Below are 49,521 nucleotides of genomic sequence, written 5' to 3' on the forward strand. Positions count from 1 at the left end.
CCTGTAGCGTTGTGTGATATATTGAGAGCATATAATATTTATGTATTGGTCTGGACTCATTTCAGACCAATTCTTTTTCAATCATAGCCTCTTCTATCCCTTTCCTGGAGCTGGTGACAGCGGTGCTGTCACCCTCCAAGGGCGATCGCTTTACGCCAAAGGTTACAAGCGCAATTGCGACAAGCCGTGATAACTCCAGATCCCCAGGAACGCTGTCCGTTACTGACGGTCGCCATTATTGGTGCGGGGCCTGCGAGGATCGAATTAGTCTGCACCTTGGGCGATTTGTTGCCCCTGTGGTACGAAGATCCCGGCGGCGATGTCGATGAAATCAGAGTAGTGCTCATCAACCGCAGCGGTGAACTGCTCAAAGGCGATATCAATAGTAAATTGCGCCCTAATGCCTACCGTGCGCTCAAACAGCGGGGTGTTCAATTGCTATTCGATGCCGCAGTTGCCGCCATTCATCCTGATGCAGTAGAGTTCAAACGGGGCGAACGCACCTACTCCATCAAAGCTGGCACCATTGCCTGGACAGCGGGAACCTCACCCCATCCATTATTAATGGAGTTACCCATTAGTAAGCCAGAATATCGCGATCGCCAGGGGCGATTATTTGTAACCCCAACTTTGCAATTGCCCGATTTTCCAGAAGTATTTGCCGCTGGAGATTGCGCTACTAATAGTGACGCTCCGCAGCCGCCTACCGCCCAAGTTGCGTATCAACAAGGTAAAGCGATCGCCCACAATTTACAAGCGATCGTGGAGGGCAAACCCCTAGCACCAGCTACCGTGCATCTGCGGGGCACCTTAATCAAGTTGGGGCTAAATGAAGGGGTTGCCAATTTGTTTGATAAATTCCCCATCAAAGGTCAACCAGGACATCTAGTCCGCACGGCTACCTATCTCGAATTACTACCCACTATCTGGCGTAACGTCAAAGTCACTGCCGATTGGCTGACCGACGAAATCTTTCAACAGCATCAACCTTTTCGCTCCCAAAGATTGGGTCGCACGCCTTGGCTCTCAGGGATGGCAACCATTGCAGCAGGAGTCCTCATCGCCACGCCGCTGATCTGGCGTGCCGCTCAACCGACACAGTTTCAACAACAGATGAATTCGACAGGGATGCCGACTTTACTCGATCGGATGGCACCCAAAAAGTAGCGATCTCAATTTCTATTGCACCTAGATTTTATTCAGTCTAAACGCAAAGCTACCACCCTTATTTAATCCACAATCCAAAATTCTTCCACGAGGATCTTGCTATGAAATCTATCTACAATCTTCATACCGCTGTCACTGTCAATCGTGTCGTACTCGGACTGTTTTTCTTTTGCTCTGGGATTGCCAACTACCTCAATTTTAGTATTAAAGATGGCTTCTATCAAACCGTACTGACCCAAAAACTGCAATTGTGGGGGCAATTCCCCCTCCTCGTTTGAGGTTGAGTAAAAAAGTCGGGGATGCTGGCTTGTCGCATGGGCACGATCGCTAGCATTTATTTATTTTAACATCGGAAACTTTCTGGCGGGCAGTGCCATCGATAAATTCCCATGCCGGAGAAGCCTCTATATTTGGCTGGGTGAGAAATTCAGCGAGTGGTCTGGCGATGGTCGATCGCATTGCATTTGAATGAATGGTGACAGCAGATCTTAGCTTTCTATTGCAACGTGAGTTTTGTGCTCTCAGACAGGATTTTTCAGCAAAAACTCATTCAAACAGACGGAAATTTTAATCTGCTATTAATGTTCAGAAATTTAATCGAGTCTTTTGGATAGAGAAGTATGCGAATTAAATTTATAGTATATTTATCGATCGCACGATATGAACAACAGATATTCGTTTATTGGTGGCAACAGTGGCACATGGCAAGTCGTAGATGTGCGAGGTGTTTTCGGTGCTAATTTAGAACTTGTCGATCGAGTAAATGTCGTGAATGATGATGTTAAGAAATTACCATTAGATAGTTCGTGGATTCTCCAAGGTTTTAGCAGTAATGTTCGCTATGCCATGCACGATGAAGTCAGTGCATTGAAAGCAATTCAGCCTGTATTGAATCGCTCTGAAGCAATTTGTGCGGTGCTGATTCCTATTAAAAAATCGCTCCAATGGTGGGAAATGGCGCAAGACGAACGAAGAGCGATTTTTGAGGAAGAGTCGCATCACACCGCAGTTGGGATGGACTATCTGCCTGGAGTTGCCCGTCGGCTACTCCACTGTCGCGATATCGGCGAACCCTTTGATTTTCTGACCTGGTTTGAATTTGCGCCAGAACATACCCAGGCATTTGATGAATTACTCGTGCGGATGCGATCGAGCAAGGAATGGGATTATGTAGAACGCGAGGTTGAGGTACGTCTGGAACGACGCGATTCTCCAAAAGAGAGGCTACGCCAACGATAGAGTTTAGTTAGTCGTAATTCTATCGCTCGTGCAAGAGTAGTCTGAGAAATTACTGAGATTGGCATGAGAACGTTCTCAGAATAAATTTAGGTAATTTTGGGGTTTGGCTCATAAAGGTTTCAGGACAGTTGGAGATACTGTAATTGTCGAGCCACATTCGGCTCACTCGAACACATTATATCGATCGACAATCGATCGGGAGTAATTCATGAAATTAGCTACTGTTTTTGCCGGGATCGATCGCACCAAAAACTGGAAAGTCTTAGTTCTCCTTGCTGGACTTATCTTGTTTACTACTCTTACTTCATGCTCGACTACACCAACTGCAACCCCTGATGCTACCCAACAAGGCGACGCGATGAAAGATAAGGGTGATGGCATGAAAGGCGACGCAATGAAAGATAAAGGCGATGCGATGAAGGGTGATGCAATGAAGGATAAGGGCGGTGCTATGAAAGGTGATGCAAAACCAACACCAACAACCAAGCCGTAGATTTCTGTTTATTATCAGTGGCTTACTCTCATAAAAAAGGAATGTTTAATTATGAAATTCATCCAAGTATCGATCCTGTGTTTGGCTTCTTTAGTAGTAATGAGCTCGGCAAAAGCTGCCACCCAAGTTCGAGTTCATGCTGGCTCTGCAGCTAACGATTCTCTGATGGAGATCCGCGAACAGACAACTCAGACTAGTCCTTCAGATCGTCCTTTACAGTTGGCAGCAGCAGCTCTCAAGTCCGGTACATTCGTTCGTGCTGAACAAGCGACCAGAGGTGGTGTCAGTATCGTCACCAAAAACGGTAGATCGTCTCTACAACTGGATTCGGCATTCAAAACTTCCAGCCAGGGGCCAGATCTGGTAGTTGTTTTGCATCGTTCTCGGAATGTCCTCGGTACGACCAAAGCACCCAATTACGCATTAAAAGGCGGTGATTATCTAGTTCTAGGTCGCCTAAAAAAATATAGTGGTGCCCAAAGTTATGCTATTCCTGCCAATATTAACCTCGCCAATTATCGCTCTGCGGCGATCTGGTGTCGCAAGTTTAACGCTACTTTTGGTGTTGCGACCTTGGGCTAAAACTGATGTAATTGCAGCCAACTCATAGTCTGTTGGCGATCCGATCGTCAATAACCGATCGATCTCCAGCAGATTTGTTTTTAGATCTATCATGACTATTCTCGATCGAAACAGTTTCAATTCCTCATCTACCCCCGAAAGTTCCGACACCATCGAGATCTTGCCGACTACAGCCAAAGTCAGCCCAGCAGACATGGCAGATGCCGTGCGTACTCTAATTGTCGGTGTAAATGAAAACCCCGATCTCGAAGGATTGCTCAAAACACCCGACCGCGTGTCAAAAGCAATGCAATTCCTCACCAGTGGCTATCATCAATCATTGGAAGAACTCATCAACGGGGCAGTGTTCGACGAAGGGCATAATGAAATGGTGCTGGCTTCTTTCTACGATTGGGAGCAGATCGGCAGATAAACACTCACCGTCGTTCCTGGGCTAGAAGAGACGATCGTCAGCTTTCCCTCATGCGCTGTAATAATTCGCTTGGAAATTGCCAACCCTAATCCAGTGCCAGAGGGCTTGGACGAGCAGAAGGGTGTGGTGAGTTGGGGCAATAACTCTGGCGGAATCGGATCTCCACCATTATGGATTTGAATCCTAATGTAGTTCGAGTCGATTTCCGCACCGAGCGAACAACTAACAATCTCGTGGGGATCGATCGCCTCACAGGCATTCCGAAACAGGTTGACAAAAACTTGTTTTAACTTATTGATATCCGCCATCACCTCACCCGCTGGCAGATGGCTGGCAAAATCGATCCGGCGATCGACAGCTTCGGGTAGTTCCTGAATCTGGATTAACAGCAGCTTCTTAATTCTGCTTCTAGCTGTTCTATTCTTTCTTTCTGATTTGTCAGTTGTTTGGATAGTTTGTCAATCAGCTTTCTCTGTTCTTCTACCAGCCGCCGCAAACCTTCTACCTCTGTTTCTAGGGTATTTGTTTGAGCTGGGCTAGTATTGCTGTTTATACTCATCTCTCTGTTAAACCGGATTTTCGCTCTTTTGGCAACCCCCTGCTTTACCAGCGGTTATTGAGACGTTACGCTAATTCTCAGTAATATTTGGTAGGGACGATCGGATTTCCTTGCGTAAAATACTTGTTAAGCAGATTGCACCTTGTCATCTTAGATGCTACTAGATATATTCTCTCAGCACATATCCCACACCGCGTACCGTGTGCAGCAGACGTTTAGGATTACTTACCTCTAATTTGAGCCGTAAGGCACGAATATAGACTTCAATAATGTTCGACTCACCCATAAAGTCGTACCCCCAAACTTTTTCCAGAATTTGGTCGCGGGTCATAACTTGGCGAGGATGGCGGAGCAAATATTCCAATAGATCGAATTCTTTGGCTGTCAATTCAATTAATTGGTTGTTTCGGTAAACCTCACGAGTGAGCCGATTTAAAGTCAAGTCTTCAAATTCAAACACGTCAGGATCTTCCGGCTGTATCCGTCGCAACCGTGCTTTTACTCTTGCTAGTAGTTCTTCGATGCTGAAGGGTTTAGTGACATAATCATCCGCTCCCGCATTTAATCCAGCGACTCGATCGGGAATTTCATCTTTGGCGGTGAGGATAATAATCGGTACTTGAATTCCAGTCGATCGCAGTCGCAGACAGAGATCTATCCCAGATATCCCAGGTAGCATCCAATCCAAAATCAATAGATCTGGTTGAATATTGCGTGCCATTGTCAGTCCATCTAAACCATTTGCAGCAACAGTAACCTGATAGCCTTCTAAAATAAGTTCTTCCTCAATAAATTCTGCCAGTTTTGGGTCATCTTCAACTAAGAGAATTCGATCGTTCATAGTTATGACTTCCCGATTGGTAATCCAATATCTATGTTTAGCTAATTAAATTTTATACCGAATATTGTCTCGATATCAAGGATCGAGATTTTGAAACTGATGCGATCTAATTAATATTCGCACCAATCGCTGTTTGGAAAGGAAAAGGGTAAGAATCTAGCAGTTTATGATGCTGTTGGATTTTTACCCTTTTCCACTTTATAAGGATTGAGACACGATCGTTTTTCAGACAATAATGCTAAGCCTACAACCCCATATTAGTCTATGCAAAAGCAGATCCAGTAATGCTTGCAGCACTGACATTTCTTAAAGTTGCCAGTTCATCATTACCAAAACTAATAACCGTATTCCGACCAACCCCAGAAATAGTCAGGTCGCTAAAGCTTAAACCATTTGACAAGCCTAATCGATCGCCACTACCGAGATTAAAATCAGTAATGGTATCAAATCCTGTGCCTGCACCCAGAGTGAAAACATCGCTACCAGCACCACCAGTGAGTCGATTGAATCCGATCCCACCAAACAGGATATCATCTCCATTCCCACCCCGCAGGATATCGTCGCCTTCATCTCCGTATAGATAATCGTTACCGTTACCGCCTTCGAGTACGTCAGCCCCCAATCCACCTAGCAGCTTATCGTTGCCGAGTCCGCCGTACAAGCTATCGTTCCCAGCACCACCCTTAATCAGGTCGTCTTGTTTGGTGCCAGTCAGGTTATCGTTACCGTCATTACCATTGATGGTATTGAAGATCCGAAAGCGAGCAATTTTGTAGTCAGGTGCTGTAAAATCAGCATTGACAAATCGAGGATCGCTCAAAATTGCACCACCTGGAATAAATCCAGTCGCCGTGCGAACCACACCGTTTTCGACAGTACCTGTATTGGGGACTGACTGCCCAAAGAAGGCAGTATTGGCGGGGATTTCATCATTGACTTCGGTACCAGCATCTAAAACTTGGCTGCCGAGTACAGTGAAATCGGCACCAATGAAGTTGCCTTTGTCATCAAAGATCTCATGGGCGCGCTCGTTACCATTGGCAATGAAAAAGTCATTGCTAGGGAGAATCATCGAAGCAAAGTTGAAATAGCGACTGTTGGGATTGCTGGCATCCAAAGTTACCGTAAAAGAGCCTGTTTCACCCGGATCGATCGGACCTGGCGCACCTACTAATGGCCCAGTAACCGCTCCAGCAACAGTTCCAAATCCTGACTGGCGGAACTCAGCACCAATAACGCTAACGTTACCATCTTCAGCAATTCGTTCTACACCCAGGGAAGCAGGGCGACCACGATCGTATGTATCAAACATACCATTATGAAATCCAAACCAAACGGGAGTAAGCAGGGTACCTTTAGTCGGTGCCAGATTTTCGATTTCAATGGTCAGTTGAGTTTGCATCATGATTTGGGAGCAATTTGGTTGTGGCTGCTAAAAATCAATCCCGATCGTAGGCAAGCTCCATGACAGTAAAGGGTGAGAGCTAACAACTCTAACGCTTTGCCCGATCGAGGATTCACCCTGTCCGAGAGAATTTCAGCATTACCGACATTAAATACTAGAAAAATGAGGGCTAGATGAAGATTGGATAATTGCTCGATGAAGCCTTCTGTATAAATGCTGACAATACTTGGTTCGTGGCTATGATTTCCAGATTGGTAATGTAATGGTAAAAATACTGCCCTCACCTGGCTTAGATCGCAGCGTGATTTTGCCATTCATCCCTTCAATTAGGCTTTTAGCGATCGCCAATCCCAACCCCGTGCCATCCCTAGAGCGTGTCGATGAGTCTTGTGCCCGATAAAATCGCTCGAAAATCCGATTTTGGTGTTCTAGAGCAATACCAATGCCCCGATCCTGGATCTGCACGATCGCCCGATCCTCAGTTTTTTCGAGGATAATATCGATCGCACCATTCGAGTATTTAATCGCATTATCCACCAGATTAATTAAAACTTGGGTAAGACGATCCTGGTCGGCGAGTGCGACAATATCCTCGGTAGCGATCGTCATTTTAATCTGACGGTTGCTCACCTTCTGGCTCATTTCGACCACTTCAGCCACCAACGTATTTAGAACTACGGGACTTTGGCGAAAATGAAGATTGCCACTATCTGCACGAGCGAGATCGAGTAAATCTTGGAGCATTCGGATCGTCCGATCTGTCTCGGTGATTGCGGTGGAAACAGCATTTTGCTGATGCGTACTCAGATTATCACCCCGCCGCAATAAACTTTGCAAATAGCCTAAGACTACAGATAGCGGCGTGCGAAGTTCGTGGGAAACGTTGCCCACAAATTGACGCTGTTGCTCCCACGCTCCCGATAGTCTTACTGTCATCTCATTAAAGGCGGTTGCCAGTCCCAGAATCTCATCTGGTGCTTGTTGAAGTTCGAGTTGCGCCGCGCCCAAATCGTCAGCAGAAACGTGGCTGGCAATCTCGCTCATCTGTGCCAAAGGTTGAAGTGTTTTGCGGATACGCTGGGAAATGGCGATTGTCAGTAGGAAAATAGCCAGTATTCCGATCGCAATTAGGCGATTAATGCCAGTGCTTAATTGATGTCGATCGCTCGTAATATCTTGCGAGAGATATACTTTGCCCACCAGTTTACCATTGACGTTCAGGGGATTCCCACATAAAACTATGTATCGATCGCCAAACTGAAGGATCGTCGGTTTGACAGGTGCTGCGGTTTGGGTAAAGGCATTCAGCAGAGCGGACGACGGCTGATTTATCCCTGAAGATTTGCCCAGAATTTTACCGTCAGGCTCCTGCACCCAGATCGATACCCCCGATGTCGAAAGTTTAGCGATCGTCCGTTCTAACCCAACCTCGACAGTTTTTGCTTCACTATACATCTCCACCTGTTCGGGAAAGCGCATCGCTACATATTCTAGCAACTGCTTATGAGATGTCAGTAAATTTTGCTCCATCTGCCATCCCGCCCAAAATGCGACAGCACTAACCCCAATTGCTGAGAGCGTCACCAGCTCTAGCGTCAAACGAAACTGCAACGAAGTCGGTGAAACTCGCATTCGGCATAAGTTACGGATCGGTTTAGGGATGCGGGAGGACATTGGGGGAAAGGGGAAGGGGAAGGGGGAAAGGGTAAAGGGTAAATTAAAAAATCTGGGCAGTGGCGCGAAGAGGATCGAATTCAAAGCGGCGATCGTAATTTGTCGCACCATAGAGATTGAAGCTAATCGTCGGTTCGTCGCCGATCGATTCAATCTGATGAATGGCATCAGGAGTGAAGCAGAGAATGTCGCCAGGAGTGAGAATTCGATCGCCTGTGGCTTTAATCAGATCGGGAAATTCGGTGGTCGGAGATCGCTGCCAAAAGGTGTTTTTTTCTTGTCCATCTAACAGTGCCACAATTCCCCAGGTAGCGTGATTATGAACTGGTGAAACCGTTCCTGGCGACCAAACCACCGTTTGAATCGTCAGCGGAAAATCTGGCTCATCATAGAGCATCTGCACCGACCAACCCGTTTCGGGATCTGGTGGCAAAAAGTTCAGTTGCAACCATTCACAGCTATTCAGCAGCCGTCGAACTAGGGGACAGATACGTTGGAGGCGAATTCGATCGTCACTTTCTCGATCGACGATATCTTCAACATCAGTCAGGAAGCGATAGAGCCGATAGGGTCGATCGCTCGAATCCGCCTGTTCGCCTATCTCACAAGGAATGCACCGCCCTTCATCCGTAGCCAACCAATCTTGCTCCAACATATTTACTCACCTACGATCCGATCTCAAGTGTAAGAGAAGGATTCGATATCTAAGTGATCCTCACCTAATGGCAAGATGAATTTTTGCTGAAGATGACAATCTTTTACTGCTTCACAAGAGGAACACAGGGGAAATCCCCTCCTCTCCTTAGGGAGAGGCTACGCCAACGGAGCGGCGTTTTTATTCGGGGGTTCCCCCCGAATAAAAAAACGACAAGACAGGGGTGCCGCAGGCAGCACATTTATAGTGCGGGTGGGTAGATCTCCGCATTAGCACAGATCCCCGACTTCTCGAAGAAGTCGGGGATCTCACCCACCTTGATTGCCATCGATCTCAAATGATTTATCTAATCTCCATGTCTTCTTCATCTGAGACTCATCTTGCCGAACTTTAATGATATTCAAGCCCAAAAAATTGGGCACACCGAACCACCAACCTAGTATTTTTTAAAAGAGAATCCCATGAAAGTTAAATTTCTTGCTGCATTTGCTGCCATTTCCCTCCTCAGCATCGTGACTGTTGCACCCACCATCATCTTTGGCACAACCCCCGCAGTCGCCAATCCCTGTGCATCTAAGCCAAACCCCTGCGCCGCCAAACCCAACCCTTGTGCGGGTAAAAAGGCTTCTAATTCTGTTGGTGGTCGATTAGCGAAACAATTACAAGGTAAACCAGTAGTTGTGGATATCTATGCTAGCTGGTGCCCTGCTTGCAAAAATATTGCTCCCACTGTTTCCAAAATCAAGCAGCAGTATGGCAACAAAATCACTTTCGTGACATTAGATGTATCTGATAAAGCTAGTTCTGCGAAAGCTGAAGCCAAAGCAAAACAATTAGGTCTAAGCAAGTTTTTTGCAGCTAACAAAACTCAAACTGGGTCACTCACAATCGTCGATCCAGCTACCGGAAATATCTTGGGACAGGAACGTAATAATGCTGACATGACTGCTTATTCCAGCGTACTAGATTCAGCGATCACTCAAAAATAGATACGTTTGTGCAAGTAAATGGAATGATATCAATCTGATTATTCCATTTACTCGATCGAATCGATCTAATCTTCTTGTTGATTAACAAAAAAGCTCATGAAACTTAAATATTTAGTCGTATTTGCTACTATTTCATTATTAGGGTTGGGAATGACCACAGCTTGTTCTAAACCTTCAGCAACAACCCCTAATGTGGCGGGTGAAAGCCAAACCAATCCCTGTGCTTCTAAACCAAATCCTTGTGCCTCTAAACCAAACCCTTGCGCTGGTAAAAAAGCCAATCCCTGTGCTTCTAAACCAAATCCCTGTGCTGGCAAAAAAGCTAAGTAAATAGATCTTATTAAGAAAGTAAGTTGTTAAATATTTTAAATTCCTGCGGTAAGCAACTACTTATCGCAGATAGCTTGGGGTGCTAATAATGATGAAATTTGGATATAGAACAGCTTAATGAATCAATCGCCAATCTTAGGAAAACCTCATGAAATTAGACCGAGAACACGATCTTGAAACGCAAGCAACTGGGCGCGTAAAAAATACCCAAAAACTACCAAAAAAATGGCTGTTATTTGGCGGACTAGCACTACTGGGTTTGGTATTAGCTTTACTTATCACTGGCCCGATTTCTCAGGCACTCGAACACTCAATTTCATTTGTAGAGAACCGCTATCAGGAATGGTTTTCCAAACAGGATACTGCCAATCCTTTAGTCCTCATGCCGCTGGCTTTTATTGGTGGTTTAATTGCTAGTGTTTCCCCCTGTATTCTCGCACTATTACCACTTAACTTGAGCTATATTGGTACCCGCAATATTACCTCTCGCGGTGATGCTTTTGTGAAGGCGGGCTTGTTCGTACTAGGGAATGTCATCATTCTCGGTTTATTCGGGTTAGCATCATCATTTGCTGGCGCAGTAATGGTGGAATATCGCGGTCATATTAATGTGGTAGTTGGCGCAATTATTCTTGTGATGGGTTTTGGCTTATTAGGATTGATTAAAATCCCCTTACCCGAAATTAATGTCGATGGCTCGAATTTTGGCCCCTTCGGTGTGGGTTTGACTTTTGCTTTAGTTAGTTCGCCTTGTGCGAGTCCAGTCTTATTTGCCGTTCTCGCTGCCGCAGGTGCCAGTGGTTCGCAGTTACTTGCCGTACTGACAATGGCAAGTTATGCCTTTGGTTATACGATTATTATCTTTCTTGCTAGTTTACTAACTGGATTTGCCAAGCAAGCAAATCTACTATTAAAATATTCGGAAAATATTACTAAATTTGGTAGTGTAGCTCTCATTTTGGCAGGGATTTACTATCTAGTTACTGGAGTGCAATGGTTCTTCGGTTAGTTATTTATTTGCTAAATTGATTAATGAGAGAAAGCAATGATAGAACAACTAGTAATTATTGGTTCGGGGCCAGCAGGTTATACGGCGGCAATCTACGCCGGACGCGCTCAACTGCAACCATTGATGTTTGAAGGTTTCGTCGCTGGAGGATTGCCAGGCGGTCAATTAATGACTACCACCGAAGTAGAGAATTTCCCTGGATTTGCTGATGGGATTCAGGGGCCAGCATTGATGAAGGAAATGCGCCAACAGGCTGTTCGGTGGGGAGCTAAGTTAGTTACTGATGATGTCGTTAAAGTCGATTTTAGTCAAAGACCATTTACGATCGCTACTGACGATTTAGAAGTAAAATCCCATGCGGTAATTATTTGCACTGGCGCGACTGCCAAGCGGTTGCATATCGTCGGTGAAGAACAATTTTGGAATAATGGGATCTCGGCTTGTGCGATTTGTGATGGTACGAATCCCCTGTTTAAGGATGTAGAAATTGCCGTAGTTGGCGGTGGTGATTCAGCGGCAGAAGAAGCTCTATATTTAACTAAATATGCAAGTAAAGTGCATCTGTTAGTCAGAAGCGATCGATTACGAGCTTCTAAAATTATGCAGGAGCGAGTTTTAAATCACGACAAAATTCGAGTGCATTGGCAAGCATTACCAATTAGTGCTGATGGCGATGATGTCCTCCGCAGCGTACAGATTCAAAACCAAAAATCTGGCACAGTGACTGAATTAAAAGTTGGTGGTTTATTTTACGCGATCGGACATACACCCAACACCCAACTTTTTCAAGCCAAATTGGATTTAGATGACAAAGGTTATATCAAAACTATCGGTAAATCCACTGCCACTAATATTGCGGGTGTATGGGCTGCTGGTGATGTCCAAGACCATATCTATCGCCAAGCAATTACGGCGGCTGGTACGGGCTGTATGGCAGCACTAGAAGCCGAAAGATGGTTATCAGAAATTAATTAATTAGCAAATATAATTTAGAGGTAATTTAAGATGTCAGCATCAACTTTTTTCCAAGGTCGTCCCGCTTTTGAACAGTTAAAAAGTGAATCTGCTAAAATTATTTTAGTAGAAGTGAGTGCGCCGCACTGTAGCTCCTGCGATACGCTCAGACCGATTTTGCATCAACTAGCAACCGAACAAAATGGCAACTTCGATCTAGTGGAAATCGATATGACTGAAGAACCAGATCTAGCGATCGATCTCGGCATTCGTAGCGTCCCAACTGTCGTTTTATTTAAAGGCGATCGATTGTTAGAAAAAATTGTGGGTTTGAAGCCTAAAAAACTATATGTAGAAACAATTCAAAAATGGGTTCACCAAACCTATCATGCAGAACTCGAATAGAAGCATCATCAGCGAAATTTGGTGGAGAGCGATCGTCGTTCATAATGCATCGCGCTGATGGTAGAATAAATAACCTCAGATTTAGTGGTAAAATCGCTCAAAAATATCAATGCGGATCTGAAATTCGGGAAATTGCTAATGTCGAGAATTAACTTGGTGAGTTTCATTTTGTGTGGCGCAACCGTAACATTTGCCTTATCTATTGGTGATGGATTGGCTCAGGCAAGCTATGTTTGTCCGAATGGCCCTGGTCCTGGAGAGAGGCAGCTTGGGATAACTGGTGGCAGTCATGGTGTCGCTGCGATTCCAATCTGCGAAGAAATACCCGATTCAGGTAGCAGTAGCAATAACTCTGGACAAGAAGAGCAAGGGAGTAGTCGTTCTAGTTATTACGACCCTAAGTTTGCGGCACTACAATTTCAATCCGCTTCTACCATGCTCAATTTGCTAGAAAAAGCTAGATTATTGCAAGATCCAAAGTATCTGAAATATATATCCGGCAGTTGGAACCTTTTTCCTACTTCAAAGTTAGCAGGGGTAAAGCCAGGTAGCTATTGTGTTGCATCCTTTTTCAAAGCATCGATGGATCCAGCAGCTAACAAGGCACCAGTAATGATCAATTTGGTGGGACCTGGGAGTGGCTACAAAGGTGCTCTCCTGACATTTGCGGCAGAAGGTATTCCGAGACCTGAAAAGATGAAAACAATTACGGTTACTCTGATTCAAAACAACGATCCCCCTGCCACAGTAAAGGCATTTAATTACACCATGCCAAATCTGCCATTTGGGGTGATTGCTTTTGCCGTGCCGACAATTGATGCGGCTTTGGCGGGAATAGAAGATGTCCAGCATCTTGATGTCAAAATAGATGGTAAGTCTGTGGCCAAGACCATGTGGCATAGTGGTCTCAAGATGAAGGATCAATTCCGTAAGTGCTTGAATGGTCAACCTTATTCCGTTAAGGAGATCGACATCGTGCCGGAGCGTTTAAAAACACGTAATTAAGTGGGGTTTTTTTCGATCCATTTCTGTTGCTATGCTAGCAAAAAATCGGCAAAAGACGTGCAAACACTTCGCCTTTCGATCGCATTTTTACACTACTGTTCTGCTCCAGAATGGCTGTTGCTGCCATCCGACGAACGATCTTCGGAAAGTCACGATCGACCTGAAACGCCAACAACGGCAGAATTAGCGGTGCAAGCAGTCTGCTTTTTGGCTTCAACTCCCACCACACCATCACCTGCGAACCAACATCTGATGGGATGACTTCCCATCCGCCGCGCATTGTCTTGGCTGGGAATGGAAAATTTGGAGCCTCTGACCGAAAACGCACCGCAAAGCTTCGACCTGGGTTAAATTCAGTACATTCTTCAGACCATTGCTGACCCGCACGATTTTCGCAAACTCGAATCGCCCCAACGCTGGGTGCTTTTCCCTCCAACACAAATGAGTGCTTCAATGACGGCATATAGTTCTCGATCTCGCCAATGTTGCCTACTACCTCCCACAACTTTTGGGCAGGTACATTGGTTTCAACGATGATGCAATGGCGATAATCGCCACCTGCTCCGGTTTGGTGCGCGTGTCCAGCCGCCCAAAACTGCCAAGTCCCAAACACAAATACGGCAACTGCTACAGCCAGAACCAGCACATTACCCAACGGCGAAAATAGCTGGGGAACAGCGAGTAATAACACCACAGAGCCTACTACCCACGAGAAATCAGCGGCACTCGCCAGCAGCGCACGCCATGTAGCCACCCGCTGACATCTTGCCTGATAAATTAGCTCGGTAGCAAAAACAGCTAGCCCAATGCCAACGACTTGAAAGATCGGCGGTGCCTGTATCCCCAGCCATTTACCTACCAGCACGGGGCAAAAAAACATCAATAGCGCGGTCGAAAATGAAAAGACAGCATTCGCCGTCAGAGCCAAACGAAGTGGTAACACAGCTTTCATGAGTATTTCCTGCTAATGAATGAACTTAGATCGAGAATATATTAGAACAAATATTCTGGAATAAACCAAAAAAATTAGAGCAGTTTTAACATTGCCAGAATGCCGTTGATATAGGTACGAACATCCTGTCTGGGGGCGGAAGATCGCGCATAGGTGGTCAGACCGAGAACACTCCCGACTAGCAGCTCGCTAATTTGCCCAATGTCAGTACTATCGGCAATTTCGCCGTTTTGTTTAGCCCTTGTCAGCGATCGAGCAAAACCTTGGCGAAGTCGATCGAAATACTGTTGAACCATCGATGCCACTATTTTGTCGTGGAGAGCAACTTCAACAGCCGTATTGCACATCAAGCAACCGAAGAAACTATAGGGTCGATCGACGTGTTCGATGAATTGTTCAAAGAACTGTTCGATCTCTGCCACAGAAGGTTCCGGCTGTTTGCGCTCAAGCATTGCTAACCGTTGATGGATGACTGTACTCAGGTACAAGTCCAGCGCACGCTGGAACAGTACTTCCTTGCCCCCAAAAGTTTCATACAAGCCGTAGCGTTGCACCCCTGAATGCTCCACTAGATCGGACATTGATGTATTTTGATACCCCTTTTGCCAAAACAAGTACATCACCTTGTCAAGACAATCTTTCGGATCGAACTCCTTATATCGAGGCATTTTTAAATCAGAATGGTTGTTCTGGAAATATCGTAACTAAAAAGCTGTCTGGTTGTCAATGTGTCACAAAATGCCGTTAGATCGAAACATTCCGCTAAAAGCCGATCCGAGATCGAGCGAATCAGTCAGTCAGGGGAGTACGTCAATCCTCTTATGCCCGTTCGATCGCCACCCAAGCCCGTAAGACTTCCGCAACAGTCCAAGCTTGCGCGATACAACCCCGTGGAGTCATCGGCGCATCCCCGTCAAATATTTCGCTACAAGTGCCCAAACCGTGTGCCAGTAAGTGATGACCGATCGGTTCTAGGAATTTTCTGGCTTGGGTGCGATCGCCATATACCTGCAAATGCGCCAACACAAACGAGCCTAACAACCAGCCCCAAGTCGTGCCCTGATGATAGGCTCCATCCCGTTGCAACTGGTTGCCACCGTAGTGTCCCTGATATTGAGGATGGCTGGGAGCCAGGGAACGCAAGCCGTATGAGGTTAATAATTGCCGTCCGCAAGTATCCACAACCCCACGTTGTTGAATAGGTGTCAGTAAAGGTGCATATCCCTTCGCACCGATGCCTGGTAAAGATACCGCAAAGAGTTGATTTGGACGCAAGGAAGCATCATCGCCAGCGGGACTGTCAAGTACGTCGTAGCAATAACCTGTATCGGGATTCCAGAAGCGGGAGAATTTTGCTAAAGTCCGATCGGCAATCGCTTCATATTCTTTGTAGGGTTTACCAAGCTGACGGGCAAACTTCGCCATCGATCGCAATGCACAATACCACAGGGCATTAACTTCAATCGGTTTACCAATGCGTGGAGTGACAACCCAATCATCAACTTTGGCATCCATCCACGTCAATTGCACGCCCGCTTCGCCAGCATATAGCAACCCGTCGCTGGCATCGAGATGAATATTGTAGCGAGTGCCACGACAGTGCCAATCGATAATATCTGCCAGCACGGGAAAGAGTTCTTCTAATAAGTCATCATCGGCGGTGGCATCGTAGTAACTGCGAATTGCCTCAAAATACCAGAGGGTGGCATCGACAGTATTATATTCCGGCACTTCACCCGCATCGGGAAAACGATTTGGGAGCATTCCCTTATCGACATATTTAGCAAAGGTACGTAGAATCGATCGGGCAATTTCCGGTCGTTCCGTGGCAATCGTCAATCCAGGTAGCGCAATCATTGTATCGCGTCCCCAATCCCCAAACCAATGGTAGCCAGCTATAATCGTTTTACCATTCGGTACGTCAGGGACTGGACGATCTACGATAAACTGATCGGCGGCTAATACCAACCGCTCGATCCAAGTAGGGCGATTTTGGCTATGGTTGCTAGTTTCGGGTTGATTTAGTTTCCACAGGTTGGTGAGTTTTTGCTCTTGAGCATGACGTAATTTAAGTGCGGCTGCTCCATCTAGATTGGGCTGGGATTCAGTGCTGGCAACGAAAGTGAGCGATTCGCCCAGATTGAGGATAACTTCAAAGGTGGCAGCGTGGAGATGGTCTTCGCGATCTCCTAATCCCCGATAACGTTCGATCGCTAGATCGAAGTTGTAGTACCACTCATGGGCAGGAATTGCACTGGCACAGTCGCTCAACAGATACAATGGTTGAGCATTCGGATTGGCAGTCACACAAATTCCGCGATGCTCTGTCAGAGCCACTTCGCGAACGCACGGCTCGATGTTCATTTCCCCACCGTGGTTCTGGGTATCGCCATGATAATCGCGATAATTTACCAAGGCTTTGAGCGTGAGTGTCAGCGGTTGAGTGGCGCGGCTCAATGTGTATCGAACATAGGTGGTATTGGCTCCTTGCTGCATCCAGATCCGCTTTTCCACTAAGGCATCCCCACAAGCGAATCGCCAGGTGGGAATGGTGCCTTCTAGAGTAAAGCTTTCCATCTGTCGATAGCCATGAGGATCGACGATTCCATCTGCCCAGCGATTGGTGTGGAGAGCATAGGATCTATCTGCGTACACTGCCACTTCATCCAATTTAGTCAGCAACAAAGTCCGCCCCAAGGGTGGATTTAAGGCGGCGACTAACAACCCATGATAGCGACGGGTGAGTAATCCAGCCACAGTGCCGGAGGCGTAGCCTCCAATACTATTTGTAACTAGCCACTCTCGCGTTTGAGCAGTACTCAGATCGCCACAGATTTCTCGTCCAAATTCAATCCACATTATTTATCTCCTGTGCGATCTCGATCGCCGAAATGACTCGATGGGTTAAAGTAGGCGTAATTGATGAATTGCACCTACTTTGGCAAATGATTAATGGTGTCCTCCTGATAATTGCAGATCGACAGCATTGAGATAATCGCGATTGGTTTGAGTCTCTGGAGCTAGTTGATTTGCCTCGATCGCGGCTTTGACTAGATCTTTAGCTGTGATCATTTTGGTTGCATAAGCAGTCCGAAATGAGCCAAAGCCAGGAATACCTTGCAGCCGATAGGCTCCTTGATAACCACGAGCAACTAACTCAAATGGGGTGATTTCTGTACTTGTAGTGTTGTTACTGATGGTTGTTTCTAACTTCATCAGATGCTCGATCTTACTTTCTGCTTTTACAGACGTAGTTACAGCCAGAGCTAGGCAAATAATTGATAAACTGGAAATTATTAAGCGTTTCATAATTGATGACCTCTCAGGTCTTAGGTGCAATTAAATCAGTATTTAATTGCTGGCATTTCAGTTTTGATTCTAGTTAAAGCTAATTCCAAAACTTCTATATTTATTAGTATAAAATTAGGTTGCTAAATCTAGATGAGTCAAACCTGAACCAAAGATAAATTTTCGATGAAGATGTACGATTATCGAGCCGATACCTAAATTCATGTTAACTTGCATTAAGCAAAAGTAAATTTTCAACAATCGCTCTTAAATATTCATCTAATACTCATCTGGCATTCATCTAATGTTTATTTTTCTAAAATAGTTATTCGGACGATCCAATATGTCGATTGTTGCATATATTTAGGAACTTATTGGTTGGAAACTCTTCAAATAATATATAGCTTAAATCTCAATTAGCTTAGTTGGTTTAATACCTAGTCACATGATAATTCCTCACACTCAAAGTAATTTTCTCGGTTGCTTGCGCCCGCTACTGTTGGCACTAGTAGCTAGTTCCCTAAGCCTTTTCGGTGGGATCGTGCCAGACTTTACCGCACAACAACCCCATCAAATTTTTAGTAATGTAGCAAGAGCAGATGATTTTAGCGACCAAGATCTTCGCAATTATGCTGCTGCTGTGGTGAAAATTGAGTCTATTCGTCAATCGACACTAGCTCAAGTCAGTCGGGCGATGGGCGGGAATAAATTACCCAATCTATTGTGCGATCGACCAAACACGATGGATGGATTAAATAGTGAAGCAAAGTCACTATTTATCAACTACTGCAATCAATCCGAAAGTATTGCGGCTAGTCATCAATTGAGCATCGAGCAGTTTAATCGAATCACCGAAGCTGTACGCTCCAATCCCCAGCTACAGGATCGGGTACGGAGTTTGATTAATTAGTTAGAAATTGCTAATTACAATCAATTAAATTTAACCTCAAGGGAGTGGGTAATTAATGATATAATTTTAATTATATTAACATCCTTTTTTACGGCTGATATATTGACCGTGAATATTAACTCCGTAAGGTACTAAATAAGTCAAGCCAACTGAAATCCATCGATCTCGGTTCATGGTTCCGGCTAAAATAGCTGACCCATGATTGACGATCGCTAATACTGAACCGACCACAAGCGAAACCTTAATCGCCGTTGACATCATTTTTCTATCGAGCAGACATAGACAATATTCTTGGATAAATTTCATCTTGCAATTGGCGATCGCCGATTTCAGTAAAAGGTTTAATAATTTAATCGTCTAAAATAGATTGATGCAGATACTCCGCCTGCTGCTGAAGTAACTTGGCAATCGTCGCCGTCCACCCAGTTTGGTGGCTAGCTCCCAATCCAGTTCCATTATCGCCGTGAAAATATTCATAAAACTGGATTAAATGTTGCCAATGTGGATTGGTTTGAAATATCTGTCGATCGCCATTAACTGGGCGATAACCCGCTTCATTTTGCTCGAAGAGGCGGATCAGCCGTTGCGAAATATCCGTTGCGACATCCCACAAATTAACCCATCGACCCGATCCGGTCGGGCACTCCACCTTATAATCATCACCTAAATAGTAGTGAAACCGTTGCAATGATTCAATAATTAGATAATTTAAGGGGAACCAAATCGGGCCGCGCCAATTGGAGTTACCACCAAAAATTCCGCTGGTAGATTCGGCTGGATTGTAGCTGACGCAGTAAGTTTGACCGTTGGCGACGAAAGTGTAGGGGTTTTGAGCGTGAACCTTGGACACAGATCGGATGCCATAGTCGCTGAGAAACTCATTTTCGTCGAGTAACTTCGTCAAGATTCGCCGCAGCTTATCTCTTGGCTCAAATTTGCCCATTGTGGCATAACAAAGTGCCAACATCCGGCGGGCGGCAATGCCTTCAGTTTCCATACAGGCGATATTCCGCTTCAAATCGGGGCGATTGTCAATAAACCATTCCATCCGTGCCTGGAAACTGGGAAGCCGTTCTAATAAATCTGGCTCCAGGATCGTGACAGCAAATAGGGGAATCAATCCCACCATCGATCGCACCTTGAGTTTTACCCGTTCGCCATTGGGTAAATGCAGTACATCATAATAAAATCCATCTTCCTCATCCCAGAGTTGAGCTTTATCGACACCGATATTGTTCATTGCATCGGCAATGTAAATAAAATGCTCGAAGAACTTGGTTGCCATGTCCTCATACACTGGATTTTCCTGTGCTAGCTCCAGGGCAATGGTGAGCATATTCAGACAGTACATCGCCATCCAACTAGTCCCGTCTGATTGTTCTAACTTGCCTCCCGTCGGCAGTTCGGCACTACGATCGAAGATGCCAATATTATCTAAGCCTAAAAAGCCGCCTTCAAATACATTTCGACCTTCAGGATCTTTACGATTTACCCACCAGGTAAAGTTAAGCAATAGCTTTTGAAACACCCGTTCCAAAAAAGTTCGATCGCCCTTACCGGACATTTTTTGTTCGATTTTGTAGACTCGCCAGGTTGCCCAGGCATGAACGGGCGGATTCACATCCCCAAATGCCCACTCGTAGGCAGGAAGTTGACCATTAGGGTGCATATACCACTCGCGTGTGAGCAAGTCGAGTTGCTGCTTGGCAAAGTCTGGATCGACCATTGCGAAGGGAATGCAGTGGAAGGCAAGATCCCAGGCGGCAAACCAAGGATACTCCCATTTGTCCGGCATGGAGAGAATTTCTTGACTATCGAGATGTGTCCAGGCAAGATTGCGCCCTTGCTGATGACGAGGTGGTGGCTCTGGCATCGTCCGATCGCCTTGAAGCCAGCGTTCTACCGAATAGTGGTAGTACTGTTTGCTCCACAACAGTCCGGCAAATGCCTGTCGCTGAATCTGCCGCCGATCTGCACTCAGGCTGGGGAAATTAGCGAGTTGATGGTAAAATTCGTCTGCTTCCTGCTGGCGGAGATTCAGAATATTAGTAAAGGTTTCCCCACAGGGATCGGCTAAATCAGGGCTGTTGGCTAATCGCAACCGGATGGTTTGAGTTTCACCCGCCGCTAACGACAGGGTATAATGAGGGGCAACTTTAGTACCAATTTGGTGGGGATTTACGGCAGCCTGAGAGCCGCGCACCACATATTCCTGAATCCCATCTTTAACGTAGGGTGATGAGTTTTCGCCCCCAAACAGACGGTGGTAGTTTGTTTCATTTTCGGTAAATAGCAGGGGTAATCCTGGAGATCGAGAGTCCTTGGTGTCAGACTGGCAATACAACCAGTAGTTGTCTAAATCTGGATGGATGGCGGCGATCGTCGTATACTGCGGATTAGTCTCAAATACTTTCAGCGTCGGCTTGTGGGCATCGCGCTCCCACGACCAAGTATTCCGAAACCATAAGGTTGGTAAAATATCGATCTGGGCTGGCTCGGAACCTCGATTAATCACTTGAATTTGGATCGAGATATCTTCAGGAGTAGCCTTGGCATACTCCACAAACACGTCAAAATAGCGATCGTCATCAAAAATTCCGGTATCTAGCAATTCAAACTCCGGTTGGCTGGCAGATCGCCGCTGATTTTCCGCCACTAGATGAGCGTAGGGATACTCGGCTTGAGGATATTTATAGAGAAATTTCAGGTAGGAATGAGTCGGTGTACTGTCTAGATAAAAGTAGTACTCTTTGACATCCTCGCCATGATTTCCTTGAGTTCCTGTCACCCCAAATAGACGCTCTTTGAGAATCGGATCGCGATGGTTCCACAAACCAATGGCAAAACATAACAACTGTCGATCGTCACAAATGCCGCCAATCCCATCCTCGCCCCAGCGGTAGGCACGCGCACCCGATTGAGCATGGGAAAAATAATCCCACGCCGCGCCAGTGGCACTATAATCTTCTCGCACCGTTCCCCACTGTCGTTCGCTCAGATATGGTCCCCAGCGTTTCCAATCAGCCGTGCGGTCGCGATTTGCCTGTAATCTTTGCTGTTCTGCTGTCATGATTACCCCCCTCAATTATGTCGAGGAACCGAATTACTAAAATTGTTAAAGTTTTACGAAAACTTAGTTAGCAATCCTAATAATCGCTTTGATGTTGGTGTCAGCAAGGTGCGGCGATAAGCATCGGCGGCTTTTTTAATTCCATCAGCTTGAGTTGGATAAGGATGAATTACGCCAGATAAACCATTTAAACCAACTTTATTAACCATTGCTGCGGTTATTTCCGAAATCATCTCCCCAGCGTGAGCAGCAACGATGGTAGCTCCCAGAATTCGATCCGATCCTTTTTTGTGCAGAATTTTGACAAATCCCTCAGTTTCACCATCGAAGATCGCTCGGTCTACACTATTAAACAGGATCTTGACGATCCCGATCTCTATCCCCTGCGATCGAGCATCATCTTCGTACATCCCCACATGAGCGATTTCGGGGTCAGTATATGTTACCCAAGGCATGACTAGACTACTGAGTTTGGATTTTCCCCAGCCAAAGGGAGAAAACAAAGTATTTTTAATCACAATTCGGGCGGCGGCATCGGCAGCATGAGTAAACTTCCAGTTCAAACAAATATCACCTGCTGCAAAAATTTTGGGGTTAGTTGTCTGAAGATAGTCATTTACTTTCACCCCCTGGAAATCGTATTCTACTCCAACTTCTGCTAAATTTAGACCTTCCACATTAGGAGCGCGTCCCGCTCCAATTAAAATCTCATCGACGGTGACTGATTCGGGTATGCCATTGCGGAGATAGTAAAGTACTTTCCCTTCACTAGTTTTTTCTACTTGCTGGATCTGAGTATCCAATGCTAAATGAATGCCCTCTTTCATCAGGTTATTTTGGACGATTTCAGCAGCCTCAGCATCCTCTTTATTTAACAGGTGCGAATGACGATGAAACAGAATTACCTTAGATCCCAAGCGACTAAAAGCTTGCGCTAATTCACAGCCGATCGGACCACCACCAATTACTGCTAAACTTTTGGGTAATTCAGTTAGCGAAAAAATAGTTTCATTAGTGAAAAAACCTGCCTCTTCAATGCCTTCGATTTTCGGTCTGACGGCTCTAGCCCCCGTTGCAATCACCGCTTTTTTATAGCGGAGTCTCTTACCATCAACCTCCACAGCATTATTCCGCAAAAAATGAGCAGATCCTAAAAAAACATCAATTCCCAAATTTTGGAACCGATGAGCGGAATCATGATGACTAATATCCGCTCTGAGTCTTCGCATCCGTTCCATCACGGATGGAAAATCAACTTCAATTTTTGCGGGAACATTGATGCCCAAATTTTTCGCATTCCATATTTCGCCAACCACACGAGCAGAACGAATGATACATTTAGAAGGAACGCAACCAAAATTCAAACAATCTCCACCCATGAGATGTTTTTCAACTAATGCTACTTTCAAACCTAAACCCAAACCTGCGGCACCTGCGGCAACAACTAATCCCGCCGTACCTGCACCAATTACAACTAGATCGTACAGCGGTGCAGGGTGAGGATTAATCCAATCAGGCGGATGAACGTAGGATACTAATTTTTGATTGTATTCGTCCATCGGCAGGACGCTGACATTAGAAAAATTTTGATTTGTCATAATATTTAAAATTAATTTAACTTATTGGTGAGTGAATGTTTTTAAAATCTTGCGATGGCAATAGGCATCTTGAAAACATCTAGTCTACCTAATTAATATTCGATTAGGCAAGCTGCAACAAAGTAATAAAAAGCTCGGTCTTCATCCTAGCTCGATCGAGGATTGAATAATTATTTTTCTGTGCCTCGAATCGGATATTTTTTAGCTAAGACAAACTCGATCGATCCTAACATCTCGCCTATTGATGGACGACCGAAAGGGCCACTATTTATCGCTGTATAATAAAGTGTGCCATCATTCTTCACTAGAAAGAAACCTGGCTCACAAAATAAATTAGGTTCATGTTCAAATGCTCCTTTAGAAAGATAAAGTCCCCAATCACGCATTAATTGAATACTCGCTGCATAACCAATGGTCAGATTATTAATTTGCCAGTTATCCTGACATGCTTGAGCCTTTGCTTGACTATCTCCACTTACAGCGATTACTTTGACTCCCAATTTAGCAAAATCTGCCAAATGTCGATCGATCTCTTCTAGGTAGGTTTTGCAAATGGGACAAAACCAGCCTCGATAAAAAATAATCAGCGTCAAATTCTCTGGCTGTCGATCGATAAGTTTCCAAGTTTTACCATCTAGAGTTTTTACTTCCAGTGCTGGAACTTGAGTCCCAGTGAGTAATTTACTTGTCTTGGTTGTATTTGTCGTCATGATAATTTTTTCACCTCTTTACGAATGTTGGCTAAACAGCAACTACCTTGAGGGTTGTTAACTTCACACCCACAACGTCCAGCCTGAATATGAGCGCGAATTGAAGATTCTGCTGTGCTATTGTTTGTCTCTTGAATTTCTTGAGAGATGCGATCGCGCTTCCAATCAAAGCAATAACAAACAGGGACTTGGAACCCTTGATCTTTTTGGAATACAGGGATTTTTAGATCGACTAGGATAAAAGTTTGACCCCGATCGTTAAAATAAACAACAGGACAATCGATCGAGTCACAGAAAAAATAATTCGATTCAGCATCGAGTGTTTCTAATGCTTTCGGTGTCAGCAAACTTTTAAGTGTAATGGTTTGAACTCGCTTTCCTTTCGCCCCATTCAGTGGACAGTTTGTATTCAAGGAATTTTCGGTTTTAGAGCAACATTCTTCAGACATCTTTTTTCTGCTATTTACAACAATTTTTAGGTTTCATTAGAAGGAAACCTCATCTTCTAAAGCCTTACGCGCCACTTTAGTTACATAAATCGTCACAGCAACCGTAGCGATCAAACCGATAATCCGCATCGCCCACTGAATAGTCGGATTGCCAGGTTGAGCATCAGTACCAATTGTGGCAAGATTACCAGCCAAAGAACCGATATAAACATACATAATCGTGCCAGGAATCATGCCAATCGAAGCCAGCACATAGTCTTTGAGCGAGACACCCGTTACCCCATAGGCATAGTTCAATAAGTTGAAGGGGAAAATCGGTGAGAGTCGCGTCAGCAACACAATCTTGAATCCTTCCTTACCCACAGCCTCATCGATTGCCCGAAATTTGCGATCGCCTGCGATTTTCCGCGCTACCCAACCCCTCGCCACATAACGCCCGACTAAGAAAGCGGCGGTGGCTCCGATGGTTGCCCCAATGAAGACATATAGCGAACCCATCACTACGCCAAAGACAACCCCAGCTCCAAGCGTCAGAATCGAGCCAGGGAGGAAAGCAACGGTAGCAATGATATAAAGTCCGATAAATGCCCATGCGCCGACACTACCAAGACTCTGAATCCACTCCAAAGCATTTTTCAACCAAATTTGGGGATTAAATCCTGGCGCATTTTGAGCGGATGTTTGCCCCCAAGCTGCTTCGGGAGAGAGGATGAAGGTAATACCAATGGCGATCGACATCAAGAGTGCAAATTTAACCAGCTTGAACCAGTTGCTAGTAAAGATATTAGGGCTAGTTCTCCTTTGCGGTTGGTGAACTAGCCAATTTGTTGTAGAAAGTAACATGAGCGATTTCTCCCGATTAACCAGTTGTGTTTAAAGCTTTCTTGGCGATGCGTGCTAAATAAATAGTCACAAACACTGTTGCCATCAATCCCACCCCCCGAATCACCCATTGCACAGTTTGAGCTTCCGCACTCATCGATCGATCTGATTGCCCCAGCATCGCGATATCGCCGATCAGCGAACCTAGATAAACATACATCACCGTCCCTGGAATCATCCCGAGCGAACCTAAAATATAGTCTCGCAGCGAAACCTGAGTCACGCCAAAGGCGTAATTGAGCAGGTTAAACGGGAAGATCGGGGAAAGGCGTGTCAGCAGGACAATTTTGAATTCTGATTGGGCTACGGCTTTGTCAAGGGCTTGAAACTTAGGATGATCCTGAATCAAACGGCACACCGCATCCTGACATAAGTAACGTCCGATCGTAAAAGCCACCGTTGCCCCCAAAGTTGCCGCGATCGCCACATAGATCGAACCCCAAACTACACCGAATAACACACCACCACTCATTGTCAGCACAGCAGCGGGGATAAACAATACCGTTGCGACGTTGTAGATGAGGATAAATGCCAGGGGACGGTACGAACCGAGACTTTCGACCCACATTAATGAAGTCCGCACCAGTTCTCGCACGTTAAGTTGCTTGGCGGCGACGATCGCCATTACAACTAGACTACCAATTAGTAATAGTTTGAGTTGGGAATTAAATCGACGCTTCCTCGGTTGGGTCATTTCAGCGGGTTTGATGTAGTTATTTTCCGCTCAGATGTGAGTCTACTCACATCTGAGGGCTTGCTCGCTAGTTTGATTTGGGGAAATCGCCAGCAAGATGAGTGAAGGTGATTTTGCCCATTTCACCAGGCATATTACCGTATGTCTTATTATCTGCGTGATAAGCGATAACCAACATTTGATAATTATTATTGGCGGGTACCGTAATCGTCGCGGTGCCATTCCCTTGCCCGTTAGCTTTAAACTTGTTATTGGCGGCTCCCCCCACAGGGCCAAGATCCATACCGATAACTTTTTTATTCGCCCACCACAAGGTGTAAATCCCGTTAGGGACTAAACCTTTTGCTTTGAGAGTGAGCTTATAGTTGTTATTCTTGACGGGTGATACCGAAACTGTACCTTGAGCCGTCATCCATTGCTCTTTGGTAAAGCCTGTGGGGGTGCCATCGCTATCACCAGCCATGAGCATTGCAGGTTGGTTCTGTGCAATTAAAATTTGGGTATGGCGATCGGCGATCGGGTTTTTCTGACTGCTGGCTACCGATTCGGCTTTGACACTAGGCAGCATCGCGGCAGAGAATAACAGAATAGACAGACTACTAAACATTAAACGTTTCATGTTCAAAACTCCTAATTTAATTATCAATGTGTTGTGTAAATACTGACCTCTAGCGATCGCGAGGATGAGGTACCATTCTGAAAGAATTGCAATATCTGTTGTAGAAAGAAATCCTAGCGATCGCCAAGCACAAATGAGATCCGTCTAGATTGCTGGTGGATCGCTGTCGCTGTCATGCTTTTGGAGATTTCAGAGCTTGCATGAGTAGCAATCGGGTTATTGCAGAGTTCATTAAGGATACGAAGCTCAACTCAAAATGGATTTATCCAATCCAGCAAAAATCTAGCATCACTTGCTCATCTGCTCTTGTCATAGGGAATTTCCATACACGACTTGGCAAGTTACCAAAAAAGAAAAATCCAATCGACCTATTCTCGTCACAAATCTCTTTGTCTAGCTATAATTTACGGTTGCTGGAAAGCTTGATATTCCAGGATATTTAGTTTCTCTGCTCGTAACTTGCCAAGTGCTGTCCATAATTAGTCAGGGGTACTTAGCAACCTGTGAAGTCCTGATTGCAACCCTATAAACGGGTTTAACCGATTGGCTCAAGCAAAAGATCGCCAATTGGTTCAGCTCTCAGTGCAAATTCAAGCGGAAATATGTTGAAAACCAGAGTGAGACCCCAAGTTAATTGTCGATTCGTCACCCACCCCACTCAATCTGTGAGCGTTGGTCAAAATCTTTCGGGGGTGGGATTCCTCAACGACCTGCTATCCCCCTCACCACCAACCGCTAAAAGCGTTCTGGTGGGAGTACCCCGCAGTTGAGATGGGATACGAGGTTAGTATTTATGTGAATCTTCATCAACGGCTCATGTTGATTTGGTATAACTTGAAAGCATTCTAGGGCAGTTGAGGCGGCGATCGTTTATGAAAAACATGGTTTTAATTGGCGGTGGACACAGCCATGCGATCGCGCTCCGGCTACTGGGATTACACCCATTACCTAATGTCGCTCTGACCCTAATTACAGATGTGCTAGATACTCCTTACTCTGGGATGTTACCTGGTTATATCGGTGGATTTTATGCGTTCTCAGAGTGCCATATCCAGTTACGCCACCTCGCACGATTTGCCCAAGCACGGCTGGTTTTAGACCGAGCGATCGGCTTAGACTTACCAAATAAGCAGGTAATCTGTCGAGAACATGCCCCCATTGCCTTTGATTGGCTCTCGATCGACATTGGTAGTACTCCAGCGATGGCAGCAATTCCCGGAGCGGTAGAATATGCGATTCCCGCCAAACCAGTACCACAGTTTTTAGCAGCTTGGAATCACCTGGTAGCATCATTACAATCCGCTCCCGAAAATTTTGGAGATCGCCCACTCCGGCTTGGTATCGTGGGCGGCGGGGCGGGCGGAGTAGAATTAGCACTCACAATGCAGACACGGCTCCGCCAGTTGTTTAAAGCAGGTGGATTGTCGCCTGCTCTAGTTGAGATTCATCTATTTCATCGCCAGTTCAACTTGATGACAGGGTATCCAACTTCTGTCGGCAAGTGTTTTCATCAACTGCTGATCCAACGAGGTATTCATCTCCATCTTAGCGAAACCGTGCGGCAGATCGCGGTGATTTCTGAATCCATCAGCGATCGAGATTCCCAACCCCTGAAGAAGATTATTTACTGTGAGTCAGGTTTGACAGAAATCTGCGATGACATTTTTTGGGTGACTCATGCGATCGCCCCTAGCTGGTTGCAAGCATCTGGGTTAGCCACCGATGACCGAGGTTTTATTTTAGTTAACGATACTCTCCAATCCATTTCCCATCCTGATATCTTTGCGACAGGTGATATTGCCACAGCGATCCACCACCCACGCCCCAAGGCAGGTGTCTTTGCTGTGCGGCAGGGAAAACCCCTATTTGAAAACCTGCGATCGATCTCATCAGGGCAGTCACCCTGCCCGTTTCATCCCCAGAAACGTCATCTTGCACTGATTGGTACGGGAGAGGCACGGGCTGTTGCTGCTTGGGGCAGATATTGGCTTGGCCCCTCATCTTGGCTCTGGTTCTGGAAAGACTGGATCGATCGTCGATTTATGGCGTAGTTTAACAAGTTGTCAGAATCTAGCATCAATAATACTCAGCAAACATCAGATAGTCAGGAGCGTCACCGCAATGAAATCTAAAACACTCATTAGTTGGTTGCCGATCTTCTGCCTGCTTGTGAGTATTCCATTTATCGTAATTATCAATCGAGTTATCGTTAGTGCAACTATCGATCGAACCACCGACAACATCACGCCCCAGATTGCCGCTCAGTTAATTCAACAGCAGTCAAACAAACGATCATTGGTCATTTTGGATGTGAGAACTCCCCAGGAATATGCCAACGGACATCTCGATCGGGCTGTTAATGTTGATTTTTATCGACCCGAATTTCGGCAAGCGATCGATCGCCTCGAACGTCAAAAAACTTACCTGATTTACTGTCATTCTGGAGTGCGTAGTTCTCGCAGTATTCACCTGATGAGAGCAATGGGTTTTAAACAGGTTTATAACCTGGAGGGCGGTATCCGCCGCTGGCAACAAGCCGGATTTGTCACAACCTTGAGTTCACTGGATAATTCACACTGAAAAAGATAAATTGTATTCGTCCAAAAGATCGGGATATTATTTTGCTCTAATTACATGAATTCTATTGAGAAAATTTCGATTATTATCCCCGTCCTAAATGAGATTAAACCGATCGCCGCAACTTTAGCCAGTATCGATCCCAGTACGAATATCGAAGTAATAGTTGTCGATGGTGGTTCTATTGATGGCACATTGGATCTAGTTCAGTCCTTGGGGATCGAAGTCTTATCATCTCCTGCGGGTCGCGCCATCCAAATGAATGCGGGTGCTTTGGTCGCAACAGGAGAAATTCTGTTGTTTCTCCATGCTGATACTCTTTTACCACCTGAGTTTGACATGATGATTCGGACTGTAATGCAGTCTCCAAATTCAGCAGGTAGCAAGGTTGCTGTGGCAGGTGCATTTGAGTTACAAATTGATGACCCTGCGATTGGTTTGCGGTCGATCGAACGAGGCGTAAATTGGCGATCGCGTTTTTTACAACTCCCCTATGGCGACCAAGCTATTTTTCTCAGATCCAAAACATTCGATCGAATTGGTGGTTTTTTAGAATTGCCAATTATGGAAGATTTTGATTTGGTGCGCCGCTTAAAACAGTTAGGACACATTACCATTATCCCTGTACCAGTAATAACTTCGGCCCGTCGCTGGCTCAAAAAAGGAATTTTGAAAACAACACTAATTAATCAAGTTATTATTATTGCTTACCTACTTGGAGTTTCACCACACCAACTGATGCGCTGGTACCGGAAAGATTCGCCCTAGCGACGATAATTTCTGAAACCGCTTGTTGGCGGTAGCCTCTCCCCTGAAGAATTGTCGATCGCCATAAATCCTTTTTGGCTTCAGCTTCGTATCACTCTAGGAAGCCCCAATTAAAACACCCTTTTTGAGCAGATTTTCATGACCTATCTTGACGCAACCGCTAAATTTTATACTGAAGTCGCCGAAACACCACAAATTGGTCTGTGTTGCGTCCAAAGTAGTCCGCTGCAACTACCTGGACTGAAAATTCCCACCCAGATGCAGGAAATGAACTATGGTTGTGGTACCACCGTTCATCCGACCGAATTAGCCAACGACCCAACTGTACTTTACGTTGGTGTCGGCGGTGGCTTGGAAGCACTGCAATTTGCTTACTTCTCACGCCGCCAGGGTTCAGTAATTGCGATCGATCCGGTGACAGCCATGCGGGATGCAGCGATGCGTAATCTCGAACTTGCCGCTCAGGAAAATGTTTGGTTCGATCGGAGTTTTGTCGAAATTCGCGCCGGAGATGCTTTCGCGCTACCCGTTCCCGATGCTTCTGTCGATGTGGTCGCCCAAAATTGTCTATTTAATATTTTTAAACCCGCAGATTTACAGCTAGCGTTACGCGAAGCTTGGCGGGTTTTAAAACCAAACGGACGGTTACTCATGAGCGATCCGATTGCTACTCGTCCAATTCCCGCACATCTGCAAAGTGACGAACGATTGCGGGCGATGTGTTTATCGGGCGCGATGCTCTACGAACAGTATATCGAACATCTCGTTGCTGCTGGCTTCGGTCAAGTCGAAATCCGCGCGCGTCGTCCATACCGGATGCTCAATCGCCAAAATTATGGGTTGGAAACACATTTACTCCTAGAAAGTCTCGATTCTGTTGCCTTTAAAACACCAATTCCTGAAGATGGTGCTTGCATTTTTACAGGTAAGACAGCTATTTATACTGGCATGGAATCTTATTTCGACGATCGAGCGGGGCATATTCTCCAACAGGGCGTTCCTGCTGCTGTCTGTGATAAAACTGCTGCCAATTTAGCTAATTTACATCCAGCAGAAATATTTGTTACTGATTCAACTTGGCATTATAACGGTGGTGGCTGTTGTTAATTTTTTGTTCAAAATAGTCCAAAATATTGAGGCGTAAAATGATTCAACAACAAGTAACTCCGATATCTTTAGATGCCATCACACCTTTTGAAAAGAAATTAGATTTAACTTTAACTAAAAAATCAATATCTGTTTTACAAATCAATTTGGGGAAACGCTGCAATCTAGCTTGTAGCCATTGTCATGTGGAAGCCAGTCCCAACCGCACGGAAGAACTTTCGCCGGAAGTTGGCGATCGAATTATCGAACTCATTTACAAATTTCCACAGATTAAGGTTGTAGATCTCACAGGTGGCGCACCAGAAATGCTCTATGGTTTCAAGCCAATCATCGAGGCAGCACGAGCTAATGGGAAAGAGGTAATCGTCCGCTCTAATTTGACAATCTATTTTGTAGAAGGGTTTGAAGATATTCCCGACTATTGCGCTCAAAATCAGGTCAGAGTTGTGGCTTCTCTGCCCTGTTATCTTGCCGATAATGTCGATAAAATGCGCGGCAAGGGGGTATACAATGACTCAATTCAGGCTATTCAATGGCTGAACCGTCTCGGCTATAGTCGAAACCCCAATTTAATTCTCGATTTAGTTTATAATCCGCCACTCCCCACCACCGAAAAGTTTTCCTTAGCTCCTAATCAGATTCAACTCGAACGAGATTACCAAATATTCTTAAAAGAACATTTCGAGATTGACTTTAATAACCTGCTGACGATTACTAATTTGCCAATGGGACGAACTAAGGTACATCTAGAGCATAGGAATCTGCATATACCATATTTACATTTCTTAGAGTCTCATTTCAATGCCAGTACAGTCGAACATTTAATGTGTCGAAATCAGCTTTCGATCGATTATCTCGGCAATATTTATGACTGTGACTTCAACCAAATGGAAAATCTACCAGCAAAACAGCGCGATCGCCCGCTCACAGTTGCCAAGCTGCTAGAAGCTGGAACTCTAGATCTAATTGATGAGATCCAAACTGCCCCCTACTGCTATGGCTGTACGGCTGGGTGTGGCTCTAGCTGCGGTGGAACTTTAGTTTAGGAAATTTGTAATCGTGACTTTAGCACAACTACCACAAGAACGCCTAATTGTCTTCACCCGCTATCCAGAACCAGGACAGGTAAAAACCCGCTTGATACTTGCGTTAGGAGGATTAGGAGCGGCAACTGTGCATCGCCAGATGACCGAACATACTCTATTGCAGGTCAGAAAACTTCGCAGCACAAATGGTATCTCGATCGAAATTCATTTCGATGGCAACGGACACCAGCAAATGCAGGATTGGTTGGGAGCGGATCTAGTCTATCAATCTCAATCAAACGGCGATCTTGGCTGGCGGATGGCGCGATCGATCTCGGAGGCTTGCCAAGATGGGATCGAGCGAGTGGCGATCGTGGGCACAGATTGCCCTGAATTGAACGCCGAACTGATGAAAACAGCCTTCCACCAGTTACTTACTCATGACCTTGTGCTTGGCCCAGCCATCGATGGCGGCTACTACCTCATCGGTCTGCGTTATTTCATCCCTGAGTTGTTTTTTGGCATTAGCTGGGGCACAGATCGAGTCTTGTCCCAGACTGTGGAAATTGCTAACAAGCTGAACTTATCCGTTGCTTATCTTCCAGATCTAGCTGATGTCGATCGTCCAGAAGATTTACCTGTTTGGGAGCAGATTCAAAGAGCTTCAGGTACTAGTGGTGAAGCATTACAGCAACTTGCCGAAGTTACCTGAAGGAGACTGAATACTTTTAACCATGCTGCTACTTAATCAGACAGATGCGGCGGTATATACTGCCCTACTTGCTGGCGAAACTCTAGCTTTAGGAATTCTCTACGAACGCTATGGTGAGGCTGTTTATCGGTTTGCACTGCGACTGTTGGGCAATACACAAGAAGCTGAAGACTTGACGCAAGAAGTGTTTATCACCCTGTGGCGAAAGAAAGCTTACGATCCACAACGGGGGTCAATCTTGGCATTTTTGAATACCCTGACCCGATCGAAAGCAATCGATCGCCATCGTCAGACCCAAGCCCAGTGGCGATTACAGGAACGATGGAGTCTGGATGATTCTCAGAAACACAGGAGTGATTTAATGGACAAGCTGACTTTACAAGAAATATCTTGCCAAGTCCAAGCGGCAATGGCAGAACTATCTACGAATCAAAGAACCGTATTAGAAATGGCTTACTTTGATGGTTTGAGTCAATCCGAAATCGCTGAAAATTTGCATATTCCAATGGGTACGGTCAAGACTCATAAACGCAATGCACTTTTAAAGCTTAGAAAAACATTAACCGAGTTGCTGTAATCGCTATGACAGACGATCGAGACTCCCAACAATGGCAAGAATTACTAGCCGATTATGTGCTAGGAGATGTGACTTCAGCGGAAGCCGAGACAGTCCATCGCTTATCGATTGCTCATCCAGAGATACAAGCAGAAATCGACCGTTTACAAGAAGCATTAGCACTAGTTTCTTTGTCTTTACCTCAATCTTCCCCACCACCAGATTTGGGTGAAAAAATTTTCCAGCTAGCTCAAGTCACCCCTACTAATTCAATTGTTGAACTTCCCAAGCGAAAAGTGAAATTAAGAGTATTGGCTCTGATTTCGGCTGCTATTTCGCTGATTCTAGGGCTAGGTTTGTCTAATTATCATTTGCATCAAGAAGTAGGAATGCTTCAAGCAAATTTAGCCCAGCATCAACAACAAGTTGCTGCTTTACCAGCATCTAAAAATCGGTTATTTTCCCTTCAAGGAACCGATCGATCTCCTACGGCAACAGGTGTAGTTTTAATTCTGCCAAATACTCAAAAAGCTGTGATAACTCTGCAAAACTTAACTTCGTTGCCAAGAGATAAAGTATATCGCTTGTGGGCTGTCGTCAATGGGAAAAAAGTGGACTGTGGGCAATTTAATGCCAACGATAAAGGTCAAGTTTTAATGCAAATGCCGCTGGATCGAAATATTCATAATATCTCAACAGTATTAGTTACTATTGAGCCTGCATCTGCCGTTTCTCAGCCGACAGGTGCAACGGTGATGACGGGAACAATCTGATGCCAATAAAAATGCTTTCAATCATGGAGTGATAATATTTAGTGGTGCGATCGATATTCATAATATGGCGATCTCGATCGAGAATGTAGACATAATCCAATTTAGCATTTCCCACTACCAAATTATTCAGGGTGGTGTCGATCGATCTGTCCAAAAACAAGTTCTGAGGATGAGGATCAGATTGCTGATATAGCAAGGCTTTATACTCAAGGGTAAGATCTAGAAGTGTTTGAAAGCTCTAATGGGAAAATTACGGACAGCTAGAGATCGATCTTGGCATTCGTAGCGTCCTAACTGTCGTTTTATTTAAAGGCGATCGACAACAACTAAAAAATCGTGGTAAGCTAAATTTATTGATTCTAAGTTCCGATCGAGTCAGTTAAAAGTCCTCAACCGTTAAATATGTCACCGCTCCGTAGTGCTTTAAAATCTGGTTTCAAGCCATCTTGTCCACCCTAATCGGTGGCAAATCTCTTCGCATGGATGCTTAAAACAGAATAGCAGAGTGCGCTGCGGCGATCTCTGGCGCAGTAGGTACATATTTAAACAACATATCACCGCAACTGAACCTCGCAGATCTAGCGATGGTTAGCTTGTTGGTGTCATCGGAGCTAAATTGAATTGAATATTAAAACACTAAAACGCGAATGGTTCTCGAACGTTCGTGGGGATTTATTAGCCGGAACGGTGGTTGCACTGGCATTAATTCCTGAAGCGATCGCTTTTTCGATTATCGCCGGAGTCGATCCCAAAGTGGGACTCTATGCCTCGTTTATTATTGCAATAATCACCGCTTTTTTGGGTGGAAGACCAGCCTCGATTTCGGCAGCAACGGGAGCGATGGCGTTGCTGATGATTGAATTAGTTAAGCAACATGGGTTGCAGTACCTGTTTGCGGCGACCTGTTTGACAGGAATTTTCCAAGTCTTATTTGGTGTATTAAAACTGGGTCGTCAGATGACATACGTCCCTAGAGCCGTGATGTTAGGCTACATCAATGCTTTAGCGGTGTTGATTTTTTTGGCTCAACTGCCACAATTAACTGGCAAGCCGCCAATGGTATATATCCTCACCGCCCTATCGCTGGCAATTATTTACATCTTGCCGCGTTTTACCAAGGTTGTCCCTGCGCCCTTAGTTGCTTTAGCGGTGATGACCTTAGCTGCAATCGCGTTGAAATTGGATGTACCCAGGGTTGGGGATATGGGCGCACTCCCCACCGCACCGCCGTTATTTGCGCTCCCGCAAGTGCCTTGGACATGGGAGACATTCCAAATTATTTTGCCATATTCACTCACCTTAGCAATCGTCGGTTTATTGGCTTCGTTTCTGACGGCATCCTTGGTAGATGAACTCACCGATACCCCCAGTGATAAAAACCAAGAAGCCAAAGGTCAAGGAATCGCAAATATTATCGCCGCTTTTTTTGGTGGAATGGCGGGCTGTGGGATGATTGGGCAGTCGGTAATTAATGTTCAATCAGGCGGGCGAGGTCGGTTATCGACTCTATGGTCTGGGGTATTTCTGCTGTTTGCAATTTTGGTGATGCAGGATTGGGTCAGGCAAATGCCGATGGCTGTGTTGGTCGCTATTATGATTATGGTGTCGATTGGGACATTTCGCTGGTCATCTTTTCGCCAGATCCGGAAGATTCCTACCAGTGAAACTATCGTCATGTTAGCTACAATGTTCGTGACAATTTTTACGCGCAATTTTGCTCTGGGTGTAGCGACGGGGATTGTGTTGAGTACGGTGTTCTTTAGTCGAAAAATCGCTAAGTTAGTGCTGGTCGATCGAGAACTAAGTGATGATGGCAATCATCATATTTATAAAGTCAGCGGACAAATTTTCTTTTTATCGAAAGAAGAATTATTAGGATCTTTTGATTTTGGATCGGTAGTCGATCGGGTGACGATCGATCTAACGAATGCTTATTTGTGGGATCAGGGCGCGGTAGAAATTCTCGATCGCATTGTGCTGAAGTTTCGCCGGAATGGTGCAGAGGTGAAATTGGTAGGGCTAAATGCTGCTAGTGCCACATTAGTGGAAAATCTGGGTGTTAACCAGCAATAGGTACAAGGGAAAATTTGATAGCTTAATCACCAAAAATATTGACTATGAAACGACTTTTATTATGTACAGATGGCTCGGTCTTTGCTCACAGCAGTTATCAATATGCGGCATGGTTGGCAAATCGATTGACAGCAACAGTAGACGTTCTTTATGTCACTGACGAACGCAGTCAAGCGATGATGGAAGCCAGCAACTTTAGCGGTAGTATCGGCATAGATGCGTCAGATGTACTGCTGAATCAATTGGTGGAATTAGAACATCAAAAAGCTAAATTAAACAATCAACGGGCAAAAGAGATCCTGCAAACTGCCCAGCAAGTACTAACTAGTCAAGGCGTAGAAACGGTCAATCTCCGTCATGAAACGGGTTCTTTAGTCGATCGATTTGATGAATTTGAAGCTCAAGCAAATTTAATTATCTTAGGCAAACGCGGGGAAGCAGCAGGGCTAGCATCTGGACATTTGGGTGCAAATCTAGAGCGGATTATTCGGGCTAGTCATAAACCTTGTCTAGTTACCTCTTCCCAATTTAAACCAATCCAGCGGTTGTTACTTGCCTATGATGGCAGTCTAAGCTGTAAAAAAATACTGGACTTTTTGGTAAATTCATCTGCTTTTGCCGGATTGGATCTATACATTGTCACGGTTGCTAAACATGCCGAGGATGAAACAGCGATCTCGCGGATTAACGAAGCCAAGCAACAAGCGCGGCTGGGTGGGTTTGAGCCTGTTTGTTGTCTCGTCGAAGGTTATCCAGAACAGGCAATTGCTGAGTATGCCGAAGAAAGCAACATCGATTTACTGTTGATGGGTGCCTACGGACACAATCGCATCCGTCATCTGGTAATTGGTAGCACAACTGCTCAGATTCTGCGTAGCAGTCATATTCCGGTGTTGTTGTATAGATAGCATAACTAAAAAGCAAACGGCTAAATTCTGGACTTGGCGAATCGAGAATAGAAGTCCAGTTTCTAAGCATTCTTAGCATAGTCCAGTCTGTTGAAACAGACTGGTAATTTATATCAAAAGGATAGTCTCAGGCATTGCCAATTTAACTCATGAGTTGTCATTTTAGTCAACCATCTATTCCCATTTTCTGTTTTTATGAATCTAATCAATAACATTCACTTTCGCAATTGGCAGGGCGATCTGTTTGGTGGCGTGGTTGCGGCGATCGTTGCCCTACCGCTGGCTCTAGCCTTTGGCGTTGCTTCTGGTGCCGGGGCGATCGCCGGACTATATGGGGCGATTATCGTTGGCTTTTTTGCCGCTCTATTTGGCGGTACTCCCGCTCAAGTTTCTGGCCCCACAGGGCCAATGACGGTGGTAGTAACAACTGTCATCGCTACCTTTGTGGCGCGTTATCCTGACACGGGATTAGCAATGGCTTTTACCGTTGTGATGCTGGGCGGACTATTGCAAATCTTATTTGGTGTGATGCGTCTGGGTCAGTATATTACTCTGATGCCTTACACGGTGATTTCTGGCTTTATGTCGGGGATTGGGGTAATTATCATTTTGCTGCAATTACCACCCCTGTTGGGATATGCCGGATCGGGTGGTGTGATTGGCACACTCCAACAATTGCCAACCTATTTGAGTCAGCCAAATTATATCGCACTGGGTTTAGGACTGCTGACGTTAGCGATCGTCTTTGGGACACCGAAGAGATTAAATCAGATTTTGCCCGCCCCACTGCTGGGTTTAGCGATCGTCACAATTTTATCGGTGGTAGTGTTTGGCGATGCAAAACTGACTCGAATTGGGGTAATTCCTCAAGGATTGCCCTCCTTACGGCTACCCACTTTCAACTTGGTAGAATTAGCCGATATGTTGCGCTATGGGCTGATGTTGGGGGTGCTGGGATCGATCGATTCCCTGCTCACTTCCTTAGTTGCCGATAGCATTTCCCGCACTCAGCATGATTCCGATCGAGAGTTAATCGGACAGGGAATCGGGAACATGGTATCGGGTTTATTTGGCGGCTTACCTGGTGCAGGCGCGACGATGCGAACAGTAGTCAACGTCCAAGCTGGCGGTAAAACACCGCTATCTGGCATCATTCACGCTCTAGCCCTGGTGCTGGTGTTATTTTGGGCGGGGCCATTAACAGCGCAGATTCCCAATGCGGTGCTAGCGGGATTACTGTTAAAAGTAGGAATTGATATCTTAGATTGGGGCTTTATCCGTCGTGCGCCCCGCCTGTCGATTAGGGGTACCGGATTGATGTATCTGGTGCTATTTTTGACCGTATTTGTAGACTTAATTACAGCGGTATTAGTAGGTGCCTTTATTGCCAATGTGTTGACGATTAAACGCTTGACTGATGTGCAAAATGATAATATTCGAGCTATTTTCGATCCCACAGATCATCATAGTCTCAGCCCAGTTGAAAAAGAAATATTAACGCGATCGGCTGGTGAGATTTTACTATTTCAATTGGGTGGGCCGATGAGTTTTGGCGCGGCGAAAAGTATTACTCAGCGGATGGCGATTATCAAAGACTATCGCGTATTAGTACTGGATTTGAGCGAAGTTCCCACCCTTGGTGTTTCGGCGGCACTGGCGATCGAATCGATCGTTAAAGATTCAATCGATCGTCATCGCCATGTCTGGATTGTGGCAAGATCCGAACAAGTACAAAATCGGCTCAAAAAGCTAGATTTAGATCGATTCTCTAGTCAACCAAAGATATTCAAGGGAAAACCTATAATTGTCACATCTCAACTTCACCAACTAGGCGATCGTCTTCAGGCATTACAATCTGCGTTAGCTCTAATTCAACATAGAAGTGAATAACCTGGTTTAGAAAAAAGCTACCAATTATTTAGGAGGAGATGTGATGCAAACAATCGCTCGATTAACTCGCTGGTTTGCCAAGAATTTGGGGGTAGATACCATTCGCAAAGAACGGGTCTATTTAGACCTCGCGCAGTCCTTAACCCTAACTGATGCCAGTTATTGGATACAGGTACTATTTGCTGCTGGAATCGCCACTCTGGGCTTGGTTTTGAATAGTCCAGCCGTGATTATTGGTGCGATGCTGATTTCACCGTTGATGGGCAGTATTTTGGCAAATGGGCTAGCATTAGCTACTGGAGATGTTATCTTAGCCATCCGAGCTATTTTCAACTTAATCTTGAGTTGTGGACTGGCGATCGCCTTTGCATTTTTAGTGGTGCTGATCCTGCCAGCGAAGGAAATGACTAGCGAAATTCTGGCGAGAACTCAGCCCAATTTGCTGGATTTGGTTATCGCCTTATTTTCTGGAGCAGTGGGAACCTGAGTTCGATGAGGCGTAGCCTCATCAAACTCAGATAGGACAACATGTCCAGGTTAATCGCAAATTTTATGTGAATTTTGGCATGACAAACTCTACCATTAAGATGATTAATAGTTAAAAATATTGAGTTAAGTCAGAAAATGAATAATTAGCTAAATCGGCACAATGCTAAAGAAATCCTGAGCATATTCATCTAGCTTCAAACTTGGCTTTTTAGGCTGATGAGTGTAAGCAATTAACGCTGTAATTAGATTGAGAATAAAATTATGCAAGCTTCGATGGCGAGAATGAACTAAATAAGAAATATTTTTTAACTGGTCATTTACCGTTTCAATCAGTGAGCGTTTTCGCAATCCAATTTTGTCATCCATCAAGATGAGTTTATTTTTCATGTTGGATTTTAGTGGCGTAATTAGCTGCAATCCTTTATTCAATAATTCTTCAAATAGTTCTTTCTTAATATATCCTTTGTCTCCAAACATTTTCCCTGATATTCCCCGTGACATTGATGGCAAATGTGTACGGTCATCGACATTGCCAGGTGTAATTTTACAGCTTAATATCTCTCCGCAATCATTAATAATCAAATGAAGCTTGAATCCAAAGTACCATCCCATAGAACTTTTACTCAGCTTGGCAGTTTCTTTGAAAACCTTATTTCTTTTAATTCTTTTTGGATGACAAACTGGAATAGCCGTGCTATCTACGAAACTAATTCCAGTCACTTTGCCTTGCCGAGAGTTGAGATAATAAAGACAAGCTGTTAAAACATTTGGCATCAACTCCACCATTCTATTGTAACTAACCAATTTCGGAAAATAGCTGGTTAAGTTTTGACAAACACTTTTGAGATAATAATCTTTAAATGTTCGATAGCTTGACTGATGGAAATGAATAGAAATAGTCATGACCTCGCTCAGTGATAGGCAGCAGTATTTTGGCAAATTATTACCATTCGCGGGGAACGATATTGATGAAAAAGTTGCCAGCCAATCCTGGCAGAAATCATCTATTTCACAAAATAGTTCGGTTAAGTCCATCATCTAATTCTGGTTTTCTAATACATATATTAATTTAACCAGAATTAGAGACGATACATCAGGTTTGCAATGCTATTTGTACCTTCACTTGTCGATCGAGCTTCAAAAGTTTTAATAACTTATTAATTATTAATTATTTGTAATCATTGATGAACGTTTGACTCCCAAGTCATTATCAATAACTAAAGCTTATTGATAATGACTTGGGAAATATCTCATTTTAACAATTGATGTTTATGACTGAAGCACAGTCAGCGACTTGATTTGATGATGAGGCTATGCCTCATCGAACTCAGGTTGGGAGCGGTGGCTATCTGTAAAGAGGCTAAAGGAATTGTGACTTCTGTGCCAGGAGTTTCTATTGCCGTAGCCCTGATGCCACCTTTATGCGTGGTTGGTTATGGGATCGGGACGGCATTTACGTTTAATGCTGAGACTGGATTTACAGTGGCACGAGGCGGCGGACTGCTGTTTTTTACCAACTTGGTTGCGATTACCTTTATGGCGATGCTCGTGTTTTTAACCCTAAATATCGATGCAGATCCCGTGCGAGATCGAGTACGGACATGGCGGGAGGAGGATCGCGAGAGTATTTGGGTACAGTCATTACTAAATAAAATACCTGCATCTGGGCGACTGAAGCGCATTGGTGGTTTACCCAGTCGTCTATTACTAATTGTGATGACTATTTTGGTAATTTCGGTTCCTCTCAACCAATCTTATAGTCAGCTTCGGAGTGAGATTAGTTATAAGCAGCAACAGAATCGACTCCGCAGTGCCGCCACAGAGATCTGGCAGAAAAACTTTGCTGGATTTGCCGATGGCAAAGCGCGATCTTATATCAGTCAACTCTCATTTCAAGAACGCGAACGTAAACTAGTTACTCAACTTCAGGTAGTTACTAGCAAGGTTTATACTGAAGCCGAACGATCGCAATATCAGCAACTGCTATCGGTGAAGCTGTTACGACCGTTGGATTCAATCGCGCTCAATTTGATTCAGATTCCTACGGCTTCTGGCGATCTGTTGCAAAAATTGTCAGAAGCAACTAAACCAGCACCACCGCCGACAACAGCCCAGTTGCAATCCAGTTTTTTGGAAAGTGCCAAGCTAGCGATCGAATCCTTGCTATTACCTCCTCCCGCTCGATTGGTGAGTTATGCGGCGAGTACCAGCCCAGTAGCACCGTTGAAGATCCAGATTATTTACTTGAGCGAACGAGATATCGATCGCGATGGACGAGCCGTACTCGTCGAAGATATCCGCAGGCAATTAGAATATCCGACAGCCGAGGTTACTTTCGAGCGGCTGGCACCCATTACGGAAACAGTCACCTTTGACTTGGATCGATCTGAAATTCCACCCAGCCAAACGAAAATACTCGATCGTATCGGTCGAGTGGTACGAGAAAATCCGACATTGCAAATCGAGCTACAATCGGGGCAAACACCATCGGAAATTGGCACACTTGCCCAGGATCGATCGCTGGCGATCCAAAGTTATCTGCAAACCCAATGGCAAATTCAACCCCTTGCTGTAGCTGCTCAAAACGAGCGTCGCTATGCGATCGAAGCTAAGACAGCAACAACTCCCACTGTCCAACTGAAGACAATTATAAAACTACCGGAAGACACCCCAAAATCCTCTTCTGTTAGCGCGATCGAAGATAAATAAAGTTTCTACAAGTCGCAGCATATATTAGCAATTTAGAATCATAATAATGATAAATACAAGCTTACCAAAAGTAGCAATCGAGGAAAATTTAGAGCAATTTTTATTAGTGCTGTTAGTTGCTTTGAGTGTGGCAATCTTGCCCCAAATTATAAGCTGGTTTCGCCGCATTCCTTATACGCTGCTATTGGTAATTGTGGGATTGGGACTAGCCTTGGCCGATATTAGATTAGTCCAACTTTCACCTGAATTAATTTTACTGATTTTTCTACCGCCGCTACTGTTTGAAGCTGCTTGGAACTTGAAATGGTCGATGCTAAAACAGGATTTAATGCCGATCTGTCTTTATGCGATCTTGGGGACGGTTATTGCAATTGCAGGCGTAGCGATCGGTCTACATCAACTAGCTGGTCTGTCTGTGACGATGGCATTGCTGATTGGGGCGAGTCTGGCAGCGACAGATCCAGTTTCAGTGACGGCTCTATTTCGGGAGTTGGGTGTCGATAAGCGGCTGACTACATTGATGGAAGGTGAAAGTTTATTTAACGACGGGATGGCAGTTGTTGCCTTTGGCTTGGTGGTGGCGTTCTCCCAAGGCACCGCCAATTTAGCGATTGGGGCAATTATAACCCAGTTGGTGATGGTGGTAGGAATTGGGCTGGTTACTGGGGCACTAGTTGGGTTTGGCATCTCTTATCTGACCCAACGGTTCGATTTACCATTGGTAGAGCAATCATTAACCCTAGTTGCAGCCTATGGTAGCTATTTAATCGCTGAAAAATTCGGCGGATCGGGTGTGATGGGGGTCGTCACGACGGGGCTAATTCTGGGTAATTTTGGCTCTCGGATCGGCATGAATCCCCGCACTCGCGTTATCGTCAGTGAGTTTTGGGAATTTTTAAGCTTTTTTGTCAATTCGATTGTCTTCTTGCTCATCGGCGATCGGATTCGCTTTGCAGTTTTGGCTGAAAACTGGGTAGCGATCGGGGTGACAATTACCGCGATGATTTTAGCACGGGCGATCTCGATCTACGGACTCGGCAGCCTGAGTAACCGTCTGGCTGGTGCCGAAATTTCCATCCCAGAACGGACGGTGCTATGGTGGGGAGGATTGCGGGGTGCCGTATCGATCGCTTTGGCGTTGAGCGTACCGGAAAATATTCCAGGGCGAGATCCGATCGTGGCAACCGTTCTCGGTGCAGTGATATTTACGCTCCTCGTCCAAGGCTTGACCGTTCAGCCCCTCCTTTCCCGACTAGATTTGCTCGGCAACCAGCCGATGCGTCAGCATTATCTAGAGATTGTCGCCCGTCAGACTGCCTTCAATCGGGTGCTAGAACACTTAGGCGAAATAGATCGACATCCTGGAGTCGAACCCGATTTTTATCAATATCAAGTATCGCTGGCTCAGGGAGAGCTAACTCGTTTGCAAACAGAATTAGACGATCTCCAAAATGATTACCCCGACCTCCAAACAATTATCACCGAACAGTTGCGAGATGAGTTGCTAGCGATTGAGGCGGATACTTATGCCCAACTCGTGCAAGCGGGTCGATTAGATCGAGAACTATCGCTGTTGATGCAAGTAGAGAAAACAGCCTAGTGCAGAGCCAACAAATCCGAAACCATCACGATCCCTAACAGCCAAATTATGCGAAATCGCCTCTCCCAATTACTTTCACGCCCCAAACGACTAGCTGCCATTGAAGCTTGTGCGATCGGGTTAGTCGCGGGATTAGCGGCAATGGCGTTGGGCGAAAGCGTCAGCCTATTGGGGGGATGGCGACAGCAATCAGCCCGTCTGGTTCCTGCGTATGTAGCCCTACCGACGATCGGCTTAATTGCTGGAGTAATAGCTGGATGGTTGGCGGGATATGTTGCCCCTGGCTCTAGTGGCAGCGGTATGTCGGAGGTAAAGGCAGTATTGGCACGGGTGCCGATGCCAATGACGCTAAGGTTGGCGGCAGTGAAATGGCTCAGTGCTACATTGATCTTGGCAGCAGGATTCCCACTCGGACGGGAAGGCCCCACAGTCCAAATTGGTGCGGCTTTAGCCAATCAACTCAGCCATTGGTTTCCGACTTCCCCCGAACGGCGACGGCAACTGATTGCAGCGGGAGCAGGAGCGGGAGTTGCAGCAGCATTTAATGCGCCGATCGCCGGAGTCTTATTTGTCGTTGAAGAATTGCTCCAAGATGTGACGGGGATTACCTTGGGTACGGCCATCTTAGCCTCTTTTGTCGCCTCAGCCGTTGCCAGGATCGGTGGTTCTCGGAGTTGGAATCTGAATTTTGAAGCGCACCTGAGTAATACCATCCACAATAGTTTTTCGGTGCCAGAGATTCCTTTGTACTTACTACTGGGAATTTTGGCTGGTGGCTTGGGAGTCTTATTTAATCGAGGCATACTGCTAAGTCTGGGATTTTATCGGCGGTTTTTTAATGTGGCTTTGCCGTGGCGAGTGGGGATGGCGGGACTGGTAACGGGAATTGCGCTAGCGACTCTACCGATCGTGTTTCGAGATAATGCTGGGTTGAGACATCTATTGCTCAGTGGTGAGGCAGACTGGCAGTTAGTGGCGATCGTCTTTTGTGTCAAGTTTGGGTTGATTATCTTGGTAACTGGCTCTGGGGCACCAGGTGGACTATTAATTCCCTCTATGACCTTGGGGTCTGCGCTGGGGTATTTGGTGGGTACTTTAGGTCACTACGTACTGTTGACGGGATCGCCAAGTACTTATGCTTATGTGGGGATGGCAGCTTTTTTCTGTGCCGTCTCGCGGGTGCCAATTACGGCAGTAATTCTGGTGTTCGAGATGACCAGTGATTTTAATCTGGTGTTGCCATTAATGATTGGGGTCGTCACCGCGAATCTGGTGGCGGAAAAGCTGGAAACGGGATCGCTATACGATCTATTGCTCGAAGCTAATGGCATTCATCTATCAGAACTGACTCGATCTCCAGAACCCTGGGCGGAATTAAAGGCGACGCAGGTAATGCAACCGAGAGTGGAAACTATTGCCAGCGATCTGAGTCTGGATGATGCGTTACAGGTATTTTCGCAATCTTCCCACCGCACCTTCCCCGTGATGGCAGAGGGTAGATTAGTAGGCATCCTGTCACAGAAAGACGTGGTAAATCGGTTGCGACAAGGAACGAACGAACACCTGTTAGTTGCAGATGTGATGACTCCCTCACCTGTGACCGCAATTCCCGAAGATACACTGGCGCATATCCTGCACCTACTCGATCGATACCATCTCCGCAGTTTACCGATTGTCGATGGTCGCAAATTGGTCGGCATTATCACTCGCAGCGATATTATTTGGATCGAAGCCGCATATCTCAATGGCAAGGAAAATCCGATTGGGGCGAAAACCGCTACATCTCACATTATCTATCAAACTCGTGCGCCAGAAATTGGCAAGGGACGATTGCTCGTGTTGCTGAGTAATCCTAAAACCGCCAAAATGCTGATGGAGATGGCAGTGGCAATTGCTCGCGATCGACATTACGAAGTCGAAGTACTACACATAATTGTCGTTCCCCCGCATAAATCACTAGTCGAAGTTCCCGTGCGGACAGTCCTGGGCGAAAAACTGCTCCGACAGGCAAGAAATCTCGGACTGGTATGGCAGGTTCCCGTCCACACCCAAATTCGGGTCGCCCACGACCTCTGTGCCGCCGTGCTCCAGACGATCGAGTCCCAGCATATCAATCTGGCACTAATGGGTTGGAGAGGCAGTAATCGAGTGCCCACAGAATGGATTTTTAGTCGGTTGGTCGATCCCGTGATTCAACAGGCAACTTGCGAGTTGATACTGGTCAAATGTAACGGTCAGACTCAATTCGATCGCTGGCTGGTGCCGATGGCGGGTGGGCCGAATGTTAAACTGGCGATCGAACTTCTCCCCGCACTGACTAGCTTGAGCCACAAGCCGCTAGTCCGGCTCTGTCAGGTCTTCGATCCTGCGGATCGGGCACCAGATCTGACCACACTCGATCGAGCGGCTGATTTTCTCGATCCATATCTGCATGATGCGATTAGCACAGTCCCGCTCTATAATAGTTCCATTGCAGAAGCGGTACTAAATTACGCTCGACAGGATGACAGCGATGCGATCGTCTTAGGAGCAAGTCGTGCCGGAATATTACAGCAAGTGGTCAATGGCAACATTCCCGCTGCTATTTCCCAAAATAGCGATCGCGGAGCGTCGCCTCTGGCGAATCACACGGTAATTGTCATCAGATCGGCAATTTCCAAATGAAACTGAGAATGTCGAATGTTCGCATGGCGATCGACAACAACTAAAAATCATGGCAATCTAAATTTATTGAGTATAAGTTCCGATCGAGTAATTTAAAAGTCCTCAAAATTATTTACAGTATTGCAAAAGATTGATTACAAATAATTCAGCATTGTCTTGTTTAAGTGTATTATGTTGATAAATATTGATTTAAAGTCAGTTTTTCTCATCTAATCATAGTTTACATGAGGCATCATCAACATGGATACTGTTTCTGTTATTTGGGCGAATGCTGCTTTGGAGGCAATTCGTAACTTAGGCAAACCTGATAAGTTATCCGAACGTGCTCGGATTGGTCCGCCAATGGTGGCAAGATCGCTCGCAATTTTACATACTGCAATTTTTGATGCTTGGGCAGTTTATGACTCGAACGCGATTGGAACTCGACTTCGCCTGCCACGGCAACTTGTAACTGCCGAAGAAGTCAAAAAACAGGCAATGAGTCAGGCGGCTTATCGTGTTTTGAAAGATCAGTTTCCAACTGAAGTTACTGTTTTTGATACAGCAATGTCTTTGTTAGGTTTTAGTCCATCTATCAGCGAAGATCCTGCCATGCCCGAAGGCATTGGTAACTTAGCAGCAAAGGCAATATTAGACTATCGACATTGGGATGGTGCCAACCAGTGTGGTGAATTGAGCGTGACTGGTAAAGCATATGCAGATTATACAAACTATATCCCATCTAATCTACCAGTTCTCGCTACAGAAGCCTCACCTGTAGCCAATACTCCCCATCCCGATCTCTGGCAACCTTTAAGTTACCTCGATCCCAGTGGTAAATTGCAAATTCCTACATTTATTGCACCTCACTGGGAAAAAGTGACTCCATTTGCGCTGACTTCGGCGAGTCAATTTCGTCCGTCATCGCCACAACCGATTACTTCACAAGCATTCTTGGATCAAGCAAAATATGTAACCAAAGTTCAGAAACATCTTACTACTAAGCAAAAAGTAATTGCTGAATATTGGGCAGATGGGCCTAAAACAGAGCTTCCGCCTGGACACTGGGAGCTATTTGCAATGTTTGTTTCACAACGTGATAGCCACTCGCTTGATGCTGATGCAAAGATGTTTTTTGCATTAGCAAATGCCATTCATGATGCCGCGATTGCCACCTGGGAGGCAAAACGCTACTATGACTACACTCGACCCATAACCGCAATTCGTCATCTCTTGCGGGGGAAAACTATTGAAGGCTGGGATGGAAATAGCATCACCTCTATTCAGGGAGAAGAATGGCGACCTTATCAAGTCTCGACATTTCCCACTCCCCCTTTCCCAGAGTTCACTTCTGGGCACAGTGCCTTTTCAATGGCAGGTGCAGAAGCCCTGAAGCGTTTCACGGGTAGCGATCGTTTTGGAGCTTCATACGAACAGCCTGAACCATTGAGGGTCGAGCCTGGACTAGCTGAAGCCGTAGGAACCGTGTTGCAATGGGAAACTTTTACTGCTGCTGCTCAAGAAGCTGGCGAATCGCGCTTGTATGGTGGCATTCATTTCTATGAGGGAAATGTTGCGGGATTGGCACTCGGTCGTAAGGTGGGTGCTCAAGCCTTCGACCGAGCAAGAGAACACTGGGAGGGAACACTTTAGTTGAAACAATAGCATCGATCGATATTCGTTTTGGCTAATTGAAGTTTATTCAGATCGGCAATTTCCAAATGAAATTAGTACTACAATTACGCATATTTTAGCGATCGCATCGCCACGTTTGGATTATTGCTTCATCTGTACGGGTGAAGTCTGTCGCCACAGATCGACTTCACCAAGTAGAACAAGGAATAGCGATCGAATCCCTTCAGACAGCGTTCCTTCGATTCCCGCTCTTCGAGCATAGTCTGCTTTATATTCATCAGTCATTGATTGTTGTCTACTTCTTGCCTGAAGCCATCCTTGTTGTTGGCATCAGACCAGAAGGTGTTCAAACACTAGCCGCTCTCCTTGTCCTTCAATTAACCGAGTGCGGAATAAGCAATGTTTCGCCACCAGTCTTCAAATAGATCTGATTTTAAATCTTCGTCATTTTTAAAGATTTGGGCTGTGACCATTTTGATAGCGTGACGAACTCATTCGCCATTAGCCGCAATTTCATCCCGTTGCTGCTCGATTTGTTGTTGGCGAAGTTGTTCGAGTAGAATATCCCGATCTTCATCAATGGGAAGACTCGCGTTGGCGCAGCCTAGCCTCTGGCTAATCGCTTGAATGATTTCTCAATAAGTCATCATGTTTTAATACCTCCAAAGACCACTCTCGATTAACTTTTAGCTCCTTTAATTATACTACATACTCTCCTCCGGTAAGTATTATCTGAAGGCTGATACTGTCAGTCTAAATTTACCGATGGCCATCGACCTCTAGGATCTTCGCGATCGGGAAGCAGCAGAACAAATCAAACCAAGCGATCGGTTTAAATTGGATAGATAGTTTTTTCATACTTGAAAAGTTTATTGCCTTGGTATTTAGTGTATAGATCTCTGTTTGAATAGACTTGACAAACCAGTTAAAACGGTCTAAAAGTAAGACAAGCCCATAAAATAGCCCATGTAGTTATTTTTAATGGCTGTAAGCCTTACGATTAAAGGCTTATGCCTCACCTGATACTTCATTGGTAATGAAGAGGTCATGAGTTCAAGCCTCATTGAGGGCTTCGGGTTATAACATAAGCAGAGTAAGGCTTTCAACAGACAAATCGATGTCATGAGAGCCGATTTTTGCTGTCTGTGTACGGGAAAATATGTGC

Annotated in this window: 49 protein-coding genes and 3 pseudogenes; 29 read left to right on the forward strand and 23 right to left on the reverse strand. The window is 45.3% G+C overall.

The window, feature by feature from the left end; translation table 11 throughout:
* The first annotated feature begins 40 nt into the window (after positions 1-40).
* The 3 genes from ACEW9I_RS00005 to ACEW9I_RS00015 all read left to right on the forward strand — a co-directional run bounded on the left by ACEW9I_RS00005 (position 41) and on the right by ACEW9I_RS00015 (position 1,445).
* A complete protein-coding gene (locus tag ACEW9I_RS00005; protein WP_373538327.1) occupies positions 41-190 on the forward strand; it encodes a hypothetical protein in 150 nt (49 codons plus the stop codon).
* On the forward strand, positions 187-1,167 hold the full coding sequence (locus ACEW9I_RS00010) for an NAD(P)/FAD-dependent oxidoreductase (protein ID WP_373538328.1): 981 nt from the start codon (positions 187-189) through the stop codon (positions 1,165-1,167). The genes ACEW9I_RS00005 and ACEW9I_RS00010 overlap by 4 nt, the downstream gene beginning before the upstream one ends.
* 101 nt (positions 1,168-1,268) lie before the next feature.
* Positions 1,269-1,445 (forward strand): hypothetical protein, encoded by a 177-nt coding sequence (locus tag ACEW9I_RS00015; protein WP_373538329.1) that lies wholly within the window; start codon positions 1,269-1,271, stop codon positions 1,443-1,445.
* 79 nt (positions 1,446-1,524) lie between these two features.
* On the opposite strand, the pseudogene ACEW9I_RS00020 reads toward ACEW9I_RS00015, so the two are convergent.
* A pseudogene (locus ACEW9I_RS00020) lies at positions 1,525-1,626 on the reverse strand (Uma2 family endonuclease); the annotation flags it as partial.
* A 201-nt stretch (positions 1,627-1,827) separates the two neighbouring features.
* Here ACEW9I_RS00020 and ACEW9I_RS00025 point away from each other — a divergent pair.
* The 4 genes and pseudogenes from ACEW9I_RS00025 to ACEW9I_RS00040 form a co-directional block, all read left to right on the forward strand.
* Entirely contained in the window at positions 1,828-2,406 is a 579-nt protein-coding gene (locus tag ACEW9I_RS00025; protein WP_373538330.1) for a chlorite dismutase family protein, read from the forward strand.
* 208 nt (positions 2,407-2,614) lie between these two features.
* Positions 2,615-2,899 carry a pentapeptide MXKDX repeat protein gene (locus ACEW9I_RS00030; protein ID WP_373538331.1) on the forward strand — a complete coding sequence of 95 codons (285 nt, stop codon included), beginning with the start codon at positions 2,615-2,617 and terminating at the stop codon, positions 2,897-2,899.
* A gap of 51 nt (positions 2,900-2,950) precedes the next feature.
* Positions 2,951-3,481 carry a DM13 domain-containing protein gene (locus ACEW9I_RS00035; protein ID WP_373538332.1) on the forward strand — a complete coding sequence of 177 codons (531 nt, stop codon included), beginning with the start codon at positions 2,951-2,953 and terminating at the stop codon, positions 3,479-3,481.
* 91 nt (positions 3,482-3,572) lie between these two features.
* Positions 3,573-3,857, forward strand: a pseudogene (locus ACEW9I_RS00040) (GTP cyclohydrolase I); the annotation flags it as partial.
* A gap of 8 nt (positions 3,858-3,865) precedes the next feature.
* Here the strand turns inward: ACEW9I_RS00040 and ACEW9I_RS00045 are convergent.
* The 7 genes from ACEW9I_RS00045 to ACEW9I_RS00075 all read right to left on the reverse strand — a co-directional run bounded on the left by ACEW9I_RS00045 (position 3,866) and on the right by ACEW9I_RS00075 (position 9,027).
* Positions 3,866-4,201: an ATP-binding protein gene (locus ACEW9I_RS00045; RefSeq protein ID WP_373538333.1), complete on the reverse strand. Its 336-nt coding sequence runs from the start codon at positions 4,199-4,201 to the stop codon at positions 3,866-3,868.
* A gap of 74 nt (positions 4,202-4,275) precedes the next feature.
* Positions 4,276-4,452, reverse strand: coding sequence for a hypothetical protein (locus tag ACEW9I_RS00050; RefSeq protein ID WP_373538334.1), 177 nt, complete (start codon positions 4,450-4,452; stop codon positions 4,276-4,278).
* A gap of 160 nt (positions 4,453-4,612) precedes the next feature.
* Positions 4,613-5,293 carry a response regulator transcription factor gene (locus tag ACEW9I_RS00055; protein ID WP_373538335.1) on the reverse strand — a complete coding sequence of 227 codons (681 nt, stop codon included), beginning with the start codon at positions 5,291-5,293 and terminating at the stop codon, positions 4,613-4,615.
* Positions 5,294-5,555: 262 nt separating this feature from the next.
* Positions 5,556-6,698 carry a spondin domain-containing protein gene (locus tag ACEW9I_RS00060; RefSeq protein ID WP_373538336.1) on the reverse strand — a complete coding sequence of 381 codons (1,143 nt, stop codon included), beginning with the start codon at positions 6,696-6,698 and terminating at the stop codon, positions 5,556-5,558.
* Positions 6,695-6,982, reverse strand: a complete 288-nt coding sequence (locus tag ACEW9I_RS00065) for a hypothetical protein (RefSeq protein ID WP_373538337.1) — start codon at positions 6,980-6,982, stop codon at positions 6,695-6,697. Before ACEW9I_RS00065 ends, ACEW9I_RS00060 begins: the two co-directional genes overlap by 4 nt.
* The gene (locus ACEW9I_RS00070) at positions 6,936-8,372 is read right to left on the reverse strand and encodes a sensor histidine kinase (protein ID WP_373538372.1); all 1,437 of its coding nucleotides are present in this window, start codon (positions 8,370-8,372) and stop codon (positions 6,936-6,938) included. Before ACEW9I_RS00070 ends, ACEW9I_RS00065 begins: the two co-directional genes overlap by 47 nt.
* Before the next feature lie 43 nt (positions 8,373-8,415).
* Entirely contained in the window at positions 8,416-9,027 is a 612-nt protein-coding gene (locus tag ACEW9I_RS00075) for a cupin (protein ID WP_373538338.1), read from the reverse strand.
* A gap of 461 nt (positions 9,028-9,488) precedes the next feature.
* On the opposite strand from ACEW9I_RS00075, the gene ACEW9I_RS00080 reads away from it, so the two are divergent.
* Entirely contained in the window at positions 9,489-10,016 is a 528-nt protein-coding gene (locus ACEW9I_RS00080; RefSeq protein WP_373538339.1) for a thioredoxin domain-containing protein, read from the forward strand.
* Between the two features lie 65 nt (positions 10,017-10,081).
* Here the strand turns inward: ACEW9I_RS00080 and ACEW9I_RS00085 are convergent, their stop codons facing one another.
* Entirely contained in the window at positions 10,082-10,333 is a 252-nt protein-coding gene (locus ACEW9I_RS00085) for a hypothetical protein (RefSeq protein ID WP_373538340.1), read from the reverse strand.
* Positions 10,334-10,494: 161 nt separating this feature from the next.
* Here ACEW9I_RS00085 and ACEW9I_RS00090 point away from each other — a divergent pair, with 161 nt between their 5' ends.
* From ACEW9I_RS00090 to ACEW9I_RS00105, 4 genes are all read left to right on the forward strand, one after another.
* Entirely contained in the window at positions 10,495-11,355 is an 861-nt protein-coding gene (locus ACEW9I_RS00090) for a cytochrome c biogenesis protein CcdA (RefSeq protein ID WP_373538341.1), read from the forward strand.
* Positions 11,356-11,391: 36 nt separating this feature from the next.
* Positions 11,392-12,330 carry a thioredoxin-disulfide reductase gene (trxB, locus tag ACEW9I_RS00095; RefSeq protein WP_373538342.1) on the forward strand — a complete coding sequence of 313 codons (939 nt, stop codon included), beginning with the start codon at positions 11,392-11,394 and terminating at the stop codon, positions 12,328-12,330.
* A gap of 30 nt (positions 12,331-12,360) precedes the next feature.
* Entirely contained in the window at positions 12,361-12,714 is a 354-nt protein-coding gene (locus tag ACEW9I_RS00100) for a thioredoxin family protein (RefSeq protein WP_373538343.1), read from the forward strand.
* A gap of 84 nt (positions 12,715-12,798) precedes the next feature.
* Positions 12,799-13,719, forward strand: a complete 921-nt coding sequence (locus tag ACEW9I_RS00105; protein WP_373538344.1) for a hypothetical protein — start codon at positions 12,799-12,801, stop codon at positions 13,717-13,719.
* A gap of 34 nt (positions 13,720-13,753) precedes the next feature.
* Here the strand turns inward: ACEW9I_RS00105 and ACEW9I_RS00110 are convergent, their stop codons facing one another.
* The 4 genes from ACEW9I_RS00110 to ACEW9I_RS00125 all read right to left on the reverse strand — a co-directional run bounded on the left by ACEW9I_RS00110 (position 13,754) and on the right by ACEW9I_RS00125 (position 17,980).
* The gene (locus ACEW9I_RS00110; protein WP_373538345.1) at positions 13,754-14,671 is read right to left on the reverse strand and encodes an SRPBCC family protein; all 918 of its coding nucleotides are present in this window, start codon (positions 14,669-14,671) and stop codon (positions 13,754-13,756) included.
* Positions 14,672-14,745: 74 nt separating this feature from the next.
* Entirely contained in the window at positions 14,746-15,339 is a 594-nt protein-coding gene (locus ACEW9I_RS00115) for a TetR/AcrR family transcriptional regulator (protein WP_373538346.1), read from the reverse strand.
* 151 nt (positions 15,340-15,490) lie between these two features.
* A complete protein-coding gene (locus ACEW9I_RS00120; RefSeq protein WP_373538347.1) occupies positions 15,491-17,530 on the reverse strand; it encodes an amylo-alpha-1,6-glucosidase in 2,040 nt (679 codons plus the stop codon).
* Positions 17,531-17,620: 90 nt separating this feature from the next.
* Positions 17,621-17,980, reverse strand: a complete 360-nt coding sequence (locus ACEW9I_RS00125; RefSeq protein WP_373538348.1) for a hypothetical protein — start codon at positions 17,978-17,980, stop codon at positions 17,621-17,623.
* 424 nt (positions 17,981-18,404) lie between these two features.
* Here ACEW9I_RS00125 and ACEW9I_RS00130 point away from each other — a divergent pair, with 424 nt between their 5' ends.
* Positions 18,405-18,869, forward strand: coding sequence for a DUF4168 domain-containing protein (locus ACEW9I_RS00130; RefSeq protein WP_373538349.1), 465 nt, complete (start codon positions 18,405-18,407; stop codon positions 18,867-18,869).
* Positions 18,870-18,944: 75 nt separating this feature from the next.
* On the opposite strand, the gene nrtS is transcribed toward ACEW9I_RS00130, so the two are convergent.
* From nrtS to ACEW9I_RS00170, 8 genes are all read right to left on the reverse strand, one after another.
* The gene (nrtS, locus tag ACEW9I_RS00135) at positions 18,945-19,175 is read right to left on the reverse strand and encodes a nitrate/nitrite transporter NrtS (RefSeq protein WP_373538350.1); all 231 of its coding nucleotides are present in this window, start codon (positions 19,173-19,175) and stop codon (positions 18,945-18,947) included.
* A 43-nt stretch (positions 19,176-19,218) separates the two neighbouring features.
* On the reverse strand, positions 19,219-21,939 hold the full coding sequence (locus ACEW9I_RS00140) for a glucosidase (protein ID WP_373538351.1): 2,721 nt from the start codon (positions 21,937-21,939) through the stop codon (positions 19,219-19,221).
* Positions 21,940-21,992: 53 nt separating this feature from the next.
* Positions 21,993-23,537 (reverse strand): mercuric reductase, encoded by a 1,545-nt coding sequence (locus tag ACEW9I_RS00145; protein WP_373538352.1) that lies wholly within the window; start codon positions 23,535-23,537, stop codon positions 21,993-21,995.
* Positions 23,538-23,707: 170 nt separating this feature from the next.
* Positions 23,708-24,247, reverse strand: a complete 540-nt coding sequence (locus ACEW9I_RS00150) for a peroxiredoxin-like family protein (protein WP_373538353.1) — start codon at positions 24,245-24,247, stop codon at positions 23,708-23,710.
* Complete coding sequence (locus tag ACEW9I_RS00155; protein WP_373538354.1) at positions 24,244-24,696, reverse strand: (2Fe-2S)-binding protein; 453 nt, start codon at positions 24,694-24,696, stop codon at positions 24,244-24,246. The genes ACEW9I_RS00150 and ACEW9I_RS00155 overlap by 4 nt, the downstream gene beginning before the upstream one ends.
* Before the next feature lie 36 nt (positions 24,697-24,732).
* Positions 24,733-25,539 carry a TVP38/TMEM64 family protein gene (locus ACEW9I_RS00160; RefSeq protein WP_373538355.1) on the reverse strand — a complete coding sequence of 269 codons (807 nt, stop codon included), beginning with the start codon at positions 25,537-25,539 and terminating at the stop codon, positions 24,733-24,735.
* A 16-nt stretch (positions 25,540-25,555) separates the two neighbouring features.
* Entirely contained in the window at positions 25,556-26,272 is a 717-nt protein-coding gene (locus ACEW9I_RS00165) for a TVP38/TMEM64 family protein (protein ID WP_373538356.1), read from the reverse strand.
* 67 nt (positions 26,273-26,339) lie between these two features.
* Complete coding sequence (locus tag ACEW9I_RS00170; protein WP_373538357.1) at positions 26,340-26,891, reverse strand: hypothetical protein; 552 nt, start codon at positions 26,889-26,891, stop codon at positions 26,340-26,342.
* A gap of 872 nt (positions 26,892-27,763) precedes the next feature.
* On the opposite strand from ACEW9I_RS00170, the gene ACEW9I_RS00175 reads away from it, so the two are divergent.
* From ACEW9I_RS00175 to ACEW9I_RS00230, 12 genes and pseudogenes are all read left to right on the forward strand, one after another.
* A complete protein-coding gene (locus ACEW9I_RS00175; RefSeq protein WP_373538358.1) occupies positions 27,764-28,942 on the forward strand; it encodes an FAD-dependent oxidoreductase in 1,179 nt (392 codons plus the stop codon).
* 70 nt (positions 28,943-29,012) lie between these two features.
* Entirely contained in the window at positions 29,013-29,471 is a 459-nt protein-coding gene (locus ACEW9I_RS00180; protein WP_373538359.1) for a rhodanese-like domain-containing protein, read from the forward strand.
* A gap of 54 nt (positions 29,472-29,525) precedes the next feature.
* Positions 29,526-30,236: a TIGR04283 family arsenosugar biosynthesis glycosyltransferase gene (locus ACEW9I_RS00185; RefSeq protein WP_373538360.1), complete on the forward strand. Its 711-nt coding sequence runs from the start codon at positions 29,526-29,528 to the stop codon at positions 30,234-30,236.
* Positions 30,237-30,374: 138 nt separating this feature from the next.
* Entirely contained in the window at positions 30,375-31,343 is a 969-nt protein-coding gene (gene arsM, locus ACEW9I_RS00190; protein WP_373538361.1) for an arsenosugar biosynthesis arsenite methyltransferase ArsM, read from the forward strand.
* 38 nt (positions 31,344-31,381) lie between these two features.
* Positions 31,382-32,389, forward strand: a complete 1,008-nt coding sequence (gene arsS, locus ACEW9I_RS00195) for an arsenosugar biosynthesis radical SAM (seleno)protein ArsS (protein WP_373538362.1) — start codon at positions 31,382-31,384, stop codon at positions 32,387-32,389.
* Between the two features lie 10 nt (positions 32,390-32,399).
* Complete coding sequence (locus tag ACEW9I_RS00200; RefSeq protein WP_373538373.1) at positions 32,400-33,080, forward strand: TIGR04282 family arsenosugar biosynthesis glycosyltransferase; 681 nt, start codon at positions 32,400-32,402, stop codon at positions 33,078-33,080.
* Positions 33,081-33,102: 22 nt separating this feature from the next.
* Positions 33,103-33,657, forward strand: coding sequence for a sigma-70 family RNA polymerase sigma factor (locus tag ACEW9I_RS00205; protein WP_373538363.1), 555 nt, complete (start codon positions 33,103-33,105; stop codon positions 33,655-33,657).
* Positions 33,658-33,662: 5 nt separating this feature from the next.
* Positions 33,663-34,409, forward strand: coding sequence for an anti-sigma factor domain-containing protein (locus tag ACEW9I_RS00210; RefSeq protein WP_373538364.1), 747 nt, complete (start codon positions 33,663-33,665; stop codon positions 34,407-34,409).
* A 615-nt stretch (positions 34,410-35,024) separates the two neighbouring features.
* Positions 35,025-36,482 carry a SulP family inorganic anion transporter gene (locus ACEW9I_RS00215; protein WP_373538374.1) on the forward strand — a complete coding sequence of 486 codons (1,458 nt, stop codon included), beginning with the start codon at positions 35,025-35,027 and terminating at the stop codon, positions 36,480-36,482.
* A 44-nt stretch (positions 36,483-36,526) separates the two neighbouring features.
* Complete coding sequence (locus ACEW9I_RS00220; protein WP_373538365.1) at positions 36,527-37,390, forward strand: universal stress protein; 864 nt, start codon at positions 36,527-36,529, stop codon at positions 37,388-37,390.
* Positions 37,391-37,585: 195 nt separating this feature from the next.
* A complete protein-coding gene (locus tag ACEW9I_RS00225; protein ID WP_373538366.1) occupies positions 37,586-39,280 on the forward strand; it encodes a SulP family inorganic anion transporter in 1,695 nt (564 codons plus the stop codon).
* Between the two features lie 43 nt (positions 39,281-39,323).
* Positions 39,324-39,764, forward strand: a pseudogene (locus tag ACEW9I_RS00230) (DUF389 domain-containing protein); the annotation flags it as partial.
* Between the two features lie 152 nt (positions 39,765-39,916).
* Here the strand turns inward: ACEW9I_RS00230 and ACEW9I_RS00235 are convergent.
* Positions 39,917-40,804, reverse strand: a complete 888-nt coding sequence (locus tag ACEW9I_RS00235) for an IS982 family transposase (protein ID WP_373538375.1) — start codon at positions 40,802-40,804, stop codon at positions 39,917-39,919.
* Between the two features lie 267 nt (positions 40,805-41,071).
* Here ACEW9I_RS00235 and ACEW9I_RS00240 point away from each other — a divergent pair, with 267 nt between their 5' ends.
* The 4 genes from ACEW9I_RS00240 (at position 41,072) to ACEW9I_RS00255 (ending at position 48,374) form a co-directional block, all read left to right on the forward strand.
* Entirely contained in the window at positions 41,072-42,478 is a 1,407-nt protein-coding gene (locus tag ACEW9I_RS00240) for a DUF389 domain-containing protein (protein ID WP_373538367.1), read from the forward strand.
* A 46-nt stretch (positions 42,479-42,524) separates the two neighbouring features.
* A complete protein-coding gene (locus ACEW9I_RS00245) occupies positions 42,525-44,078 on the forward strand; it encodes a cation:proton antiporter (protein WP_373538368.1) in 1,554 nt (517 codons plus the stop codon).
* A gap of 48 nt (positions 44,079-44,126) precedes the next feature.
* The gene (locus ACEW9I_RS00250) at positions 44,127-46,742 is read left to right on the forward strand and encodes a chloride channel protein (protein ID WP_373538369.1); all 2,616 of its coding nucleotides are present in this window, start codon (positions 44,127-44,129) and stop codon (positions 46,740-46,742) included.
* A gap of 240 nt (positions 46,743-46,982) precedes the next feature.
* Complete coding sequence (locus ACEW9I_RS00255) at positions 46,983-48,374, forward strand: DUF6851 domain-containing protein (RefSeq protein ID WP_373538370.1); 1,392 nt, start codon at positions 46,983-46,985, stop codon at positions 48,372-48,374.
* A 123-nt stretch (positions 48,375-48,497) separates the two neighbouring features.
* Here ACEW9I_RS00255 and ACEW9I_RS00260 read toward each other — a convergent pair whose 3' ends face one another.
* The gene (locus ACEW9I_RS00260) at positions 48,498-48,641 is read right to left on the reverse strand and encodes a hypothetical protein (protein ID WP_373538371.1); all 144 of its coding nucleotides are present in this window, start codon (positions 48,639-48,641) and stop codon (positions 48,498-48,500) included.
* Between the last annotated feature and the right edge of the window lie 880 nt (positions 48,642-49,521).

Origin of the sequence: Chamaesiphon sp. (genome assembly GCF_041738855.1) — a bacterium.
GTDB lineage: Bacteria > Cyanobacteriota > Cyanobacteriia > Cyanobacteriales > Chamaesiphonaceae > Chamaesiphon.

Bases quoted from the DNA above. Each gene is read 5' to 3' on its own strand.
- ACEW9I_RS00005 (WP_373538327.1), top strand. From the start codon at position 41: ATGTATTGGTCTGGACTCATTTCAGACCAATTCTTTTTCAATCATAGC.
- ACEW9I_RS00015 (WP_373538329.1), top strand. From the start codon at position 1,269: ATGAAATCTATCTACAATCTTCATACCGCTGTCACTGTCAATCGTGTC.
- ACEW9I_RS00025 (WP_373538330.1), top strand. From the start codon at position 1,828: ATGAACAACAGATATTCGTTTATTGGTGGCAACAGTGGCACATGGCAA.
- ACEW9I_RS00030 (WP_373538331.1), top strand. From the start codon at position 2,615: ATGAAATTAGCTACTGTTTTTGCCGGGATCGATCGCACCAAAAACTGG.
- ACEW9I_RS00035 (WP_373538332.1), top strand. From the start codon at position 2,951: ATGAAATTCATCCAAGTATCGATCCTGTGTTTGGCTTCTTTAGTAGTA.
- ACEW9I_RS00045 (WP_373538333.1), bottom strand. From the start codon at position 4,201: ATGGCGGATATCAATAAGTTAAAACAAGTTTTTGTCAACCTGTTTCGG.
- ACEW9I_RS00050 (WP_373538334.1), bottom strand. From the start codon at position 4,452: ATGAGTATAAACAGCAATACTAGCCCAGCTCAAACAAATACCCTAGAA.
- ACEW9I_RS00055 (WP_373538335.1), bottom strand. From the start codon at position 5,293: ATGAACGATCGAATTCTCTTAGTTGAAGATGACCCAAAACTGGCAGAA.
- ACEW9I_RS00060 (WP_373538336.1), bottom strand. From the start codon at position 6,698: ATGATGCAAACTCAACTGACCATTGAAATCGAAAATCTGGCACCGACT.
- ACEW9I_RS00070 (WP_373538372.1), bottom strand. From the start codon at position 8,372: ATGTCCTCCCGCATCCCTAAACCGATCCGTAACTTATGCCGAATGCGA.
- ACEW9I_RS00075 (WP_373538338.1), bottom strand. From the start codon at position 9,027: ATGTTGGAGCAAGATTGGTTGGCTACGGATGAAGGGCGGTGCATTCCT.
- ACEW9I_RS00080 (WP_373538339.1), top strand. From the start codon at position 9,489: ATGAAAGTTAAATTTCTTGCTGCATTTGCTGCCATTTCCCTCCTCAGC.
- ACEW9I_RS00090 (WP_373538341.1), top strand. From the start codon at position 10,495: ATGAAATTAGACCGAGAACACGATCTTGAAACGCAAGCAACTGGGCGC.
- trxB (WP_373538342.1), top strand. From the start codon at position 11,392: ATGATAGAACAACTAGTAATTATTGGTTCGGGGCCAGCAGGTTATACG.
- ACEW9I_RS00100 (WP_373538343.1), top strand. From the start codon at position 12,361: ATGTCAGCATCAACTTTTTTCCAAGGTCGTCCCGCTTTTGAACAGTTA.
- ACEW9I_RS00110 (WP_373538345.1), bottom strand. From the start codon at position 14,671: ATGAAAGCTGTGTTACCACTTCGTTTGGCTCTGACGGCGAATGCTGTC.
- ACEW9I_RS00115 (WP_373538346.1), bottom strand. From the start codon at position 15,339: ATGCCTCGATATAAGGAGTTCGATCCGAAAGATTGTCTTGACAAGGTG.
- ACEW9I_RS00120 (WP_373538347.1), bottom strand. From the start codon at position 17,530: ATGTGGATTGAATTTGGACGAGAAATCTGTGGCGATCTGAGTACTGCT.
- ACEW9I_RS00125 (WP_373538348.1), bottom strand. From the start codon at position 17,980: ATGAAACGCTTAATAATTTCCAGTTTATCAATTATTTGCCTAGCTCTG.
- ACEW9I_RS00130 (WP_373538349.1), top strand. From the start codon at position 18,405: ATGATAATTCCTCACACTCAAAGTAATTTTCTCGGTTGCTTGCGCCCG.
- nrtS (WP_373538350.1), bottom strand. From the start codon at position 19,175: ATGAAATTTATCCAAGAATATTGTCTATGTCTGCTCGATAGAAAAATG.
- ACEW9I_RS00140 (WP_373538351.1), bottom strand. From the start codon at position 21,939: ATGACAGCAGAACAGCAAAGATTACAGGCAAATCGCGACCGCACGGCT.
- ACEW9I_RS00145 (WP_373538352.1), bottom strand. From the start codon at position 23,537: ATGACAAATCAAAATTTTTCTAATGTCAGCGTCCTGCCGATGGACGAA.
- ACEW9I_RS00150 (WP_373538353.1), bottom strand. From the start codon at position 24,247: ATGACGACAAATACAACCAAGACAAGTAAATTACTCACTGGGACTCAA.
- ACEW9I_RS00155 (WP_373538354.1), bottom strand. From the start codon at position 24,696: ATGTCTGAAGAATGTTGCTCTAAAACCGAAAATTCCTTGAATACAAAC.
- ACEW9I_RS00160 (WP_373538355.1), bottom strand. From the start codon at position 25,539: ATGTTACTTTCTACAACAAATTGGCTAGTTCACCAACCGCAAAGGAGA.
- ACEW9I_RS00165 (WP_373538356.1), bottom strand. From the start codon at position 26,272: ATGACCCAACCGAGGAAGCGTCGATTTAATTCCCAACTCAAACTATTA.
- ACEW9I_RS00170 (WP_373538357.1), bottom strand. From the start codon at position 26,891: ATGAAACGTTTAATGTTTAGTAGTCTGTCTATTCTGTTATTCTCTGCC.
- ACEW9I_RS00175 (WP_373538358.1), top strand. From the start codon at position 27,764: ATGAAAAACATGGTTTTAATTGGCGGTGGACACAGCCATGCGATCGCG.
- ACEW9I_RS00180 (WP_373538359.1), top strand. From the start codon at position 29,013: ATGAAATCTAAAACACTCATTAGTTGGTTGCCGATCTTCTGCCTGCTT.
- ACEW9I_RS00185 (WP_373538360.1), top strand. From the start codon at position 29,526: ATGAATTCTATTGAGAAAATTTCGATTATTATCCCCGTCCTAAATGAG.
- arsM (WP_373538361.1), top strand. From the start codon at position 30,375: ATGACCTATCTTGACGCAACCGCTAAATTTTATACTGAAGTCGCCGAA.
- arsS (WP_373538362.1), top strand. From the start codon at position 31,382: ATGATTCAACAACAAGTAACTCCGATATCTTTAGATGCCATCACACCT.
- ACEW9I_RS00205 (WP_373538363.1), top strand. From the start codon at position 33,103: ATGCTGCTACTTAATCAGACAGATGCGGCGGTATATACTGCCCTACTT.
- ACEW9I_RS00210 (WP_373538364.1), top strand. From the start codon at position 33,663: ATGACAGACGATCGAGACTCCCAACAATGGCAAGAATTACTAGCCGAT.
- ACEW9I_RS00220 (WP_373538365.1), top strand. From the start codon at position 36,527: ATGAAACGACTTTTATTATGTACAGATGGCTCGGTCTTTGCTCACAGC.
- ACEW9I_RS00225 (WP_373538366.1), top strand. From the start codon at position 37,586: ATGAATCTAATCAATAACATTCACTTTCGCAATTGGCAGGGCGATCTG.
- ACEW9I_RS00235 (WP_373538375.1), bottom strand. From the start codon at position 40,804: ATGGACTTAACCGAACTATTTTGTGAAATAGATGATTTCTGCCAGGAT.
- ACEW9I_RS00240 (WP_373538367.1), top strand. From the start codon at position 41,072: ATGATGAGGCTATGCCTCATCGAACTCAGGTTGGGAGCGGTGGCTATC.
- ACEW9I_RS00245 (WP_373538368.1), top strand. From the start codon at position 42,525: ATGATAAATACAAGCTTACCAAAAGTAGCAATCGAGGAAAATTTAGAG.
- ACEW9I_RS00250 (WP_373538369.1), top strand. From the start codon at position 44,127: ATGCGAAATCGCCTCTCCCAATTACTTTCACGCCCCAAACGACTAGCT.
- ACEW9I_RS00255 (WP_373538370.1), top strand. From the start codon at position 46,983: ATGGATACTGTTTCTGTTATTTGGGCGAATGCTGCTTTGGAGGCAATT.
- ACEW9I_RS00260 (WP_373538371.1), bottom strand. From the start codon at position 48,641: ATGACTGATGAATATAAAGCAGACTATGCTCGAAGAGCGGGAATCGAA.